Source organism: Streptomyces sp. NPDC057249, assembly GCF_042669245.1.
Classification (GTDB): domain Bacteria; phylum Actinomycetota; class Actinomycetes; order Streptomycetales; family Streptomycetaceae; genus Streptomyces.
Genome location: NZ_JBHUXS010000014.1, coordinates 153,718 through 211,388 on the forward strand (window position 1 = coordinate 153,718; position 57,671 = coordinate 211,388).

45 protein-coding genes, 1 tRNA gene and 3 pseudogenes (1 of these 49 running past the window's edge) are annotated in these 57,671 nt (G+C 70.9%); 32 read left to right on the forward strand and 17 right to left on the reverse strand.

Annotated features, from left to right (window positions below; genetic code table 11):
• Positions 1-320: 320 nt before the first annotated feature.
• From ACFUJY_RS25045 to ACFUJY_RS25060, 4 genes are all read right to left on the reverse strand, one after another.
• On the reverse strand, positions 321-1,154 hold the full coding sequence (locus tag ACFUJY_RS25045; RefSeq protein WP_383303549.1) for an S-methyl-5'-thioadenosine phosphorylase: 834 nt from the start codon (positions 1,152-1,154) through the stop codon (positions 321-323).
• Positions 1,155-1,266: 112 nt separating this feature from the next.
• Complete coding sequence (locus ACFUJY_RS25050; protein ID WP_383303551.1) at positions 1,267-1,611, reverse strand: FmdB family zinc ribbon protein; 345 nt, start codon at positions 1,609-1,611, stop codon at positions 1,267-1,269.
• A 67-nt stretch (positions 1,612-1,678) separates the two neighbouring features.
• Entirely contained in the window at positions 1,679-2,962 is a 1,284-nt protein-coding gene (locus tag ACFUJY_RS25055; RefSeq protein ID WP_383303554.1) for an MFS transporter, read from the reverse strand.
• A 315-nt stretch (positions 2,963-3,277) separates the two neighbouring features.
• Positions 3,278-4,750, reverse strand: a complete 1,473-nt coding sequence (locus ACFUJY_RS25060) for a potassium/proton antiporter (protein WP_383303557.1) — start codon at positions 4,748-4,750, stop codon at positions 3,278-3,280.
• Between the two features lie 278 nt (positions 4,751-5,028).
• Between ACFUJY_RS25060 and ACFUJY_RS25065 the strand changes: the two genes are divergently transcribed.
• Positions 5,029-7,782, forward strand: coding sequence for a penicillin acylase family protein (locus ACFUJY_RS25065; protein WP_383303559.1), 2,754 nt, complete (start codon positions 5,029-5,031; stop codon positions 7,780-7,782).
• Between the two features lie 37 nt (positions 7,783-7,819).
• Here the strand turns inward: ACFUJY_RS25065 and ACFUJY_RS25070 are convergent, their stop codons facing one another.
• Positions 7,820-8,404 (reverse strand): 5-formyltetrahydrofolate cyclo-ligase, encoded by a 585-nt coding sequence (locus ACFUJY_RS25070; RefSeq protein WP_383303562.1) that lies wholly within the window; start codon positions 8,402-8,404, stop codon positions 7,820-7,822.
• Positions 8,405-8,510: 106 nt separating this feature from the next.
• Between ACFUJY_RS25070 and galU the strand changes: the two genes are divergently transcribed.
• The 13 genes and pseudogenes from galU (at position 8,511) to pglX (ending at position 27,217) form a co-directional block, all read left to right on the forward strand.
• The gene (galU, locus tag ACFUJY_RS25075) at positions 8,511-9,413 is read left to right on the forward strand and encodes a UTP--glucose-1-phosphate uridylyltransferase GalU (RefSeq protein WP_383303564.1); all 903 of its coding nucleotides are present in this window, start codon (positions 8,511-8,513) and stop codon (positions 9,411-9,413) included.
• Between the two features lie 4 nt (positions 9,414-9,417).
• A complete protein-coding gene (gene glp, locus ACFUJY_RS25080) occupies positions 9,418-10,728 on the forward strand; it encodes a gephyrin-like molybdotransferase Glp (protein ID WP_383303567.1) in 1,311 nt (436 codons plus the stop codon).
• 122 nt (positions 10,729-10,850) lie between these two features.
• On the forward strand, positions 10,851-11,351 hold the full coding sequence (gene moaC / locus ACFUJY_RS25085; protein ID WP_383303570.1) for a cyclic pyranopterin monophosphate synthase MoaC: 501 nt from the start codon (positions 10,851-10,853) through the stop codon (positions 11,349-11,351).
• Positions 11,348-11,863, forward strand: a complete 516-nt coding sequence (locus ACFUJY_RS25090) for a molybdenum cofactor biosynthesis protein B (RefSeq protein ID WP_383303573.1) — start codon at positions 11,348-11,350, stop codon at positions 11,861-11,863. Before moaC ends, ACFUJY_RS25090 begins: the two co-directional genes overlap by 4 nt.
• Before the next feature lie 17 nt (positions 11,864-11,880).
• Complete coding sequence (locus ACFUJY_RS25095; RefSeq protein ID WP_383303576.1) at positions 11,881-12,504, forward strand: GNAT family N-acetyltransferase; 624 nt, start codon at positions 11,881-11,883, stop codon at positions 12,502-12,504.
• A gap of 136 nt (positions 12,505-12,640) precedes the next feature.
• Positions 12,641-13,759, forward strand: coding sequence for a gephyrin-like molybdotransferase receptor GlpR (gene glpR / locus ACFUJY_RS25100; RefSeq protein WP_383303579.1), 1,119 nt, complete (start codon positions 12,641-12,643; stop codon positions 13,757-13,759).
• A gap of 97 nt (positions 13,760-13,856) precedes the next feature.
• Positions 13,857-13,930 (forward strand) — tRNA-Ala (locus tag ACFUJY_RS25105).
• Positions 13,931-14,128: 198 nt separating this feature from the next.
• On the forward strand, positions 14,129-18,541 hold the full coding sequence (pglW, locus tag ACFUJY_RS25110) for a BREX system serine/threonine kinase PglW (protein ID WP_383303582.1): 4,413 nt from the start codon (positions 14,129-14,131) through the stop codon (positions 18,539-18,541).
• 380 nt (positions 18,542-18,921) lie between these two features.
• Positions 18,922-19,914, forward strand: a pseudogene (locus ACFUJY_RS25115) (MarR family transcriptional regulator).
• A 42-nt stretch (positions 19,915-19,956) separates the two neighbouring features.
• Complete coding sequence (locus ACFUJY_RS25120) at positions 19,957-20,433, forward strand: hypothetical protein (RefSeq protein WP_383303584.1); 477 nt, start codon at positions 19,957-19,959, stop codon at positions 20,431-20,433.
• Positions 20,430-21,824 carry a KGGVGR-motif variant AAA ATPase gene (locus ACFUJY_RS25125; RefSeq protein ID WP_383303587.1) on the forward strand — a complete coding sequence of 465 codons (1,395 nt, stop codon included), beginning with the start codon at positions 20,430-20,432 and terminating at the stop codon, positions 21,822-21,824. Before ACFUJY_RS25120 ends, ACFUJY_RS25125 begins: the two co-directional genes overlap by 4 nt.
• The gene (locus ACFUJY_RS25130; RefSeq protein WP_383303589.1) at positions 21,821-23,287 is read left to right on the forward strand and encodes a hypothetical protein; all 1,467 of its coding nucleotides are present in this window, start codon (positions 21,821-21,823) and stop codon (positions 23,285-23,287) included. Before ACFUJY_RS25125 ends, ACFUJY_RS25130 begins: the two co-directional genes overlap by 4 nt.
• Positions 23,288-23,428: 141 nt before the next feature.
• Positions 23,429-27,217: a BREX-2 system adenine-specific DNA-methyltransferase PglX gene (pglX, locus tag ACFUJY_RS25135; RefSeq protein ID WP_383303592.1), complete on the forward strand. Its 3,789-nt coding sequence runs from the start codon at positions 23,429-23,431 to the stop codon at positions 27,215-27,217.
• Positions 27,218-27,312: 95 nt separating this feature from the next.
• On the opposite strand, the gene ACFUJY_RS25140 is transcribed toward pglX, so the two are convergent.
• The 4 genes from ACFUJY_RS25140 to ACFUJY_RS25155 all read right to left on the reverse strand — a co-directional run bounded on the left by ACFUJY_RS25140 (position 27,313) and on the right by ACFUJY_RS25155 (position 30,086).
• A complete protein-coding gene (locus tag ACFUJY_RS25140) occupies positions 27,313-28,611 on the reverse strand; it encodes a hypothetical protein (protein ID WP_383303595.1) in 1,299 nt (432 codons plus the stop codon).
• A 434-nt stretch (positions 28,612-29,045) separates the two neighbouring features.
• A complete protein-coding gene (locus ACFUJY_RS25145) occupies positions 29,046-29,246 on the reverse strand; it encodes a DUF397 domain-containing protein (RefSeq protein WP_383303598.1) in 201 nt (66 codons plus the stop codon).
• Positions 29,243-29,563, reverse strand: a complete 321-nt coding sequence (locus ACFUJY_RS25150; protein WP_383303600.1) for a DUF5753 domain-containing protein — start codon at positions 29,561-29,563, stop codon at positions 29,243-29,245. Before ACFUJY_RS25150 ends, ACFUJY_RS25145 begins: the two co-directional genes overlap by 4 nt.
• Positions 29,517-30,086, reverse strand: coding sequence for a Scr1 family TA system antitoxin-like transcriptional regulator (locus tag ACFUJY_RS25155; RefSeq protein WP_383303602.1), 570 nt, complete (start codon positions 30,084-30,086; stop codon positions 29,517-29,519). The genes ACFUJY_RS25150 and ACFUJY_RS25155 overlap by 47 nt, the downstream gene beginning before the upstream one ends.
• A gap of 216 nt (positions 30,087-30,302) precedes the next feature.
• Here ACFUJY_RS25155 and ACFUJY_RS25160 point away from each other — a divergent pair, with 216 nt between their 5' ends.
• From ACFUJY_RS25160 to ACFUJY_RS25220, 13 genes and pseudogenes are all read left to right on the forward strand, one after another.
• Positions 30,303-30,569, forward strand: coding sequence for a hypothetical protein (locus ACFUJY_RS25160; protein WP_383303604.1), 267 nt, complete (start codon positions 30,303-30,305; stop codon positions 30,567-30,569).
• A gap of 193 nt (positions 30,570-30,762) precedes the next feature.
• On the forward strand, positions 30,763-30,897 hold the full coding sequence (locus ACFUJY_RS25165) for a hypothetical protein (RefSeq protein ID WP_383303607.1): 135 nt from the start codon (positions 30,763-30,765) through the stop codon (positions 30,895-30,897).
• A gap of 132 nt (positions 30,898-31,029) precedes the next feature.
• Complete coding sequence (locus ACFUJY_RS25170; RefSeq protein ID WP_383303610.1) at positions 31,030-32,202, forward strand: hypothetical protein; 1,173 nt, start codon at positions 31,030-31,032, stop codon at positions 32,200-32,202.
• Positions 32,199-32,543, forward strand: coding sequence for a hypothetical protein (locus ACFUJY_RS25175; RefSeq protein ID WP_383303611.1), 345 nt, complete (start codon positions 32,199-32,201; stop codon positions 32,541-32,543). Before ACFUJY_RS25170 ends, ACFUJY_RS25175 begins: the two co-directional genes overlap by 4 nt.
• Before the next feature lie 153 nt (positions 32,544-32,696).
• A pseudogene (locus ACFUJY_RS25180) lies at positions 32,697-33,145 on the forward strand (ATP-binding protein).
• 78 nt (positions 33,146-33,223) lie between these two features.
• Positions 33,224-33,559 (forward strand): type II toxin-antitoxin system VapB family antitoxin, encoded by a 336-nt coding sequence (locus tag ACFUJY_RS25185; RefSeq protein ID WP_383303614.1) that lies wholly within the window; start codon positions 33,224-33,226, stop codon positions 33,557-33,559.
• A complete protein-coding gene (locus tag ACFUJY_RS25190) occupies positions 33,556-33,969 on the forward strand; it encodes a PIN domain nuclease (RefSeq protein WP_383303617.1) in 414 nt (137 codons plus the stop codon). Before ACFUJY_RS25185 ends, ACFUJY_RS25190 begins: the two co-directional genes overlap by 4 nt.
• A gap of 164 nt (positions 33,970-34,133) precedes the next feature.
• Positions 34,134-38,018: a hypothetical protein gene (locus ACFUJY_RS25195; protein WP_383303619.1), complete on the forward strand. Its 3,885-nt coding sequence runs from the start codon at positions 34,134-34,136 to the stop codon at positions 38,016-38,018.
• On the forward strand, positions 38,018-40,750 hold the full coding sequence (pglZ, locus tag ACFUJY_RS25200) for a BREX-2 system phosphatase PglZ (RefSeq protein ID WP_383303622.1): 2,733 nt from the start codon (positions 38,018-38,020) through the stop codon (positions 40,748-40,750). The genes ACFUJY_RS25195 and pglZ overlap by 1 nt, the downstream gene beginning before the upstream one ends.
• Positions 40,747-42,084, forward strand: a complete 1,338-nt coding sequence (brxD, locus tag ACFUJY_RS25205; protein WP_383303625.1) for a BREX system ATP-binding protein BrxD — start codon at positions 40,747-40,749, stop codon at positions 42,082-42,084. Before pglZ ends, brxD begins: the two co-directional genes overlap by 4 nt.
• A complete protein-coding gene (locus ACFUJY_RS25210) occupies positions 42,081-44,228 on the forward strand; it encodes a DEAD/DEAH box helicase (RefSeq protein ID WP_383303628.1) in 2,148 nt (715 codons plus the stop codon). The genes brxD and ACFUJY_RS25210 overlap by 4 nt, the downstream gene beginning before the upstream one ends.
• A 69-nt stretch (positions 44,229-44,297) precedes the next feature.
• Positions 44,298-44,837, forward strand: a complete 540-nt coding sequence (locus ACFUJY_RS25215) for a winged helix-turn-helix domain-containing protein (protein ID WP_383303631.1) — start codon at positions 44,298-44,300, stop codon at positions 44,835-44,837.
• Positions 44,834-45,365, forward strand: a pseudogene (locus tag ACFUJY_RS25220) (transposase). Before ACFUJY_RS25215 ends, ACFUJY_RS25220 begins: the two are co-directional and overlap by 4 nt.
• A gap of 157 nt (positions 45,366-45,522) precedes the next feature.
• On the opposite strand, the gene ACFUJY_RS25225 reads toward ACFUJY_RS25220, so the two are convergent.
• From ACFUJY_RS25225 to ACFUJY_RS25235, 3 genes are all read right to left on the reverse strand, one after another.
• A complete protein-coding gene (locus ACFUJY_RS25225) occupies positions 45,523-45,978 on the reverse strand; it encodes a DUF5958 family protein (RefSeq protein ID WP_383303634.1) in 456 nt (151 codons plus the stop codon).
• Between the two features lie 104 nt (positions 45,979-46,082).
• Positions 46,083-46,412: a Fic family protein gene (locus ACFUJY_RS25230; protein ID WP_383303716.1), complete on the reverse strand. Its 330-nt coding sequence runs from the start codon at positions 46,410-46,412 to the stop codon at positions 46,083-46,085.
• 37 nt (positions 46,413-46,449) lie between these two features.
• Positions 46,450-47,112 (reverse strand): hypothetical protein, encoded by a 663-nt coding sequence (locus ACFUJY_RS25235; RefSeq protein WP_383303637.1) that lies wholly within the window; start codon positions 47,110-47,112, stop codon positions 46,450-46,452.
• Positions 47,113-47,265: 153 nt separating this feature from the next.
• Here ACFUJY_RS25235 and ACFUJY_RS25240 point away from each other — a divergent pair, with 153 nt between their 5' ends.
• Positions 47,266-48,639, forward strand: a complete 1,374-nt coding sequence (locus tag ACFUJY_RS25240; protein ID WP_383303640.1) for a HEAT repeat domain-containing protein — start codon at positions 47,266-47,268, stop codon at positions 48,637-48,639.
• A gap of 63 nt (positions 48,640-48,702) precedes the next feature.
• Here ACFUJY_RS25240 and ACFUJY_RS25245 read toward each other — a convergent pair whose 3' ends face one another.
• Positions 48,703-49,299, reverse strand: coding sequence for a TetR/AcrR family transcriptional regulator (locus tag ACFUJY_RS25245; RefSeq protein WP_383303643.1), 597 nt, complete (start codon positions 49,297-49,299; stop codon positions 48,703-48,705).
• Between the two features lie 176 nt (positions 49,300-49,475).
• Here ACFUJY_RS25245 and ACFUJY_RS25250 point away from each other — a divergent pair, with 176 nt between their 5' ends.
• Positions 49,476-50,063, forward strand: coding sequence for a hypothetical protein (locus tag ACFUJY_RS25250; protein WP_383303646.1), 588 nt, complete (start codon positions 49,476-49,478; stop codon positions 50,061-50,063).
• Here the strand turns inward: ACFUJY_RS25250 and ACFUJY_RS25255 are convergent.
• From ACFUJY_RS25255 to ACFUJY_RS25265, 3 genes are all read right to left on the reverse strand, one after another.
• Positions 49,964-51,226, reverse strand: coding sequence for a PP2C family protein-serine/threonine phosphatase (locus ACFUJY_RS25255; protein ID WP_383303649.1), 1,263 nt, complete (start codon positions 51,224-51,226; stop codon positions 49,964-49,966). The genes ACFUJY_RS25250 and ACFUJY_RS25255 overlap by 100 nt on opposite strands.
• A gap of 106 nt (positions 51,227-51,332) precedes the next feature.
• On the reverse strand, positions 51,333-51,980 hold the full coding sequence (locus tag ACFUJY_RS25260) for a LuxR C-terminal-related transcriptional regulator (RefSeq protein ID WP_383303652.1): 648 nt from the start codon (positions 51,978-51,980) through the stop codon (positions 51,333-51,335).
• Positions 51,965-53,212, reverse strand: coding sequence for a histidine kinase (locus ACFUJY_RS25265; protein WP_383303655.1), 1,248 nt, complete (start codon positions 53,210-53,212; stop codon positions 51,965-51,967). The genes ACFUJY_RS25260 and ACFUJY_RS25265 overlap by 16 nt, the downstream gene beginning before the upstream one ends.
• Before the next feature lie 153 nt (positions 53,213-53,365).
• On the opposite strand from ACFUJY_RS25265, the gene ACFUJY_RS25270 reads away from it, so the two are divergent.
• Positions 53,366-53,782 (forward strand): hypothetical protein, encoded by a 417-nt coding sequence (locus ACFUJY_RS25270; protein ID WP_383303658.1) that lies wholly within the window; start codon positions 53,366-53,368, stop codon positions 53,780-53,782.
• Between the two features lie 13 nt (positions 53,783-53,795).
• Here ACFUJY_RS25270 and ACFUJY_RS25275 read toward each other — a convergent pair whose 3' ends face one another.
• The gene (locus tag ACFUJY_RS25275; RefSeq protein WP_383303661.1) at positions 53,796-54,290 is read right to left on the reverse strand and encodes a GNAT family N-acetyltransferase; all 495 of its coding nucleotides are present in this window, start codon (positions 54,288-54,290) and stop codon (positions 53,796-53,798) included.
• Between the two features lie 49 nt (positions 54,291-54,339).
• Here ACFUJY_RS25275 and ACFUJY_RS25280 point away from each other — a divergent pair, with 49 nt between their 5' ends.
• Both ACFUJY_RS25280 and ACFUJY_RS25285 read left to right on the forward strand, forming a co-directional pair.
• On the forward strand, positions 54,340-55,155 hold the full coding sequence (locus ACFUJY_RS25280; RefSeq protein WP_383303664.1) for an exodeoxyribonuclease III: 816 nt from the start codon (positions 54,340-54,342) through the stop codon (positions 55,153-55,155).
• 208 nt (positions 55,156-55,363) lie between these two features.
• A protein-coding gene (locus ACFUJY_RS25285; protein WP_383303667.1) for a BTAD domain-containing putative transcriptional regulator crosses the window boundary here: on the forward strand, positions 55,364-57,671 show its 5' portion. The gene runs 731 nt beyond the window's last position; 2,308 of the gene's 3,039 nt are visible here — the first part of the coding sequence; the start codon lies at positions 55,364-55,366; the stop codon falls past the right edge of the window.

A 57,671-nucleotide genomic window follows, 5' to 3' on the forward strand; every position in this document is an offset into this window, starting at 1 on the left:
GGGTCGGGGGGGGGCCCGGGGGCCGCGCTCCCCCCCCCCCGCGGGCGGGCGGCGCGGCGGGGGGGGGCCGGGGGGCGGCCCCCGGGCGGTCCCGGCCGCCGGACGACCCCCACGATCCACCAGCTCCCCGATTCCCGCCGGAGCCTGTGGACCGTCCACCGCATGTGGAAAACTCCGTCACCCGCAGGCGGGAACACGAACAGGCGGGAACACGAACAGGCGGGAGCACGGGAAGGCGGGAACACCCGCAGCCGGGCCCCCGCACCCGCGACCCCCGCAGCCACGGCGCCCCCCCAGCCGCACCCCCGCCGCAACGCTCCCTACGGCAGCGCGATCCCCGTCTCGATCCCGTCCAGCGCGTGCCCGCACGGGCAGTCCCGGCCCTCCGTCGCCGGCAGCGCCGCCACCGCGTCGAAGAGGACCGAGCGCAGCCGGTCCACGTTGGCGGCGAAGACCTTCAGCACCTCCTCGTGGGAGACGCCTTCACCGGCCTCCGCGCCCGCGTCCAGGTCCGTGACCAGGGTCATCGTGGTGTAGCAGAGGCCCAGTTCGCGGGCGAGCACCGCCTCGGGGTGCCCGGTCATGCCGACCACCGACCAGCCCATCGCCGCGTGCCAGCGCGATTCGGCGCGGGTCGAGAAGCGCGGCCCCTCGACCACCACCAGCGTGCCGCCGTCCACCGCCTCCCAGTCCCGGCCCCGCGCGGCGGCCAGCGCCACCTTGCGGCCCTCGGGGCAGTACGGGTCGGCGAAGCCCAGGTGCACCACGTTCGGCTGGACCCCGTCGGCCCGGGTCTCACCGTCGTAATAGGTCTGCACACGGGTCTTCGTGCGGTCCACCAGCTGGTCCGGCACGATCAGGGTGCCCGGCCCGTACTCCGGGCGCAGGCCGCCCACCGCGCACGGGCCCAGCACCTGGCGCACCCCGACCGAGCGCAGTGCCCACAGGTTGGCGCGGTAGTTGATGCGGTGCGGGGGCACGTGGTGGCCCCGGCCGTGCCGGGGGAGGAAGGCGACCCGGCGCCCGCCGGTCTCGCCGATGAAGACGGAGTCGCTGGGGTCTCCGTAGGGGGTTTCCACGCGGACCTCGGTGACGTCCTCCAGGAAGGAGTACAGCCCCGAGCCGCCGATCACACCGATCTCTGCGTTCGCCATGCGGCCACAGTAGGCGTAGGGCCCGCTGCGGCGGCAGGTGGGCGGCGGGGTCGCCGAAGACCCCGCCGGGTCCGCCGGGCGGGGTCTTGGTGGAAGCTGTGGAGCCGGCTGCTCAGGCGGCCGACGAACCGCTCGTCGAGGAAGAGGACGAGGATGCGGACGACGTGGACGCCGGAGCGGCCGACGACTTCGTGTCCGACGACGCCGAAGAGCTGGAGGAGGACGATCCGGAACCAGAGGTCTTCGCGGCGGACGACGCCGGCGTGCTGCTCGACGAGGAGCCGCGGCTGTCGTTCCGGTAGAAACCGGAGCCCTTGAAGACGATGCCGACCGCCGAGAACACCTTCTTCAGGCGTCCGTCGCAGTTCGGGCACACCGTCAGGGCGTCATCGGTGAACTTCTGCACCGCTTCGAGGCCCTCGCCACACTCGGTGCACTGGTACTGGTAGGTCGGCACTTTGTTCCTCCTGGCACTCTGACTCGATGAGTGCTAACGACGCTCCATAGTGACGTATTCCGCTGGATCAGTCCACCGTGACCGGCCCGCGGTGACCGACACCACGCGCCACGGTCCGCCCGGCACCGGCCGGCAGGAGCCTCGAACGCAGCGTCAGCAGGGTCGCCAGGGCCAGCACCGTACCCACCAGCGGGACCAGGAAACCGGCGCTCGCGCCGTGTCCGTCCGCGAGTCGGCCGGCCACCGTCACCGCCGCCGCCTGGCCCAGCGCGACCGCGCCCGTCAGCCAGGTGAACGCCTCGGTCCGCGCCGACCCGGGCACCAGCGCCTCCACCAGCGTGTAGCCGCTGATCAGGGCCGGGGCGATGCAGAGCCCGACCAGCAGGCCGAGCCCGGCGAGCAGCGGCGCGGAGTGCATCGCCCACAGGCCCGACGCGGTCAGCGCCAGCGCCGTGTAGCCGACGAGCAGCCGACGGCGGGGGCCGGACTTCCAGGCGACGGCCCCGCAGGCGATCCCGGCGAGCATGTTGCCGGCGGCGAAGATCCCGTACAGCACACCGTTGGCGCCCGGGTTGCCGATCTCCTCGGCGAACGCGGTCAGCGAGACCTGCATGCCGCCGAAGACCGAGCCGATGCCGAGGAAGGCGACCGCCAGCACGCGTACGCCGGGGACGGACAGGGCGGAGGCGTGCCGCTCGGTGCCGGGCAGGGCGCGGTCGCGGACCGGCGGCTGCGTGGCGCGCCGGGCGGCGAAGAGCAGGCCGCCGACCAGGGTGAGCGCGGCCTCCGCGATCAGGCCGGCCGCCGGGTGTACGCCCGTGCAGAGCGCGGTGGCGATGACCGGGCCGATGACGAAGGTGAACTCGTCGGTCACCGACTCGAACGCGGCGGCCGTCGCCAGCAGCGGGGAGGCCTCGCGCCCCGGTGCCGCCCCGAGCATCGCCGCCCAGCGGGCCCGCACCATGGGGCCGATCTGCGGGACGGAGGCGCCGGTCGGCACGGCTGCGGCGAACAGGGCCCACAGGGGCGCGTCCGCGAGGGCGAGCGTCACCAGCAGCGAGACGGAGGCGGCGTGGACCAGGACGCCGGGCAGCAGCACGGCCCGCTGGCCGAACCGGTCGGCGAGCTTGCCCGTCTGCGGGGCGAACAGGGCCATGGAGACCCCGGTGACGGCCGCGACGGCGCCGGCGCTGCCGTACGAGCCGGTGGTGTGCTGGACCAGCAGCACGATGCCGATGGTCAGCATCGCGAAGGGCTGCCGTGCGGCGAAGCCGGGAAGGAGGAAGGTCCACGCCCCGGGGGTGCGCAGCAGCTGCCCGTATCCGGGACGTTCGGAGACCGTGGACGCCACGGTCCTTGCCTTTCTGCCGCCTGGTGGCCGTGCCCCCGGGGCGGCCGGCACAGGAGTGCGGGCCCGGGTGGGACTGCCGAGAGCTGTCCTCTTCGCGCGGAACTGCGGTAGATGCCGGGCGCTCGCGGCCGGTGTGCGGGGCACAGCCGGTACGGAGGACGCCACGACCGCCATACGGTCGCGCCAGCTCTGCGTCAGGCAGAGTTGGTCGATCAATCGGTGGTTCTGGGTTTCCTTCATGCTACAGGCAGGAAGGGCGGAGGCCCTGTGATTGTGTGCGCCCCGCCCCTCGCCGCCTGTGAACGCGGTGTGTGCTCAGTGATGTGCCTTCGCGTTGCGCTTGTGCCCCTCCTGCCCGGCGGTGCCCTGCTTGAGCCAGCCGGCCAGCTTGCCGCCCTCGGCGACCGCGCGCAGCCGTGCCTCGGCCGCGTCGCGCACCGGGTCGGTGGCCACGACGAGCAGTTCGTCGCCGCGCCTGAGCACCGTGGACGGGGCGGGTACGAAGCTCTTGTCGTCGCGCACCACGAGGGTGACCGCGGAGCCGGCGGGCATGCGGAGCTCCGCGACCTCGACGCCGTGCATCTTCGACTTCGCGGGGATGGCCACCGACAGCAGGTGCCCGCGCAGCCGTTCCAGGGGCGCCGATTCGATGCCCAGATCGGAAGCCTCGGACGGGTCGTCCTTGATGTCGAGGGCCTTGGCGAGCCAGGGGAGGGTCGGGCCCTGGATGAGGGTGTAGACGATCACCAGGACGAAGACGATGTTGAAGACCCGGGTGGAACCTTCGATTCCGGACACCATGGGAATGGTCGCCAGGATGATGGGTACGGCGCCGCGCAGCCCGGCCCAGGACATGAGGGCCTTCTCCTGCCAGGGCAACCGGAACGGCACCAGCGAGATGAAGACCTCCAGCGGCCGTGCCACCACGGTCAGCACCAGGCCCACGACGACGGCCGGCCAGAAGTCGTCCAGCAGGTCGTGCGGGGTGACCAGCAGACCGAGCAGGACGAACATGCCGATCTGGGCGAGCCAGCCGAGCCCGTCCGCGAAGCCCCGGGTGGCCGGCCAGTGCGGCAGCTTGGCGTTGCCGAGGATCATCGAGGCCAGGTAGACGGCGAGGAACCCGCTGCCGTGCAGCATGGCACCGGCCGCGTACGCGGACACCGCGATGGCCATCACGGCGATCGGGTAGAGGCCGGAGGCGGGGAGTGCCACATGGCGCAGCCCGTACGAGCCGAGCCAGCCCACGGCGATGCCCACGGCGGCGCCGATGGCCAGCTCCAGGGCTATCTCGCCGATCAGCACGTACCAGCTGTCGACCTCGCCGATGGTCGAGAAGGCGACGACGAGGATGACCACGGGGGCGTCGTTGAAGCCGGATTCGGCCTCCAGGACGCCGGTGACGCGGGCGGGCAGCGGGACCTTGCGCAGCACGGAGAAGACCGCAGCGGCGTCCGTCGAGGAGACGACCGCGCCGATGATGAGCGCCTGCCGCCACTCCAGGCCGACCAGGTAGTGCGCCCCGGCCGCGGTCACCCCGACGCTGATCGCCACCCCGACCAGCGACAGCATCGCGGCCGCCGGCAGCGCCGGTCTGACCTCTTTCCACTTCGTGCCGAGCCCGCCCTCGGCGAGGATCACGACCAGTGCCGCGTAGCCGATGACCTGCGTCAGTTCCGCGTTGTCGAACTTGACGTCGAAGAAGCCGTCCTGGCCCAGGGCGATGCCGATGCCCAGGTACAGGAGCAGGCTGGGGAGCCCGCTGCGGGACGAGATGCGTACCGCCACGACGGCGACGAGCAGGACGAGTGAGCAGGCGAGCAGGAGTTCGTTGAGCGTGTGGACAGTCAGTGGCCGGTCCTTCCCTGCGTACGCCTGCCGGATCGTCTTCCGGCGGCCGGTACTTCGTTACCTTACCTAATCTTTAACGTTTTCTTGATGCGTTCGAGTATTCGTACGATCACTACGCAATTCGAGCCATCCCGATACCGCGTCCGAGTGGGTGACGCGCTGCGCCTATGGTTGCTCCTGCACTCCCAGGACCGCCCTGCCCTCGAAGGACAGCGATGCCCGCCACAACAACCGCCACTTCCGGAGCCACCGGTACCGCCGGTAGCGGGCCGCGCAAGAAGAAGAAGGGGCGCCGCGCCCGCCTGCTCCTGATCGTCCTGGTGCTGGCGCTGGTCGCGGGCGTCGGTTACGGAACGTACTGGTCCGTGTCCACCGTGCGCGCCTCCTACCCGCAGACCAACGGGACCATCCACCTCGACGGCCTCTCCGGCAACGTCGACGTCAAGCGCGACGGCTACGGGATTCCGCAGATCTACGCGGACACGGACGCCGACCTCTTCCGCGCGCAGGGGTTCGTGCAGGCGCAGGACCGCTTCTGGGAGATGGACGTACGCCGCCACCTGACGGCCGGCCGGCTCTCCGAGATGTTCGGTTCCGGCCAGGTCGAGACGGACTCCTTCCTGCGGACGCTGGGCTGGCGCAAGGTCGCGCAGGAGGAGTACGACACCGTCCTGTCCGACGAGACCAAGAAGAACCTCCAGGCGTACGCGGACGGCGTGAACGCCTACCTCGACGGGCGGGACGGCAAGGACATCTCCGTCGAGTACGCCGCGCTCGGCCTCACCAACGACTACAAGCCGACGAAGTGGACCCCGGTCGACTCGGTCGCCTGGCTGAAGGCGATGGCCTGGGACCTGCGCGGCAACATGCAGGACGAGATCGACCGCTCGCTGATGACGAGCCGGCTCGACGCCGACGAGATCAAGCAGCTCTACCCGGAGTACCCGTACGACAAGCACGAGCCGATCGTCACCGAGGGCGGCATCTCCTCGGTCACCGGCACGTTCGACCCGAAGGCCACGGACTCCGAGGGCACCGGCGCCGGCACCGTGGCGGGCGCGACCCAGGGCCTGAACACGCAGCTCGGCGCGCTCTCCGACACCCTCGACGAGATCCCCGCGCTGCTCGGCCCGAACGGCACCGGCATCGGCTCGAACTCCTGGGTGGTCTCGGGCAAGTACACGACGACCAACAAACCGCTGCTGGCCAACGACCCGCACCTCGCGCCGATGCTGCCGTCCCTCTGGTACCAGATGGGCCTTCACTGCCGGCAGGTCTCCGAAGCCTGCAAGTACGACACCGCCGGCTACACCTTCTCCGGCATGCCCGGTGTGATCATCGGCCACAACCAGGACATCGCCTGGGGCTTCACCAACCTCGGCGCCGACGTCACCGACCTCTTCCTGGAGAAGGTCACCACCGACGGGTACCTGTACGACGGCAAGACCAAGCCGTTCACCACCCGCGAGGAGACCATCAAGGTCGCGGGCGGCAAGGACCGGCACATCACGGTCCGCGAGACCAACAACGGCCCGCTGGTCTCCGACCGCAGCAGCGAGCTGGAGAAGGTCGGCCAGAAGGCCCCCGTCGCCAACTCCGCGCCGGACCGCGCCGACGGTTACGCCGTCGCGCTGAAGTGGACCGCGCTGGAGCCCGGCCACTCCATGGACGCCGTCTTCGAGCTGAACCGCGCCAAGGACTTCGCCGGCTTCCGCAAGGCGGCCGAGCACTTCGAGGTCCCCTCGCAGAACCTCATCTACGCCGACACCAAGGGCAACATCGGTTACCAGGCCCCCGGCAAGATCCCGGTCCGCAAGCAGGGCGACGGCACCACGCCCAGCCCCGGCTGGTCCTCGGCGTACGGCTGGAAGAAGGACCCGATCCCGTTCGACGAGCTGCCCTACGAGTACAACCCGAAGCGCGGCTACATCGTCACCGCCAACCAGGCGGTCATCGACGAGGACACGTACCCGTACCTGCTGACCAAGGACTGGGGCTACGGCAGCCGCAGCCAGCGGATCAACGACCTCATCCAGTCGAAGATCAAGGGCGGCGGCAAGATCTCGACCGAAGACATGCAGAAGATGCAGATGGACAACACCAGCGAGATCGCCGCGCTGCTGGTGCCCGAACTGCTGAAGATCAACATCTCCGACAAGGACGTCCGGCAGGCGCAGAAGCTGCTGGAGGGCTGGGACTACACGCAGGAGGCCGACTCGGCCGCCGCCGCGTACTTCAACGGCGTCTGGCGCAACATCCTCAAGCTCGCCTTCGGCGACAAGCTGCCCAAGGAGATGCGCGTCGAGGGCGAGTGCCTGAACGTGCCGCCGGCGAAGAACTCGGGCCCGGCCGACGAGCAGGACCGGCTGGTGCGCGAGTGCGGCCAGCGCTCACCGGACTCCGCGCAGCCGGACGGCGGTGACCGCTGGTACCAGGTCGTCGCGAACCTCATGGACAAGCCGGACAGCACGTGGTGGAAGTCGCCCAAGAGCCGCAAGGACAAGGCGACCGAGACCCGCGACGAGCTGTTCGCCCGCGCCATGGAGGACGCGCGCTGGGAGCTGACGGCCAAGCTGGGCAAGGACATCACCACCTGGAACTGGGGCCGGCTGCACCAGCTGACCCTGAAGAACCAGACCCTGGGCACCGAGGGCCCCGGACTCCTCCAGCGGCTCCTGAACCGGGGCCCCTGGAACCTCGGCGGCGGCGAGGCCGCCGTGGACGCCACCGGCTGGAACGCGGCCGGCGGCTACGAAGTGGTCTGGGTGCCGTCGATGCGGATGGTCGTCAACGTGGCCGACTGGGACAAGTCCCGCTGGATCAACCTCACCGGCGCCTCCGGGCACGCGTTCAGCGCGCACTACACCGACCAGACCGACAAGTGGGTCAACGGTGAACTGCTGCCCTGGGCCTACGGCACGAACGCCGTGGCCGGGACGACCACGGACACGCTGACCCTGAAACCGTAGGGACGCCCCTCAGGTCTCCGGTAAGGCCCCCGGTGCCTCAGCTCACGCTGAAGCGCCGGGGGCCTTCGGGTGTGACCACCGCGTCCACGGGGAAGTCGTGCGGCTCCGCCGGGACCCGCGCGGTCACCTCGTTCGCGTACAGCAGGACGATGAGCGCGGGTGCGGCCCCGGCGGCGGTCAGGCGGGCCAGCACCCGGTCGTAGCTGCCGCCGCCGCGCCCCAGCCGCATGCCGCGCGCGTCGACCGCGAGCCCGGGCAGCAGCACCGCGTCCGCCTCCAGGACGGCGTCGGGGCCCAGCCGCTCACCGGTGGGTTCGAGCAGCCCGCGCCCCGCCTTCGCGAGTCCCTCGGCGCCCTCGTACGGTGCCCAGTCCAGGTCGTTGTCGGCGAGGAGCACCGGCAGCAGCACCCGTACGCCCCGCGCGCGCAGCGCGTCCAGCAGCGCGCGGGTGCCCGGCTCGCGCCCCACCGAGACGTACGCGGCGACGGTACGGGCCCCGCCCAGCTCCGGCAGTCCGAGCGCGTGGCGGGCGAGGACCGAGGCGGCCCGTTCGACGTCCCGGCCCGTCAGGAGGCGGCGGGCGGCGAGCAATTCGCGCCGCAGTACGGCCTTTGCGGACATGTCGGTGTTCAACGGGCACCCACCGGCCTCTCGGACAGGTCCATATGAGGACAAAGTTAACCGAAGCCTCATCTTCCGCCCACGTGGCCCCGTTAAAGTTCAGCGCATGACCCAGTCGAGCTCCAGGATCAGCAAGGCCGTCATCCCGGCGGCGGGCCTCGGGACCCGCTTCCTCCCGGCCACGAAGGCCACTCCCAAGGAGATGCTGCCTGTCGTCGACAAGCCTGCCATCCAGTACGTCGTCGAGGAAGCGGTGGCCGCCGGACTGCACGACGTCCTGATGGTCACCGGCCGCAACAAGCGTCCCCTGGAGGACCACTTCGACCGGAACTACGAGCTGGAGGGCGCCCTGACCCGCAAGGGCGACGCCGACCGGCTGCGCAAGGTCCGCGAGTCCACCGACCTCGCCACCATGCACTACGTCCGCCAGGGCGACCCCCGGGGCCTGGGCCACGCCGTCCTGTGCGCCGCGCCGCACGTCGGCGACGAGCCGTTCGCGGTGCTCCTGGGCGACGACCTGATCGACCCCCGCGACCCGCTGCTGACCCGGATGACCGAGGTCCAGGAGCGCGAGGGCGGCAGCGTCATCGCGCTCATGGAGGTCCCGCCCGCGATGATCCACCAGTACGGCTGCGCGGCCGTCGAGCCCACCGCCGAGGCGGATGTCGTGCGCGTCACGGGGCTGGTCGAGAAGCCGGAACCCGCCGACGCGCCCAGCAACCTCGCGGTCATCGGCCGCTACGTCCTGGACCCCGCGGTGTTCGGGATACTGCGCCGGACCGAGCCGGGCCGGGGCAACGAGATCCAGCTGACCGACGCCCTGCAACTGCTCGCCGAGGACGAGAAGGCCGGCGGGCCCGTGTACGGCGTCGTCTTCAAGGGCCGCCGCTACGACACCGGCGACCGCAGCGACTATCTGCGTGCCATTGTCAGACTCGCGTGCGAACGTGAAGATCTGGGGCCGGAGTTCCGCAGCTGGCTCCGCCGGTACGTCACCGAGGAGATGTAGCACCTTGAGCAGCACGATCTGGTCGGTGGACGAGCACCTGGAAGACATCCTCGCCGCGGTGAAGCCGCTCGAACCCATCGAGCTGCAACTGCCCGAGGCCCAGGGCTGCGTCCTGGTCGAGGACGTCGTGGTGGAGGTCGCCCTGCCGCCCTTCGACAACAGCTCGATGGACGGTTACGCGGTGCGCGTCGCCGATGTCGAGGGCGCCACCGAGGAGTTCCCCGCCGTCCTCACCGTCATCGGGGACGTCGCCGCAGGCGACGACGGCCTCGGCCCCGGCCGGCGCGTCGGCGCGGGCGAGGCCGCCCGCATCATGACCGGCGCCCCGCTCCCGGAGGGCGCCGAGGCGGTCGTCCCCGTCGAGTGGACCGACGGCGGTACGGGCGAGGGCCCCGCCACCGCGATGCGCGCCCACAGCGACGCCCCGGAGGGCGCCGGCGGAGAGGTCCGCGTCCACCGCCCCGCCGAGGCCCGGGCACACGTCCGGGAACGGGGCAGCGATGTGCGCCCCGGCGACCTCGCGCTCAAGGCGGGCACGGTGATCGGACCGCCCCAGATCGGCCTGCTCGCCGCGATCGGCCGCTCCACCGTCAAGGTGCGGCCCCGCCCCCGCGTCGTCGTCCTGTCCACCGGCAGCGAACTCGTGCAGCCCGGCGGCGAGCTGACGGGCGGCCGGATCTACGACTCCAACAGCTTCGCGCTCACCGCCGCCGCCCGGGACGCCGGGGCCATCGCCTACCGCGTCGGTGCCGTCGCCGACGACGCCGAGACCCTGCGCGCCACCATCGAGGACCAGCTGATCCGGGCCGACCTCGTCGTCACCACGGGCGGCGTCAGCGTCGGCGCGTACGACGTGGTGAAGGAGGCCCTGTCCTCCGTCGGCGACGAGGACGGGCCGGGCGGCGGCGTGGACTTCCGCAAACTCGCCATGCAGCCGGGCAAACCGCAGGGCTTCGGCGCCATCGGCCCCGAGCACACCCCGCTGCTCGCCCTCCCCGGGAACCCGGTCTCCAGCTACGTCTCCTTCGAGCTGTTCGTCCGCCCCGCGATCCGCGCCCTGATGGGCCTGCCCGCCGTCGACCGCCCGACGGTGAAGGCGGTGCTCGTCGCGGACAAGGCCCTGTCCTCGCCTGCCGGGAAGCGCCAGTTCCTGCGCGGGACGTACGACGCCGAGGCCGGCACCGTCACGCCCGTCGGCGGCTCCGGCTCGCATCTGATCGCCGCGCTCGCCCAGGCCGACGCCCTGATCGTGCTCCGCGAGGACGTCACCTCCGCCGAACCCGGCTCCGACACCGAGGTGGTCCTGCTCCGCTGACCGCGCCCCGGTGGCGGTACGGTATCTGGCGCTGTGCCGTCCGGGGGCCACCCCCCGGCCCCCGGACCCGCGCCCCGGTGCGGCCCGGGGAATCCGGCGCCCATACCGCTAGGCGGAGTGAGTTGAGTACGCAGAACAGGCTGACGCACATCGACGAGGCGGGGGCCGCCCGCATGGTCGACGTCTCCGGCAAGGACGTCACCGCGCGCGTCGCCCGGGCCAGCGGCCGGGTCCTCGTGTCGCCGCGTGTCGTCGAACTGCTCCGGGGCGAGGGGGTCCCCAAGGGCGACGCCCTCGCCACCGCACGGATCGCCGGGATCATGGGGGCCAAGCGCACCCCGGACCTGATCCCCCTCTGCCACCCGCTGGCCGTCTCCGGGGTCGGCGTCGAGCTGAGCGTGGCCGACGACGCCGTGGAGATCAGCGCCACGGTGAAGACCACCGACCGCACGGGCGTCGAGATGGAGGCCCTGACCGCGGTGTCGGTCGCCGCGCTCACCGTCGTGGACATGGTCAAGGCGGTCGACAAGGCCGCGGTCATCACGGACATCAGGGTCGAGGCGAAGTCGGGCGGCAAGTCCGGTGACTACGTACGCGCCCAGGCACCCGGGACCGGCGCGTGAGCGCCGCCGGCACCCCGGCCCCGTACCGCGCCCTCGTCGTGACCGCGTCGAACCGCGCGTCCGCCGGGGTCTACGCGGACAAGGGCGGGCCGCTGATCGCCGAGGCGCTGACGGGGCTCGGCTTCACCGTCGACGGACCGGAGGTCGTGCCGGACGGCGACCCGGTCGAGCGGGCGCTGCGGACCGCGGTGGCATCCGCGTACGACGTGGTCGTCACCACCGGCGGTACGGGCATCTCGCCCACCGACCGCACCCCCGAGGCCACCCGCCGCGTCCTGGACCACGAGGTGCCCGGCATTCCCGAGGCGATCCGGGCCGAGGGCCGCGACAAGGTCCCCACCGCCGCGCTCTCTCGGGGCCTCGCGGGCGTGGCCGGGCGCACCCTGATCGTCAACCTCCCCGGTTCGACCGGCGGGGTGCGCGACGGCCTCGCCGTCCTCGAACGGCTCCTGGTGCACGCCGTGGACCAGCTGCGCGGCGGCGACCACCCCCGACCCGGGAGCCCGAGCTGAACGTCCCGACCTGGCCGGTGATCCTGGCGGACGGCGATGTCGCCCTCCGGCCCATCAAGCTGCGCGACCAGCGCGACTGGCGCGAGGTCAACCGGCGCAACCGGGACTGGCTGCGCCCCTGGGAGGCGACGGTCCCGCCGCCCGCGCCCGGCGGACCGGTGGCCCAGCGGCCCACGTACCGCCAGATGATCCGCCACCTGCGCGCCGAGGCGAACGCCGGCCGGATGCTGCCGTTCGCCATCGAGTACCGGGGCCGGCTGGTCGGGCAGCTGACCGTCGCCGGGATCACCTGGGGCTCGATGTGCTCGGGGCACGTCGGCTACTGGGTGGACCGGGAGGTGGCCGGGCGCGGGGTGATGCCCACCGCCGTCGCGCTCGCCGTCGACCACTGCTTCCAGGTGGTGGGGCTCCACCGCATCGAGGTGTGCATCCGGCCCGAGAACGGGCCCAGCCGGCGGGTCGTGGAGAAACTCGGATTCCGCGAGGAGGGGCTGCGTCCGCGTTATCTGCACATCGACGGGGCATGGCGCGATCACCTGATCTACGCGCTCACGGCGGAGGAAGTGCCGGACGGGCTGCTGCGGAGGTGGCACCGTTCGCGGCCCGTTCCCCGTACGGATCAGCCGGAGCCTCCCGCATAAATAAAAAATTTGTTCGAATTACTCTCGATCGGCTGATCCGGGCCCTCATAAAAAAGTCCGCGATATCGGCCGGATCGTGCGACACACCGCGCCAATTGGCGGATGCCTCCGCGCAAACCCCTCTACGGTGTGAGATGTGAGCAGCAGCGGCCTCATCTACGCAGTCATCGTCGGGGCCTGGGCCGCCTACTTGGTGCCGATGTGGCTCCGCAGGCAGGACGAGCTGAACGAAGAGCGTCCGACGGAGCGCTTCAGCACCGCCATCCGGCTGCTGTCCGGCCGGGCGGCGATGGAGCGCCGGTATGCCAAGGGGCTCCAGGAGCGCACCGAGGACGAGGCGGCACCCGACGCCGACCCGGACGCGGACACGGACCGATTGGACCCCGTTGACGTCCGGGCCTTCGCCGCGCCCCCGGCGCACACCGAGGCCCGGATGCACGACCCGGCCGGTACGCCGGAGCGCGCCGCCCGCAAGCGGCGCGGCGCCGAGCCCGCCGCCCCCGCCCGGCGTGCGCGCCCCGGCGGCATCGACGCGGAACGCGCCCGGCGCGCGCAGCGCCACCAGGTCCTCGCGCGCCGCCGGCGCACCACCGTGATCCTCTTCCTCGCCTTCACGCTCGGCGCGATCGTGGCGGCGGTCGGCGGTCTGCGCTTCCTGTGGGCGCCCGCGGTCCCGGCGGTCCTCCTCAGCGCGTACATCGCGCACCTGAGGACGCACGAGCGGCGCCGGTTCGCGTTCACCATGGACCAGCGGCGCGCCGAGGTGGCGGCCCAGCGGCTCCGCGAGAACCGCCCCCGCCGCCACCAGCCCGCCGCCACGGCACCGGCCGAGGCCGACGAGGACTCCGAGCCGCGCCACCCGGTCCCCGAGCCGACGCCCACGGTCTCCCCGCAGGAGGCCGGCCGCCGCGCCCTGGTCGAGCAGACGGACCACGCGGAGTGGGTGGACCAGCAGCGCGAGCGCGGCCGGGTCCAGGGCGACAGCTGGGAGCCGGTCCCGGTGCCCCTGCCCACCTACGTCACCGCCCCGGTCGCCCCGCGCGCCACGGGCGGGGTCGAGGTCGGCGACCCGGAGACCTGGAGCGCGGCCCGCTCCAGCGCCGCCGAGCCCGCCCAGCCGGACCCCGCGGCCCAGCCCGTGGACCCGGCGCCGCGCCGGCGCTCCCCGCAGTCCCGCCGCTCCCGCGACCGGGGCCGCACCCCGCTCTTCGACCAGTACGAGGACGGCGAACGCCCCCGCGCGGCCAACGAGTGACGCCGCGCCGGACGGCCGTGAGCCACGCCACGGCTGACCAGCGCGGAACGGATTTCCGAGCACCCCCTGGAGGGTGCTAGAGTTTCACACGTCGCAAGGGCCTGTGGCGCAGTCTGGTAGCGCACCTCGTTCGCATCGAGGGGGTCTGGGGTTCAAATCCCCACAGGTCCACTGCAACAGAGAGCCCCTGCCGGGAAACCCGGCAGGGGCTCTTGGCGTGGCGGGTGGGATTAGGATGCCGGTCGGGATGCCGCAGAGCGCACGTGGTGACCGTATGGCGGGTTGGCCGATCCTTATGGGGCGACTGCGTCGAAGGCGCTGCCCTCCCCCGTCCGTACCCACACTTGTCAGACCTCAGGAGGTCTTCCGGTGGCGTCAGCCCCGCGGCCGTCCGCTCCGAAGCCGGGCCCTCCCGCTCCACGCGAGCACTGGTACCAGCCACGCCGTTCCGGCTTCCGTTGGGAGCAGGAAGGGCTCGATCACGTCCGGCAGCTGATGCCGAGGGCCGAGCCGTACCGGGCGTGGGCGACGTTCCAGTTCACGGCGGACTCCGGCCGGGTCAACGAGTGCGATCTGCTGATCGCCGTGCCGGGCGGTCTGTATCTGCTGGAGCTGAAGGGGCATCCCGGCCGGGTGGTGAACCACGGCGACACGTGGCAGTTCCATGCCGACCGGGTGCGGACCCTGAAGAACCCTCTGCATCTCACCGACCTCAAGGCGAAGGAGCTCAAGGGCCGGCTCGAACGGGCTGCCCGGGCCATGAAGGAGGACCCGCGGCGCATTCCGTATATCAAGCCTGCGGTCTTCCTTCATGACGCGGACCTGGTGAGCGAGCTGGACGAGTTCCAGCGCACGGGGGTCTTCGGGCGCAATGACGGCGTGAGCGGGCTGCCGGGCATCTGGGACGGTCTGCTGGCACTTCCCCCCGAGCGGGAGAGTTGGCGGGTCACGCCGCAGGACAGCCAACTGCTCGAGAAGCTGATGAAGCGCATCGGCGTCAGCCAGTCGACGGCGCACCTTCGCTTCGGGGACGGCTGGCGACTGGTGCCGCGCGCCCTGGACGCCGGGCCCGGATGGGAGGACCGGCTCGCCGTACGCGATGACGGCCTGGTCCAGGAGAGCGGCAGGGTCAGGATCTACCTGGCAGGGGAGGCCGCCTCCGGGCAGCAGCGTCGCCGCGTGGACCGGGCGGCCCGCCGCGAGTACCAGGTGCTGCAGGGCATCAACCACCGTGGCATCGTGCAGGCCGTTCAGATCCACGAGCACCAGGGCGGCCCGGCGATCCTGTTCCGGCACCGTGAGGCGGATCTGCGTCTGGACGCCTACTTGGATGCGTACGGGGGCCGGCTCACTCCGTCGGTCCGCCTGGACCTGGTGCGGCAGCTGGCCGAGGCCGTGCGCTATGCCCACAACCGGTCGCTCTACCACCGTGCCCTCTCCGCCCGCTCGGTGTACGTCTCCGCGCGGGAGGACGGCAGCGAACCGGTCCTGCGCATCGCGGACTGGCAGACCGCGGCGCGCGACTTCGAGACGTCTCTGCACCGGTCGCTCGGGGACACACCGCTGGATGCCGGCCTGATCGCGGACATCGCCCAGGTGTACCTCGCCCCCGAGACGGATCAGGAGTTCGCCGATCCCGTAGACCTCGACGTCTTCGGGCTGGGCAGCCTCGCCTACCTCCTGCTGACCGGCCGGCCGCCTGCGGACCGGCGCAGCGCCCTGGTCGACCGACTGGCCGCCGAGGGCGGACTGCACCCGTACGCGGTGGCCGACAGCGTCTCGGCCGCCTTGGACGATCTGGTCTTCCAGGCGACAGCGGCCGACCTGCAGGAGCGGCTCTCGTCGCCCGACGACTTCCTGCGTCTCCTGGACGCCGCAGAGGCAGATGCCGCACCGGCCGACCAGCCGGGGGGTGTGGTCGCGGATCCGCTGACCGTGCAGCCGGGTCAGCCGCTCGACGGCACCTGGACGGTCACCCGGGTGCTCGGCACGGGGGCCACCGCACGTGCGCTGCTCGTGCGGCGCACGGAGGCCGACGGGCCGGCCGACCAGGATGTCCCGCGTGTCTTCAAGGTCGCCCTGGACCATGAGAAGGGCGCTCGTCTGTTCGCCGAGGCGCAGGCGCTCAAGGAGGTGGGCGGCGGCCATATCGCCAAGTTGCTCGCGGAGCCCCGTGAGGTGGCCGGCCGCACGGTCCTGGAGATCGAGTACGCCGGTGGATTCCGTCCGCAGGGTGATCAGGACCCGGTCAGTCTGGGGTCCAGGCTGCGCGGCCAGGGCGCGCTGGGGTACGACCAGTTGGAGCGGTTCGGGAACGATCTCCTCGATGCTCTGGACAGTCTCGCCGCGCGTGGGGTGCGCCACCGGGACATCAAGCCGGACAACTTGGGGCTGTTCAAGCGCAGTGACGGTTCCTGGCAGCTGATGCTGTTCGACTTCTCGCTGGCGAACGCGCCCGACCAGGACATCCACGCGGGCACACGGGGCTATCTCGACCCCTTCCTGGGCGACAGCCGCCGGGCTCGTTACGACGATCACGCCGAGTGGTACGCGGCCGCTGTGACGCTCCACGAGATGGCGTCCGGTGAGCGCCCCGTGTGGGGGGACGGCCAGGGCGACCCGCGCACCGTCCTCGACGCCACGCTGTATGTGGCGCGTGAGCTGTTCGACCCAGCGCTCAGCGAGGGGCTGACGGAGTTCTTCGAGCGCGCCCTGCACCGGGACGTCGAGCAGCGCTACGACAGTCTGCGCCAGATGACCGAGGCCTGGCGGCAGTTGTTCCGGAGGGCGGACTCGGCCCGCCCCGCGACCACTCCGGCAACCGTGGGCGTGAACGCCGAGGACGTCGAGGACGCGCGCGAACAAGCGGCGGCCGCCGCCGTACTGACGACTCCGCTGGAGGCCGCCGGGCTGTCGCCCCGAGCCGTGTCGGTCGCCGCGGGGCTGGGGGCCGCCACGGTCGACGCGCTGCTGGACATCCCGCCCCACACGATCTCCCGCGCCCGTGGTGCGGGCAACGTGATCCGTAAGGAGCTCAACCGGCGCCATCGTCAGTGGACGTACGACCTGCGCAGGAAGCCCGCCCCCAAGGCACCCGCCCCGATTGCCGCGGACGCCCCCGAGGCGGTGCTGGAATCGGTGGACACGCTGGCGGCCCGGCTCACTCCGGCACAGGGCAACCGCGGTACGAAGCCGCGGCCCGATGTCGTGCGTGCCACGCTTCAGCTCCCGGACGCCGCGCTCCTGGAGCCGTGGCCCGCCCAGGCGGCCATCGCGAAGGCGCTCGGTGTCAGCCAGACCACCGTCTCCAAGAACCAGCTCGCCGCGGTCGAGCAGTGGGCGCTCCTGCCGTGGCTCGGCCGTATCCGCGACGAGTTGGTGACGATCCTCGCCGAGCAGGGCCGGGTCATGACGGCCGAGGAGCTGGCGGGCGAGCTGCGCGCCCGGCACGGCGCGGGCGACGCCGGCTCCGCGGACACCCTGGGTATGGCGCTCGCCGTGGTTCGTGCGGCGGTGGAGACCGAGGCCCGCAGACGCGCCGATGACACGGGGGTGCCGAGCGAGGCTCCGGCCCGGCTGGCCGTACTGCGCCGTGCCGGGCGTGTCGTCCTGGCGTTGGAGGACCAGCCGGGCGCCGACGAGCCGACCCCGGTCGAGCTGGCCGAGTACGCGGCACGGCTCGGCGAGGCCGCGGCGGTGGTGGCGTATCGCGACCCGCTGCCGGGACGGGCGACCGTGCTGCGCGAGCTGCGCGCGGTGAAGGCGCCCGACGGGATAGTGCCGCTGGCCGACACACGGCTGGTGGAGCTTGCCGCGGCCCTGGCCCGGGGTGTCGGCTTCTCCCCGCGGCTGGAGCTCTTTCCGCTGGATCTCGATCTTCCGCGTGCGCTGCGGATCTCGCAGGCACCGGCCGGGGTGCGGGCCCATGTCGGTATCTCCACGGCTGATCTGCTGGCGCGGGTACGCTCCCGGTTCCCCGGGCTGGCGGTTCTGGCGGACACCACGTATGTCGAGTTGGCTGAGGCCCTGACGCAGGCGGACTTCCCGCTCGAGTACGTGCCGCAGCGCAAGCGTTTCCTGCCGCGCGTCCGGGAGCTTCGCGGGAGCCGACACGAGGTGTCGGTGTCGGCGCTCACCAGTACGGGCGCGCTGCTCAGCGCCGCACAGGGCGAACTGGCCAAGGGCAGGGACCCCCGGCGAGTGCTTGCCGCGCGGCTGGACACCGCGCAGAAGCGTGGCGGTTTCCTGGCGCTGACGTTCAAGGGCGCCGAACTGCCGGGGGTGGCTGGCAGGCTGGCCGTCCGGTACGGAGTGGTTCCGGTATCGCTCGACGAGCTGTTCCTCACCGCTTTGCGCGAACTGACCGAGGAGCAGGGCGTGCGATGGCCCGCACTGCTGAAGGCGGACGCGAAGTTCGCGGCGACCGGGGTCCTCGGTGCGGCGCTCGCTTCGTACACCCGTCTCGCGGCGGAGCGCGTGACCGCACGCGTCACCGAGATCGCCGAGCAGGCGGGTCCGCGCACGGTGCTCCTGGCCCATCAGGCCGGTCTGGCCGCCCGCTACTGGGAGGCCGGTGGGCGGGGGCTGCTGGTCGCGTTGCAGGAGGCGGCCCGCCGCCCGGCGGACGCACCGCACGGCTTGTGGCTGCTGGTCCCGGCGGAGGACCCCCAGGCGACACCGGCGCTGGACGGACGGACGGTCGATGTCGTGGACCGGGCGAGTGAGTGGGCGGTCCTGGACGGGCTGTCGCTGAAGGAGCTGCGGGCGGACGTCGCGGCGTAGCGGTCGGGCGGCGCGGTTCCGTGCCGGGGCTCGGGTCTCATCTTGGGTTTCGAGGTCCGGGGGGTGGGGCGTTGGGTCTGTTCACTCGTTCGTGGGTACGCGGACGGGGGCCGACCCGAGTCTCGGGTCTCGGGATTCGGGCGTCGGGACCCGAGCGCCGAGATCCGAGCGGTGACGTACAACCGGTAGGTAGAAGAAGGGGGAAAATCTCCCACCCTCCCCACCCCGTCACGGCGAGCAAGTGTGACTATTCGTGACCGACTTGCGGCGCAGAGTCGCGAATGCCTACGGTGCGGCCAGACGCAAGCGACCCCGACGTGGTGTAGAACGCACCGGCCGGGGTCTGACCCCAAGATCGAAACACCTAGAAAGACGATCTCGTGGCTGCCCAAGACCTTAGCCTCGCCCCGTCGATGTCCGCTCGCTCGGCCCCGTACCCGAAGGCCAGTCCCGGATACGGAAAGCGAGCCGTCCCCGGATAGAACCCGCCCCGCGCCGATGACTTCGCGATCCTGCCCGAGCGGGAGCGGTACATCGCCGGGTACGTCGACCGCCTTCCCGACGGCGCGGCGATGAACATCAAGTCGCTCGCCAAGTGCCAGCCCCTGTACGGGCAGATGGCCGTCGGCAGCGCACTGCGGGCCCTGGCCGTGGCCGGCCATCTGCGCCAGGTGCGCTGCGCCGTCGGCGACGGCGAAGGCATCCGCTGGGTGACCCGCACCTTCTGGTCGCGCACCGCCCGGGACAACGAGTGGTGGACCGCCTTCCTCGCCGCCGAGGAGACCCGCTGCGCCCCGCAGCCGGTGGCGCCCGTGGGCCCGCCGCCGTGGGTCCCGGCCGAACCCGCCGCCACGGACGCGCCGGAGGCCCCGGCGCCCGCCCCGGTCCTGCCGCAGCAGCGCACCGGGCAGTCGCAGGGCCCCTCGCCCGCGTACCTGGCGCTGGCGGAGCTGGGCCGTACCGATCCCCGCCTGGTCCTGTCCGCCGCTGACTGCGCGGCACTGGAGCAGCTGGCCGCCCAGTGGCTCGCACGCGGCGCGGACGCCAACCACCTCACCCACGCCCTCACCGCTGGACTCCCCGAAGCCGTCGACTCACCCGTCGGCTTCGTCCGCCGCCGCCTCCGCGACAAGCTCCCGCCGGACCTTCCCGCTTCCGCCACGCAGGCTGCTCCCGTCCGCCACCTGATGATCGAGTGCGCCGACTGCCGCACACCCGGCCCGCCCAAGGCGTTCCGTGACGGCCTGTGCGGCCCCTGTCTCCGCAGCACCCACGCACCCGCCACCGACCCGGCACCCGACGAGGACTCCGGCGCCGAGTGTGACGTCCAAGGCCACGTGCGACGGATCCGCGAACAACTGAGGATGCGCTGAACCCCTGCCCCGGGCCGGGGCGATCACCCTATGATCCACAGGATGTCGAACCGTTCGGTGGAAGACCACTTCGCCAGCGCCGCAGAGCGCCACTTCCGGGACGCCGAGTACCTTCAGGACGACGGCAGGTGGCCCAACGCGGACCACCATCTCGGGTTCGCCGCGGAGTGTGCGCTCAAGAGCCTCCTGCTGCTCTTCACCGAAGCGAGCCTGGACCCCAAGCCGAACGGCAAACCCGCCAAAATGCCGTGGATTCGCAAGCAGACCGGCGGAACCCAGGAGTACGGGCATCTGCCCTGGACCGAGACCGATCTGGCGGTTCTCGCCCACGGCCCGCTGGGCAGTCAACTGCTCGCCGCGCTGGAGGACCACCTCGACGCCTTCGCGAACTGGACCGAACAGGACCGCTACCTGCACTGCGAGCACATCACCGAGGAGACCGTCGCGGAGCTTCACGCAGCGACCCTTGCCATCGTCACCCTGCACCAGAACGCCCTGATCAACGGAAGCCTGACATGAGCCCCCGCACCGCCCCCGTCCGCTTCGACGAAGCCCGGCTGCTCGCCCTCTCCCTCGCCCGCTCCGTGGCCGACGAGGGGTTCACGGTGCTGCTCGTGAGGGATGTAAGGGGACGCTTCACCCTGATCGTCGACGACCGCGAGCACCCGGTGGACGACGAGCGGCGGGAACGCTGGCACACCGCGCTGGTCGAGCAGCTCACCCCCTATGTCACGGGCCGCCCGCTCACTCTCGCCTCGCAGATGATCACCGCCGACGCCCTGCTGGGCTCCGAGCGCACGGCGCCCGACACCCTGCGCCCCTCCGGTAGCGCGGGGAGCGTTCGGCTCCTCGACAACACGGTGGTCGGCGAAGACTGGGCCAAGGTGTCCACCCCCGGGCCCGAGGCCGACGGCTCCCGTACGCATCGCACCGCCCTGTACGGCTTCAAGGGCGGCGTGGGCCGTACGACGGCGACCGCGATGCTGGCCCGCCGGCTGGCCGACGACGGCCACATCGTGCTGGTCGTCGACCTCGACCTGGAGTCCCCAGGGGCGGGCCCGCTGCTCGCAGGACCGGAAGGGCTGCCGCGCAACGGAATCGTGGACCACCTCGTCGAGGCCGCCGTGGGCAACGCCGACGGGCTGGAGCTCGTGACGCGTACCGATTACGTCCCGCGCAGCCGCAGGGGCGAGCTGTGGGTGGCGCCCGCGCGCGGACAGGGAACGGACGGGGTCCTGTACGCGTACGTCGACAAGCTCAACCGCGTCTACGCCGACCTTCCCGGTTCCTCCTTCGCCGACCGGCTGGCCGATGCGGTCGAGGCCTGCGAGATGGCGGTGGAGCTCGGGGACAGCGGCCTGCGCCCCGACGTAGTGCTCCTGGACAGCCGGGCGGGCATCCACGACGTGGCAGCCGTCACCATCTCCCGCCTGTGCGACCTCGCGCTCCTCTTCGGCGCGGACAACGCCCAGACCTGGGCGGGCTACGGCGACCTCTTCGCGGCCTGGCACGCCTCGGGCCGGGCACCGGACATCCGCGAGAAGCTCCGCATGGTGGCGTCGATGGTGCCGGACACGGTCCACCACTCCATGGACGACTATCTGGGGGCCTTCACGGCCCGTTCGTACGAGTGCTTCGCCGCGCTCTACGACGAGCTGGCGCCGGGGGAGGCCCCTTCGTGCGTGGCGGACATGACCGCCCGCTACGCGTTCGCGCCGAGCGAGAAGGACGACTCGGCCCCGCACTACCCGATCCCGATCCTCTTCGAGCCCGGTCTGGTGGGACTGGGCGCCGGTGACGCCCGCAACTGGCAGGACCGCGCGTTCGTGAAGGCCGCGTACGGTGAGTTCCTGGACACCGCCGTCCGGCTGATCACGGCCGGCCCCGGCGACGAGGAAGGGACGCGATGACCAAGCCGCTCACCGCGCGCGAGTACCGCGACCTGCTGTCGGACGCGTTGCGGGACGCCACGGAGGCCGACACCCGGCGGCCGAACGCGCACACCCTGTTCATGCCGGACGCACACCGCACCGCCCTCTACGTCGACAACACCGTCGTGCAGGGCGGGCGGGGCGTCGGCAAGACGTTCTGGTACCGCTCGCTGCTCGACGGCGATCTGAGGGGCTTCGCGGCCGACGAGTACCGCATCGCACGCCTGCGACGGCTGAACGTCGCACCCGGCCACGGCATGGACCTGAACTCCGCCCGCTACCCGGGGCAGCCCACCCTGAGGTCCCTGGTCGAGGCGGGCACACCACCGCACGAGATCTGGTACGCGGTGCTGCTGACTGCGCTGGGCCAGCCCGAACTGCGGGACCTGCCCGACTGGAGCGACAAGGTGGCCTGGGTGCGGACGAACACCGACGCGGCCCAGCGCACCATCGAACGGGCAGACCAGCAGGCGCACGAAGAGAACACCGTCCACCTGCTCCTTTTCGACGCCCTGGAGCACCTGCACGGCGAGCGGGAACAGGCCGACCGGCTGGTCGCCGGCATTCTCCAGCTCGCCCTCCAGATGCGGTTCGGCACGCGGAACATCCGCTTCAAGGTGTTCATCCGGCCGGACATGTTCGACGGCGCGAAACACCACTTCCCCGACGCCTCCAAGCTCTCCGGCAACGCGGCCCGGCTGGAGTGGTCGCAGACCGACCTCTACGGCCTCCTCTTCCACTGCCTGGGCAACGAGGACGGCGAACCCTCGGCCCGCTTCCGCGGCCTTACCGGAGGCTGGGAGGACGCCGGTGGGCAGCGGTACGTACCGCCGATGGCGCTCCGCAATGAGGAGCAGGCGCAGACCAAGCTGTTCGAGGAGATCGCCGATCCCTTCATGGGCGCGAACTTCCGCAAGGGCCGGCCCTACACCTGGCTCCCCAACCACCTCATGGACGGCCGCGAGCAGGTCAGCCCCCGCAGCTTTCTGCACGCCCTGTTCACCGCTGCCGAAGCGACCCGCTCCGAGCGCCCGGACCACGACCGGGCCCTGCACCACGAAGCGATCCGCAAGGGGGTACAGGCGGCCTCGGAGACCCGGGTGTACGAGGTCAGCGAGGACACCCCGTGGGTCAAACTGGCCATAGAGCCGCTCAGCGGCTGCCAGGTCCCCATCGAGGAGGCCATGGTGATCCGGCTCTGGGAGGCCGGGAGGCTGTCTGAGGCGTTGCGCGCCGAGTCCGCCCGATACGCGCAGACCGACGGCCCCGAGCACGTCCGCACCGGCCCCCGCCACCCCGGCGACCTGCCCCGCCTGATCGAGGAACTGATCGACCTGGGCGTCATGCGCCGCCGCAGCGACTTGCGCCTGGACCTGCCCGACGTGTACCGGATCGCCTTCCGGGTGGGGCGGCGGGGCGGGGTGCCGATGTCGGCGGGGTAGCCGGAGGCTGCCCCCACCCTCGCTGAACCGCTGCAGACTACCCTGATGGACATTGTCCCCACCATGTCCATTCAGGTAGTTTGCCGTAGCCCGTCCGGGCGCGTGCGTACGCCGTGGGATGGCGGCGGATTCGCCAGGAAAATGGGAGAGGTTCCGCCGGTGTCGTCCGAGGAAGACCGTACGAAAGCCGCGTCGCTCGATCAGGGCGCCCTGCTCAAGGACCTGCAACGGCAGGTCGTGCTCCTGCAGGAGGACCTCCGGGAGCGCACGGAGTCGGAGCCGGAGTACGCGACGGCCCTGCACGCCGAGTATGACCGCGCCCTGGCCTCCGAGCGCACCGCCTACCCGTACGAGACGTGGCGCGACGAACGCGTGGTGCAGATCGCGGCCGCCTGGATCCTGGCCTGCGTCTTCGTCCGCTTCAGCGAGGACAACGGCCTGATCCCCGACGCCTGGCTCTCCGGCCCGGGGGAGCGCCTGGCTGAGGCGCAGGACCGCCACGACGACTTCTTCCGCCGCAGCCCCGAGCTGAACGACCGCGACTGGCTGACGGAGTCCTTCGGCGCGCTGGGCGAGGCGCACCCGACGGCGGCCGGCCTCTTCGACCGCCGCCACAACCCGCTGTGGGAGGTCACCCCGTCCTACGAGGCGGCGACCCGGTTGCTCGCGTTCTGGCGCGAACGCGGTGCGGACGGCGAGGTCCGCTACGACTTCTCCGACCCCGAGCTGAACACCCGCTTCCTCGGCGACCTCTACCAGGACCTCTCCGAGCACGCCCGCAAGACGTACGCCCTGCTCCAGACACCGGTGTTCGTGGAGGAGTTCATCCTCGACCTGACACTGGACCCGGCCATCGAGGAGTTCGGCCTCGACCCCGTCTGGAAGCACACGCCGGACGGCTGGCGCGGCGAACTCACGGACGGCGAGGTACGAGGCCTGCGCTGCATCGACCCCGCGTGCGGCTCGGGCCACTTCCTGCTCGGCCTGTTCACGCGCATCCTGGCGCGCTGGCGCGAGCTGGAGCCTGGCACGGACGACTGGGTGCTCATTCGCCGCGCCCTGGAGTCGGTCCACGGCGCGGACAAGAACCCGTTCGCCGCGTCGATCGCCCGCTTCCGCCTCCTGGTGGCGGCGCTCAAGGAGTGCGGCGTACGGGAGCTGCGAGGCGCGCCGGAGATGCCGATCCGCGTGGCGGTGGGGGACTCACTGCTGCACGGGCGGGGGTCGGAGGGCGTCACAGAGCCGCTGTTCGCGGACGAGACGTTCTACTACCGCACGGAGGATGCGCGGGAGTACGCGGGGGAAGTGGACCTACTCGGCAAGGGGACGTACCACGTGGTGGTGGCGAACCCGCCGTACATCACGGTGAAGGACAAGCAGGAGAACCAGAACTACCGGGACAAGTACTGGGCCTGCGCGGGGAAGTACGCGCTGTCGGTGCCGTTCGCTCAGCGGATCTTCGAGTTGGCTGTGCGGGGTGGTGGCGACCACCGGGACGGTGGCTTCACGGGGCAGATCACCGCGAACTCCTTCATGAAGCGCGAATTCGGGAACGTCCTCATCGAGGCGTACTTCCATGGAGGCTCGTACAAGGACCCCCAGAGCAAGCGGAAGCGGGACTTCCCGGGGGTGGAGCTCTCGCACATCATCGACACGTCGGGGGCATTCATTCCGGGGCACGGCACCCCGACGGTGATCCTGGCCGGCCGGAACCAGGTGGCACGGCAGGGGCAGCCGATTCGGGCGGTGCTGGGCGTACGGGGGGAGCCGGACCAGCCTAAAGAACCGGCGAAGGGCCAGGTGTGGACGGCGATCAAGCATCAGGTGAGGAGGCCTGGGAGCGAGTCCGAGTGGATCAGCGTGACCGATAAGCGCCGTTCGGACTTTGCGGACTTCCCTTGGAGCCTGTCCGGCGGGGGAGCTGCCGATGTAATGAAGGCGCTGGGGCAAAAGTCGCGAGTACTTGATGCCGTCCTCGACCGGCCCATCGGATTCGCAAGCTTCCCTGGGCAAGACGAAGTCTTCTTCCTTTCACGGCAATGGTTTAGTCAACGAGCGGATGCGCGCCACTTGGAATGCTTGCTGGTCGTCGGTGAAGTGGTCCGGGACTGGGAAACGGCAGCCGATACGCCTGCGCTGGTGCCGTACGACCGGGAACATGAACCTATTGCGTACGAGGCGGGCACCACGTGGGGTCGACACCTATGGTCTATGAGGACCGTACTTGGATCGACCACAGGGTTCGGAGGTCAAACGCGCGCTGACTCCGACGATCCCTGGTGGACCTGGTACCGGTGGGTGAAGACGCGTTACAGCACCCCCCTGTCCATCGCATTCGCTTTCGTCGCTACGCACAACCACTTCGTGTTGGACCGGGGCGGGAAGGTGTTCAATCGTTCCGCGCCAGTCATCAAGTTGCCGGAGGGGGCCAGCGAGGAGCAGCACCTGGAGCTGCTGGGGGTGCTGAACTCTTCGACGGCTTGCTTCTGGTTGAAGCAGGTGAGCCAGGGCAAGGGCGGCAGTGGCCTTGGACGCGGCCTTCAGGACGAGGAGTGGGAAGAGCGCTACGAGTTCACGGGGACCAAGCTCCAGGAATTTCCGCTTCCCACCGACCTTCCGCTCCCGCATGGCCGCGAACTCGACGCCCTCGCTCAGAAGCAATTCGCGTACGACCCCTCGATCCTGATGGCTCGCAGTGTTCCCACCCGTACGGCACTCGACGCCGCACGCGATGCCCAGGAAGGCATCGGCGCTCGCATGATCGCCCTTCAGGAGGAACTCGACTGGACAACCTACGGGGCTTACGGCCTACTCACGCCGACCGAGGTCGCGCGAACCACGCTCCCCGGCGACCCCGCCGAGCTAAGCGACGCCGATCTGCCGCGTACAGCCCTCGGGCAGCGAGCGTTCGAGATCACGCTGGCTCGCAAGGTGCGCGACGAGGAGGCCGAAACCGCCTGGTTCAGTCGGCACCGCTCCACGCCGACCACCGAAATCCCCGCCGACTGGCCCGACGCCTACAAGAACGTCGTCCAGGCCCGCCTAGACCTCATCGAGTCCAACAAGGACATCCGCCTCATCGAGCGCCCCGAATACAAGCGCCGCTGGTCCACCGAGCCCTGGGAGAAGCGCGAGGCAGCCGCTCTCCGCACCTGGCTGCTCGACGCCGCCGAGCGCAAGGACCTGTGGTTCGAGGAGCGGAACGAGTTCACGTCCCCCCGTCCCCTCACCGTGAACCAGCTCGCCGACGCCCTCCGTCATGACGAGGACGTCCAGTCCGTCGCCGCTCTCTACGCCGCCGACCACCTCGGCAAGCGTGACGCCTCCCTGGCGACCGTGCTCGCAGCCGTCATCGAGCCCGAGCACGTCCCGTACCTCAGCGCCCTGCGCTACAAGGAGACCGGCCTCCGTAAGCGCGCGCAGTGGGAGCAGGTCTGGGAGCAGCAGCGCGAGGAGGACCGTACCGGGCAGCGACTCGACATCGCGGTCCCGCCGAAGTACACCGGCGCCGACTTCCTCAGGCACTCCTACTGGTCGAACCGCGGCAAGCTCGACGTGCCCAAGGAGCGGTTCATCTCCTACCCGGACGCGTCGACCGATAACGACCAGTCTCTGTTGCTCGGCTGGGCCGGCTGGAACCACCGCGAGCAGGCGGAGGCCCTGGCGAACCTCGTCCACGATCGGGCGGAGAAGGACGGCTGGCCGAAGGAAGACCCCCGCTTCGTGCCGCTGCTCGCCGGGCTCCAGGAGGCCATGCCCTGGGTGCACCAGTGGTACGACGAGTTCGACGACGAGTGGGACGGCAATCCGGCGGAGGAGTTCCAGAGCGCGCTCAACCTGGGCCGCACCGAACGCCACCTGTCCGAGTCCGACCTGCGCGCGTGGCGCCCGGAGAAGAAGCGGGGCGGCCGGAAGAAGGCCGCGGAGTAGGCACGTACGCATGCGTGTGGGTGGGACCGGAGCCCGGTCCCACCCACCTACGCGCACCGGCGCGTCACACGTCGTCCACCACCCGCCGGTCGACGTCAGCGCTCGCGGCGCAGCGACACCCGGAAGTCGTCGCCGTCACGGCTCAGGAAGAGACCCGAGCCCTTCACGCTGGGCACGTAGGGAGCGACGGTTCCCACTCCCAGGACCTTTGCCGAGTCAGGCCCGGAGGTGAGGTCCATCTGGGCGACGACCGGACCGGTGTCGCCAGCGGCCGAGTCCTCTTGGACCGCGCCGTACGCCGTTCCGTCGTCGCGGATCGAGGCGATCGCGATCGACTTGCGGTCGCCGTCCTGCGCCAGGCAGATGCCCTTCTTCCGTCGCAGGTCGAAGGCGACGGGGCCGGCGGCGAGGTAACGGCCGTTGGGGGAGGCGACCAGCGGGTATTCGCGCTGCGAACCGCGGTTGCTTCCACCTATGCCATCTCCGAGGCCGTATCCGCAGGTCATGGTGGCCTGAAGGCGTCCCGTTCGGACGTCGTGCACGGACCACACCGGGTCGGTGCCGGAGCCGTACTTACCGTGGGTGGTCCAGCCGGCGAGCAGGTGGCCGTCATTGACGCCGTACACCATGCCGTTCCAGGTCTCGAGGACGCCCGCTCGCGCGGCCACGCCGTCCGGCCGTACGGTGTCGCTGATCCAGCGGCCCGGCATGCCGAAGCCTCCGCTGTCCATACCGACCAGAGGGCCGTCGGCGGTGGCCGCCATCACACGACTGCCGGAGCAGAAGTCGGCCTGCGCACACTGGGGGAGAAGGTCGTCGGCGTTGTCATAAGCGGTCGTCTTGCCTGTGGCGAGGTCCACCGCGGAGGACCACTGCGAGTACGGGCCCTCTGCCCCCCAGCCGACCAGCACCCGCCCGCCGGCCGCCCTCACGTGGACCTCCCCGGGGTCGGCCGTCACGGGCACCTCGATCTGCCGCAGCGGCTTCACCGACATGCCTGTGGCGTCGGCGGGATACACCGCGAGGCGTACCACCTCGACGCCCTTGTGCAGGGCGTCCTTGCCGCGCAAGCCGTGGGCGTACGCGACGACGTACTCCTGCCCGTCCTGTTCGGCGGCCATCACATCCGGGATCTCCGCCGCCTCCCCCGCCTCCGGGTCACCGGCCGCGCCCTCCAGCGGCGTCGGCGGATCCCAAGGCGCCGACACCCAGCGGACCCGGCCGGTGTCGGCAGCGCGCACCGCGATCGTGTAACCGTTGGAGGCGACGTGCATCAGCGCGACGGCGCCTGTGCGGGGTGCCACCGTCGCGGGCAGGGACCCCACCGGTCGGGGCACCCAGTTCAACGTCTCGTCCCAGCCCTTGCCCGCGTCGTAGGCATCGGGCACGCTCAACTTGGCGAGCGGCTCGCTCTGGTGGTCGGAGCCTGGCTCGGCCTGGTGGGCGGGGCCTGGGGTACCCCCGGGGCCGTCACCATCCCCGGCGCTGCAGCCCGTCAAGGAGACGGCTACCAGCAGAATCGCTCCCACCCCTGCACGCACCCGCATGGCTTGTGCTTCCTCTCTGCCCCCGGTGACCACCTTCCCAACCCTCAGTGATCAGTCGATCATCGACGGTACCAGGGGGCAGTTGCGGTACACGCAGAACCGTTGCCACGCAGGGTAATTGGCTACTTCTCGCCCCTCAGGCCCACTCCCCGAGGCCGACTTGCGCGCGTGGCGCCCCGAGAGGAAGCGGGGCGGCCGGAAGAAAGCCGCGGAGTAGGCCCGTACACATGCGTGTGGGCGGGTCCGGAAGCCGGTCCCGCCCACCTACGCGCACAGGCGCGTCAGCCGCGCGCGGCCATCCGCACGAACCGCGCCCATCCCGCGCTCTCGACGCTCAGGACCGGCCCGTCGGCCTGCTTGGAGTCGCGGATGTGCACGGTGGCGTTCGCAGCGGCTACCTCCACGCACTGGCCGCCCTCGCCGGAGCTGTAGCTGCTCTTACTCCAGGCCAGCCCCGTTGCCGTGTCGGCGTTCTTCCTCACAACTCTCCCAGGAGCATCTCGATCCAAGCCAGTGACTCCTTCGGGGTCATGGCCCGGGCCCGAAGGACGCCGTACGTGGATTCGAGCAACTGAACTTGTGCAGGATCAGAGTGCACGACACCTTGGCAGTGCGTCTCTACGTAGCCCATCCTGCGTTGATTGTTGGCAAGGAGCAACGTGAAAGGACCGGCCCGGCCCGCGTGTTCGTCGCGACTGGTCGGCATGATCTGGATCTCTACGTTCCGTTGGCGGCCGATGGCCAGTAAGTGCTCAAGCTGACCGCGAAGCACTTGTGGCCCTCCGAGTGGCCGACGCACGACCGACTCCTCGATGACGAAGCTCAACAGCGGCGCCGGTCGTCGGACGAGGAGCTTCTGCCGGTCGGTCCAGTCGGGCTGTCACCCGCTGCGCAACGGTGTCCTCGTCGAGGAGCGGTCGCCGCATGGTGAACACCGCCCGCGCGTACTCCTCGCTCTGTAACAGCCCGTTCACCACCTGCGAGTCGTACGCATGGAGCTCGACCGCCTCCGCCTCCAGCCGCACGAACTCGCGGAAGAACGACGGATACCGAGCCCGCTCCACCTCACCCTTCATCGCCATCAGCACGCCTCGCGCGCCCACGGCGAGGTCCACCGCGTCCACCACCTCCGGCTTCGGGATGCGACGCCCCTGCTCCACGGCGGCGATCTGCGCCTCGCCGTACCCGACGATGAGGCCCAACTCCGCCTGCGTCAGCTTTGCGGCCTCGCGCAGCAGCTTCATCTGGCGGCCGAAGCAGCGCAGGAACCCGCCGCCCGGTTCCGCGGCGCTCTCGACGGGGTCCGCCATCGCAACATCCATGAGTCCCGCGCTCCTTCGGCCGGCAGGCAGTGGCAAGGGGCTAGGTTCGTAAGGGGCGTTGAAGGGCGGGATCGATGTAAACGTCCGTCGTGTGAGTGACCACGCAGGGCGCACGCTGCTAGATCACGAGGCCCGGATACGAAGGGTCTTCCCCCCGCTACCGTGTGGGAGAAGTCCAAGGCCAGGGGTGTGACGATGTCAGGAGAGTGCGTACTTGTGGAGACGCAGGTCCCGCTGATCGTTCGCCCCGTCGATCTCAACGACGACGACACGGTCGAGCAGCTCGCGGTCGACCTGGCCGTCTTCGCGTGGCAGGAGACCGCCGGACAGGTGGTCGCCACGGTCTTCGCTGCGTCGTCCGATCCCGTGGCCGCCGCTTCGGCTGCGGTGTTGTGCATCAGACGTGTGCTGCGCAGGCCTCGGTGGAGCGCGTCGACGAGCAGTTCGTCTCGCTCGCCGACATCGCCGCGCGGGCAGGACTGAGCCACGAAGCCGCCCGCCTGTGGGCGGCGGGGAAGCGGCGCGCCACCGTTGCACCGTTCCCGGCCCCGCGGGCCGAGGTGGGGCAGGGACGCAGGGCGACCAGGATTTGCACCTGGCCGGAAGTCCTTGCCTGGCTGGAGGCGCACTACTGCCTCGACCTGGAGCCGGACACGGCGTACCTCACGGTGCGCAGGTGGCGCGGCTCAACGCCCTCCTGCGGGAGCCGCAGAAGAAGCACCGGCAGCCAGTGGCGACCGCCGGTGTCACGCGGACCCTCGCCGTCGTGGACGCGGCGCCGGAGGGGACGTCACGCCGCGACCGACCGTAGTGCGCTACGCCGTGCCGGTCGGCCGAAGTCACGATGGGGCGCCGAGTTTCACCTGTTTCCGTCGCCGACTGACCTATTTCCCCGGTAGTCATGGTCTTCACGCTACGAGGGGAACGTCAGTATGATCCTCATATGCGAGTAACGAAAGCAGCGCTTGAGCAGCATATTGCCGTCTTTGGTGAGGGTGGCAGCGGGAAGACCGTCATGCTCTCCTCCTTCTATGGAGCCATGCAGGAGCCTCAACACCTGCAGAAAAGCCTGTTCCGTGTCGTGGCGGACGACATGGGTCAGGGAACGCGGCTTCATCAAAATTACCTCGGCATGAAATCGGCGCGAGTTCCCGCAACCACCCATTTCGCCGCCACGTCCTATTCTTTCTCGGTCAGGATGAAGGATGCCCCCGACGCCAAGGCGGACAAGGCGAACAAGGGTAAACTTTTCGACGCCCTGCGGCTCGTCTGGCACGATTACCCGGGGGAGTGGTTCGAGCGGGATGTCAACGGGCCCGAGGAAGCCCGACGCAGAATTGACGCGTTTATGTCCTTGCTCACCTCTGATGTGGCACTCCTGCTGGTGGACGGCCAGCTGTTGCTGGAGAACGCCGGACAGGAAGAACGGTACCTGAAGTCCCTGCTGGCCAATTTTCGCAACGGGTTGCTGTCGCTCAAGGATGATCTGCTGGAGGATGGCAAGCCTCTCGTCGACTTTCCGCGTATCTGGATCATGGCGCTGTCGAAGTCCGATCTGCTGCCGGACATGGACGTGTTCGGGTTCAGGGATCTCCTCGTGGAAAAGGCCGGCGGTGACCTGGTCGAATTGCGTGAGGTGATCGCCGGACTGGTGGAGGCCGACGAAGCGCTGTCCGTGGGCGAGGACTTCGTACTGCTTTCGTCGGCGAAGTTCGGTGAGGAAAAAATTGAGGTGACCAAGCGTGTTGGTATGGATTTGATCCTCCCCCTGGCAGCCATGCTGCCTTTTGAGCGCCACGTCCGATGGGGCCAGTCGAAGCAAATCCCTGCAAAGGTGGCCGAGGGGCTGCTTGCCGGCGTCGGGGCCCTGGCCACTGTGCTGCTCGAAAAAAAGGTCAAACCGGCCGGCCCCGCAGGAGCAGTGCTTAACCTCGTCAGCCGAGTGCTCTCGAAGGAACTTCTGGACGAGGCGGTCAAGGCGACGGGAGAGAAGCTCAAGAACATGAACTCTGAAGCAATGGCCAAACAGAACTATCTCACAGCAACATTGACCCGGTTCCGGATGGACTTGGACAGGGGCGAAGAGGAGCAGGTCCTTCTGAGGAGCATGAAATGAGCCTCATCTGGGCCACCCGTGGGCGGACCTGGGGTTTCAGGTTTCTCCGTGACGGCGGATTCAGGGATCCGCTCCGGGCCTATGACGAAGCCTTCTCAGCTGTCGGGGACGAACCGGAAATCTGGCGGCGCGTCGCGGACAAGGGGGCGCTGCGTTTTCCGGATCCGCTGGGGCGGAAGGACAGGGCTGGCAGAGTCATCCCCCACGAGTTCGTCTTCCTCGGCCCCTTGGCCGATGAGGTCGACTCGGTGGACGACGCCCGCCAGTTGGTCTGGCCACAAGTCGCCGACGTATTCGCGCGGGTCTGGGAACTGCCCGAGCCGCCCTCGGCCGAGAGGTGACGCCGACGACACAATCCTCGCGGCAGAGTCCTGGGGGTCCTGCCTCGGGTGGCCGAGCAGGCCCCGACAGCCAGGGGCCCGCCCCCGACGGGCGCTGTCTGTAGGGGTGTCCCTCCTGGTGGGGGCGGGACGGCCGCCCCGAGACTCCTGGACATGACGACGACCGAGCTCCCCGCGCCTCCCACCGGGAACACCTTCGAGCTGCGCTTCTCCTCCACCGCGCGCGGCGCCCGCCTGGCACGGCGACTCGCCTCGCACCGCCTCCACACCTGGGGCCACCGCTACGGCTCCGAGGTGAACGACTCGGTCAGCCTGGTCGTGGGCGAGCTGGCCGCTAACGCCGTCACGCACGGGCGGGTCCCCGGCCGCGACGCCCAACTGCGGCTGGTGCGGGTGACCGACGAGCGTGGCGCGTGGAGGTGAGCGACACCCGTGGCGAGCGCCGGCCGGCCGCGCGGACGGCCCTCCCCACCGGCGACGCGGAGTCGGGACGCGGACTGATGCTGGTCGCGGCGCTGAGCCAGGAGTGGGGCGTGGACGAGCGCAGGGGCGGCCCGGGCAAGACGGTCTGGGCGGTGGTGACGGTGCAACCCCGCGACTGACCGGCCGAGGGCGGATTCCCCGTACGCGGCACCTTCCGGCGCTGCACACCGGTCCGACGTAACGGGAAAGGTTCCGCTGTGACCAAGCTGATCGCCGAACTTTTCGACGAGGTCGGTAAGGCCGCTCCCCCTCCTTGTATCCGTGATAAATTTCGGATATACGAAGAGGGGTGTCCTGTGGGAAAGACGTTGATCGAGCTTGATGAGCAGGCGCTGGCCGTCGCGCAGGCGGCGTTCGGCACGAAGACGAAGAAGGACACGGTCAACCGGGCATTGCGCGAGGTCAGCGACCGCGTCAAGCGTCACGAAGCGCGCGTGGCGGCAGAGCGGACCGCCGCCGAGGCTCTGGATCTGGATGCCTTGCTGGACGGGACGGGCTACCGCCCCGGTGCCGAAGAGGACCGGGCTGCGTGAACCATCTCGCCGACACCTCCGCGGTGGCGCGCTTTCTGCGAGACGGCGCGGACACGTGGGGGTGGGGGGAGGCGCTGGACTCCGGGCTGGTCGGGATGTGTGAGATCACGGAGATCGAAGTGCTGCGTTCCGCGCGGTCGTCCGCCCACCACCAGCAGATGCGGCAGTACCTGAACGGCTTCTACGCCTGGGCGCCGACTCCGGACGGTGTCTACCGGCGCGCGCGGGAGGTCCAGAGACTCCTCGTCGCACACGGCGAACACCGCAGTGCCGGACCGGTCGATCTGCTCGTCGCGGCGGTCGCCGAATTGTCCGGAGTCGCACTGCTGCACTGTGACCGGGACTTCGAGACACTTGCCAGGCATACCGGGCAGCCCACTGTGATGCTTGCGGAGCGTCCCCGATCCTGACGGCGCCGCAGCCCGCTGATCCACTCCGGACCGGACTGCTTCCCCCGCACACCCGAGCTGGCAGGATGGAGGGGTGTACGTGCGGGACGCGAGTGACAGTGTGACTGCGCTGCGTGTCCGGCTGCGGCGGCCGGGCGGGATGTATCGGGGAGCGGGAGCGGCTGATGGCCAGGGGCAGTGACATTGTGCTGAAGGACGTCCTCGACATCAAGGAGGACGTCCACGCCGGTGACTTCAAGATCGAACTGTCGAAGGGCTTCACCGGGTCCTCTGCCGGCACGGTCGAGGAGTACGTCGTCACCCCGCAGCTGCGGGAGCAGTTCGACACCGCGCTGAAGCTGATCCGCAGCGCGGTGAAGAAGAACAGCTCGTACGCCGCCTACCTGCACGGTTCGTTCGGTGCAGGTAAGAGCCACTTCCTGAGCGTGCTGCACGCCGTGCTCAACGGCGATCCCGCCACCCGCGCCAAGCCCCGGCTGCGCGAGGTGGTCGCCGAGCACGACGAGTGGCTCCGCGGGAAGAAGTTCCTCATGATCCCCTACCACCTGGTCGGGGCCGCCAACCTGGACTCGGCGCTGCTCGGGGGATACGTCAAGACCGTGCGCGAGCGCCACCCGGACGCGCCCACGCCACTGGTCTTCAAGGCGGACTCGCTGCTGTCCGACGCACGCAGCCTGCGGGCGTCCCTCGGGGACGAAGAATTCGCGAAGCTGCTGCCCACCGCCGAGGCCGCACCCGGAACCGCGGCGGACGACGAGGACGACGAGGGGCTCGCCCCGATCGGTGCCGTCGCCGACACCGCCTGGACCACTGCGGAGCTCGATGCCGCCTTTGCCGCGCCCCATGGGGACGAGGGGCGGGCGCGACTCGTATCAGCCCTGGTCAGCGGGCCCAACAAGGCGTACGCGGACAGCATTCGGGGCGACGCGGCAGCGTACGTGTCCCTGGACGACGGCCTCAGTGCCATGAGCGTGCACGCCCAGTCGCTCGGCTACGACGGAGTGGTGCTCTTCCTCGACGAACTGATCCTGTGGCTGCAGGCCCGGATGCGGGAGCGGACCTTCGTCAACGACGAGATCCAGAAACTCGTCAAGCTGATCGAGTCCAGCAACCCGAACCGGCCGGTCCCGATCGTCTCGTTCATCTCACGCCAGCGTGACCTCTCCCAGCTCGTCGGCTCCGACATCCTCGGCTCCGACGTGCAGAACATGGAGCAGGCGCTGGAGTACCTCAAGGAGCGCGTCACCGTCGTCGACCTGGAGGACCGCAACCTTCCGGAGATCATCAAGGAAAGGGTGCTCAAGCCCAGGTCCGGGCAGGAGCACGTGCTGGAGGCCGCCTTCGAGGGCGTCGACCGGTTCAGCCCGCTGGTGAAGGACGTCCTGCTGGACGACGGCGGTGCGACGCACGCGGGCTGGGACGACTTCCGGACCGTCTACCCGCTCTCACCCGCTCTGCTGAACGTCCTCGTCGCCCTGTCCGGCGCCCTCCAGCGCGAACGCACCGGCCTCAAGCTCGTCCAGCAGCTCCTGGAGAGGAACGCCGACGCCAAGCTCGGTCAGCTGATCCCCCTCGGCGACCTCTGGGACGTGCTGATCGACGGGACAGGCGCGGCCTTCACCGACAAGCTGAAGCACGAGTCCGAGGCGGCCCAGCGGTTCCACACCAAGGCCCGTCTCCACCTGCTGGAGAAGTACGGACGGGACGACCACCCCGACTTCCTCGCCGACGACCGCTTCGTCAAGACGCTGCTGCTGGCCGCGCTCGCCCCCGACGTACCCGCGCTGCGCCGCCTCACCGGGGCACGGCTCGCCGCCCTCAACCACGGCTCCGTACGGTCGCGGACCGTGCCCGTCGGGCAGAAGGTCATCGACCGGATGCGGGCCCTGCAGGGCGAGTACCCCACCGAGCTGCGGGCCGAGGGAGAAACCGACCCCGTCTTCTCGCTGCACCTGTCCGACCTGGACGTCGAACCCCTCCTCGACGCCGTCGCCGGCGAGGACCGGTCGGGAGTGCGACGTGTATGGCTGCGGGACCGGCTGTGGGAGGAACTCGGGGTGAAGGAAGGCCAGCTGGTCCCCGAGAAGGAGATCATCTGGCATGGGACCCGGCGCACCGCGGAGTTCGTGTTCGGTAACGTCCGCGACCCGCGGGACCTGCCGGACGAGCAGTTCACACCGGCCACCCCGGGTAACATCCGCTTCGTCGTCGACTACCCCTTCGACGACGACGGCAACTACCCCACCGACGACTACCAGCGCGTGGTCGAACTCACCAGGGACGGATACACCGCCGCCACCCTCGTCTGGCTGCCCGACTTCTTCTCTGAACAGCGCAAGGCCCAGCTCGGCCGGCTCATGCGGATCAACTTCCTGCTGGAGCGCGACCGGCTCGCCGACTACACCCGCAACTACCCGCCGGACGACCGGGCCAAGGCCCGCCGCCAGCTGGAGGTCGGCCGCGAGACCCTCACCCGGACCCTCACCGGCTCGCTCGCCGAGGTGTACGGAATCGCCGAGGCCAAGGACGGCACCAGGGCCGCGGAAGTGGTGGAAGGCCGCCACGTCCTCTGCATGGACCCCCGCTTCCCGCGTCCGCAGCCGGAGGGCGGGAAGCCCTTCGCCGACAACGCGCTGCACCTTGCCGGAGGGCTCCTGGCCGCGCTCTACCCCAAGCATCCCGACTTCGGCCGTCACCCCAGCGGCCAGAACAAGGCCGTCACCACGGGTGAGCTGCGGACCGCCCTGGAGTGGATCACTCGGGCCATGGACGAGGGCGGACGCGCGGAGGTCGACAGCCACCAGCTGAAGACCGTCAAGCGCATCGTGGAACCCCTGGAACTCGGCACCGTCCACGACGGCCCGCTCGTGCTGCGCGCCGACTGGCGTACGCGGATCAACCAGGCCGCCGCCCAGCACAAGGAACGCGGCCCGCTCAACGTCGAGGACATCCGCAGCTGGATCACCCGGGACCTCGGCTACGACGGCCTCGACAAGCAGACGACGAACCTCCTGATCGCCGCGTACGCGCTGCTCGACGACCGCGCCTGGGTCTACCACTCCGGTCCGGAGACCGCCGCACCCGAGCTCGCCGCGATCGGCCCCGGCTGGGCGCTGCGTTCCCAGCCGCTGCCCAGCGAGGACGAGTACGCCCGCGCCCGGGACCGTGCCGGGCGGCTCTTCGGAGCCCGCGCCAAGCCCGCCCTGTTCGCGCGGAACGTCAACAAGCTCGCCGAGGAGGTCCGGGACAGGACGACGGAGTACGAGACCTCCGTGACTGGGGTCCGTGCCTCGCTGGACCAGCACGCCGCCCTGCTCGGCCTCGACGGCGACGCCCCCGCCCCGCGTACGGCGATGCTCCGAGAGGCCGCCGGGGTGCTCGCCCGGCTCAGCCGTCACGGCAGCGATGCGACCGCCCTCGTCCGGGAACTCTCCGGTCTCTCCTACGAGACCCCGGACCGGGACCTGGCCCACACCATGACCACCGCGGAAGCGGTGCTCCAGGCCCTGGACGACGCCGACGCGGCCTGGCGGGTCCTCAAGAACGTCCGGCGCCTCAGCGACCGCGACGACAGCCTGGGCGACCGGGCACGCCGGCTGCTGACCCAGGTCGCCGAGACGGCCCGGGCCTCCGAGTTCGAACGCTCCCTGGTGCCCGTGCTCGGCGGCGTCCCGGAGACCGGTATGGCCATCGTCGAGGCGGCCCTGCACGTGGAGCAGGCAGCCCCGCAATCGCCGTTCCCTGCCCCCGGGCCGGACCTGATTCGCCTTTCGCAGCACGGGAACCCGCCCGTGCCCTCCGACCCCGCGCCTTCCCCGCTGCTGCCGAAGCCCCAACAGCCACAGGGAGGGGCCGACACGAGCACACAGTCCGCCCGGCGGGTTATCGCGTCCGGTCTCTCCCCACTGGAGTCACTGCTCAGTGACGAACTGGAAGCCGTCCGCGGGGAGATCGAACAGTTCCGCGCCGCCCACCCGGACACGCCGGTGGAGATCATCTGGCGTGCGGTGAAGAACGACGACGAGCGAGACGCGGAAGAGGGCAACTGATGGCCGTACGCCCCGCCGCCGGCCGCCGCGCCATCGAAGTGCTCCTGGAGAGCGAACTCCCTCACGGCGAGGACCGGCGCTTGGTCCTGGTCGACGCCACCTACGAAGGAGGGGACCGGGAGACCGAATTCACCGTCCGGATCAACGGCCGCAAGCGCCGCGTACGCATCACCGAACAGAACTCCCCCCTCGGCATCGTCGACGCCTGGCAGCGCCACCGGTCCCAGGAGGACCCGGACGGCGACAGCGTCCTCGTCGTCACCGGGGCGGTCCCCGCCGACCAGCTCGGCTGGGACCTGCGCGCCCACGCCGTCCGCAGGCGCTCCCTAGCCGTCGATCCGGCGGACATCGTCAAGCAGCTCTTCGGCGCCGCGGACCTCGACGCCCGGATGGCCGGCGAGAAGTGGCTCCTGGACGCCCTGCTCGAAGCCGAGCCCGCGGGCCACTGGCCGCGCAGCGGAGCCGTGCTCACGCGTGACCGTGCCGTACGGGCCCTGCTCGCCGCCCGGCTCGGACTCGGCGACACCACGTCCGACACGCTGGACTTCGACGCCGACACCCTGTTCGCCTGGACCCGGACCGGAGCGGGCCCCGTCCTGTTCGCCGCACTTCCCGCTGCCGAGCGTGCAGGTCTCAGCGAGTGGCTGGAGAAGACCGTCGGGCCGGCCGCGCCCACACTCCTCGCGCTGGCCGCCGACCGACGAGGTGCCGACGCCCTTCCGCTGGGAGCCCTCGCATCGGCCGCGCTCGCCGCCTCCTCGGCGGAGGCCACCGGGTTCGCCCTGGGCACCCTGTACGGCTCCGCCCTCGCGTCCTTCGACGCGCTGCGGCCCTTCGCCGACGCCGCTACCGGAGTCGTCACCCGCTGGATCGCGCAGGCCGAAGGCGGCGGACCCCACGGGAACGAGGCGCGCAGCCGCGTCCTCGCCGTACTCGACCGGGCCGACCAACTGGCCGCCGACGCCCGGCTCAGCCCGCTCATCGGCACCGACCGCCTGCTGCCCTCCGGCTACCGAGCCAGACTGCGCGCACTCGCGGCCACCCTCGACGGCGATGTCGCCCACGCGGAGGCCGCACTGCGAGAACTGGCCGAACACCAGCTCGCCGAGCTGAACGCCGAGTCCACGGACATGGCACGCACCGCCGTGCGCCTGGTGCGCTGGCTGAACGGGCCGATGCCGAAGACGGTGTCGACGGGCCAGGCCGTGCAGGAGCACATGGCATCGGCGGGCTGGGCCGACCTGGCCGTCGGCATCCTCTCCGAGGGCGACACCTCACTCGACACCGCCGTCGGCGAGGCCTACCACCGGCTGATAGGAGCGGTCCGCGAGCGTCGCACCCGGCTCGACGAGGCATTCGCCCGCACCCTCGCCGACTGGACGGAGAACGCGTCCCAGCAGGCGACGGGCGGCGCGCTCCTCATCGAGAACGTACTCGCCGAAGCAGCGGCGCCGCTCGCCCGCGACGGAGGCCGGCCCCTCATCCTCGTGCTCGACGGCATGAGTGCTGACGTCGCTGTCCAGCTCGCCGGTGAACTGGACCGCAAGGTGTGGACCGAGGTGATCCCCAAGCCACGCCCCGGCAAGGAAGCGGCCCGCCAGGCGGCCGTATCCATGCTGCCGTCCCTCACTACGATCAGCAGGGCATCACTCCTGAGCGGCGAACCGGCCCAGGGCGGGCAGAGCGTGGAACGGGCCGGTTTCACCACGTTCTGGCGCAAGCGCCACCGTGACGCCCACCTCTTCCACAAGGGCGGCTACGAAGGGCCGCCGGGACACCGCCTTGCCCCCGAACTGCTGGACACCCTCGCGTCCGACGACGTCGTCGCCGTCGTCGTCAACACCATCGACGACGCGCTGGCAGACGGCCGCGAGGGCGCCCGCGGCCGATGGAACATCGGCGACATCTCCAAACTCTCCGACCTGCTCAACGCGGCACGCGACTACGGCCGCCCCGTCGTCCTCGTCTCCGACCACGGGCATGTCCTGGACCGCACCCCGCGCGGCCACCAGCAGACCGATGCGGAAGGGGTGGGAGGCGCACGCTGGCGCACCGGCACCCCGCAGCAGGGGGAGATCGCACTGGCGGGCCCCCGTGTCCTCGCGGGCGGCGGGCACATCATCGCCGCCTGGCGGGACGACCTGCGCTACACCGGCAGACAGGCCGGATACCACGGCGGTGCCGCTCTGGCAGAGGTCACCGTTCCCGTGATCACCGTCGTCCCGTCCGCCGATCTAATCCCGGCCGGCTGGACCCTGCTGCCTGCGGAGAGCACCGCTCCGCACTGGTGGCGAGGCGGCGATGCCGCGCCCATGAGGGCCGGCTCCGCACCCCTCGCAGAAAAGCCGCGCGGCAGGAAGGCGGCTCCGGCCCCGGAGGGCGAAGGCATCTTCATGCTGCCCGGGCGGGGCACGCTCGGTGAACAGACCGTGCAGTCGCCCCTGTTCAAGGCACAGCGTGAGTTCGTCCGTCTCGCCCCGACCGAGAAGGCCGTCGCCGCAGTTCTCGACGCCCTGCTCTCCGCAGGCGGAAAGCTCTCCCCGGGCGCGGTCGCCGCCGCCGCGCAGGCCGCCACCGGCAAGTCGCAGCGCAACCCCGAGCGCTTCGCCACCGTGCTGGAGCGGCTGCTGAACATCGACGGATACCCCGTACTCCAGCTCATCGAATCCGGACGGACAGTCCAGCTCGACAAGTCCCTGCTCCAGCAGCAGTTCCTCGGAGGGGCCGCATGACCACCGGGTCCTCGGAGATCAGCACGGCACGCCGGCGCGATGTGATCGACGCCCTGCGGCGCGGAACGGTGCCACGAGCCGGGCTCGGACTGTTTGCCGTGGGGCTGAACCGTTTCGAAGCCACTCTCGACGACGACCTGGACACCGTGGCGCGCGGAGGCTCAGCCTTCCACGCCCTGCGCGGCGAGTACGGCTCCGGCAAGACCTTCTTCGCCCGCTGGCTCGCCGAACGCGCCAAGCGGCGCGGTCTGGCCGTCAGCGAAGTGCAGATCTCCGAGACCGAGACCCCGTTGCACCGGCTGGAGACCGTCTACCGCCGGCTCGCCGAACGCCTCACCACCGCCACCCACCAGCCCTCGGCCCTCCGGTCGGTGATCGACTCCTGGTTCTACGCGCTGGAAGAGGAAGTCCTGGCGTCAGGGAACATCTCGGAGGATGACGAGGACGCGTTGGCCGCGGCCGTCGACGAACTCCTGGAGCGCCGTCTCGCCGATGTTGCCCGCACCACCCCGGCATTCTCCGCCGCTCTGCGCGGATACCGCCAGGCCGTCGCCGCGGGCGACGGCGCCCGGGCCGAAGCACTCATCGCGTGGCTCGGCGGCCAGAAGTCCGTGGCAGCCTCGGCGAAGCGCGCCGCGGGCATCCGGGGCGACCTGGACCACTTCGGCGCCCTCGGGTTCCTCCAGGGGCTCCTCACCGTCCTGCGGGACTGCGGACACCCTGGTCTCCTGCTCGTACTCGACGAAGTCGAGACCCTGCAACGGGTGCGCGGCGACGTACGCGAGAAGTCCCTCAACGCGCTCCGTCAGCTCCTCGACGAGATTGACGCCGGACGCTTCCCCGGCTTGTTCCTCGTCATCACCGGCACCCCCGCCTTCTACGACGGTCAGCAAGGAGTCCAACGCCTCGCGCCCCTCGCCCAGCGCCTCGCCACGGACTTCACCACCGATCCCCGCTTCGATTCCCCGCGCGCCGTGCAACTGCGCCTGGCAGGCTTCGACCTGGAGTCACTGACCGAACTGGGTGCAAAGGTGCGCGACGTCTACACAGGGGTGGCTCGCCGCCCCGAACGGCTGGCCGCGCGCGTCGACGACGCCTATCTCGCGGAACTGGCACGCGCGGTCACCGGCTCGCTCGGCGGGAAGGTGGGCATCGCCCCGCGCCTATACCTGCGCAAACTCGTCGTCGATGTGATGGACAGGGTCGACGAGTACGAGGACTTCGATCCCCGCGCCCACTACGCCCTCACTCTGAACAGTTCCGAGCTGAACGAGACCGAACGCAGCGCGGCCACCGGCGCGGGAGACATCGAACTGGAATTGGACCTGCCATGACGGAACCGGCAGACCCCTTCGACCTCCTCGACCCCGTTCTCGGCCACCACATCGTCAACTCCCTCGGCTGGCGCTCCCTGCGTGCCCTGCAGGAAGAGGCCATCGAACCGCTCCTCAGTGGCGAGGACGCGGTGTTGCTGGCACCCACCGCAGGCGGAAAGACCGAAGCCGCCGCCTTCCCGCTGCTCACCCGTATGAACCGGCGCGGCTGGAAGGGCACCAGTGTGCTCTACCTGTGCCCGCTCAAGGCCCTGCTCAACAACCTCCACCCCCGCCTGGAGACGTACGCGGGCTGGCTGGGCCGCACGGCCTCGCTCTGGCACGGTGACATCACCACCGGCAAACGGCGCCGCATCCTCGCACAGCGCCCGGACATCCTGCTCACCACTCCCGAGTCGCTGGAGTCGATGCTGGTCAGTACGCACGTCGACCACCAGGCCTTCTTCTCGGGGCTGAACGCAGTCGTGGTCGACGAGGTGCACGCCTTCGCGGGTGACGACCGGGGTTGGCACCTGCTGGCCGTACTGGAGCGCCTCAGTCGTGTCGTCGGCCACTCCCTCCAGCGGGTCGGCCTGTCCGCGACGGTCGGCAACCCCGACGAACTGCTGGCGTGGCTCCAGGGCTCCGGACACGGCCGCCGTCCCGCCCGGGTCGTCGCGCCCCTTCTGCGTAAACAGCCGTTGGACGGAGCGGCACCCGCCGCACCACCCCATGGCGACATCGAACTCGACTACGTCGGATCCGTCGCGAACGCCGCCACCGTCATCGCGGCCCTGCACCGGGGCGAGAAGCGGCTCGTCTTCTGCGAGAGCCGCCGCACGGTGGAGGAGCTGGGCGAGAAGCTGCGGCTGAAGGGCGTGACGACGTTCCTGTCCCACGCCTCGCTCTCCGTCGACGAGCGGCGGCGGGCTGAAACTGCGTTCGCCGAAGCGCGTGACTGCGTGATCGTCTCCACCAGCACGCTGGAACTGGGCATCGACGTCGGAGACCTCGACCGCGTCATCCAGCTCGACGCTCCGGCAACCGTCGCCTCCTTCCTTCAGCGTCTCGGGCGTACCGGCCGCCGCCAAGGCACCGCACGCAACTGCCTCTTCCTCGCACTCGACGCTGAGGGCCTGCTCTCGGCGGCCGCACTCCTCCTGCAGTGGTCCCGCGGCTGGGTGGAACCGGTCGTCGCTCCTCCCGAGCCGCGCCACCTAGTCGCCCAGCAGCTCCTGGCCCTGTGCCTCCAGGAGAACCGGGTGGGTGAGAACCTGTGGCATGAGTGGTGGGGCGGCATCGGGCCGTTCGGGCCGGGGGCCGCCCCCGTCGTGCGCCACCTCGTGGAGCAGGGATACCTGGACCACGACGGCGGACTGCTGTTCGTCGGCCCGGAAGCGGAACGCCGATACGGGCACCGCCACTTCATGAACCTGACTGCGGTCTTCACCGCCCCGCCCGAGTTCACCGTCCTCAACGGACGCGCAGAGATCGGGCGCACCGACCCCGACCTGCTCACGGAAGAGATCGAGGGCCCGCGCAAACTGCTGCTGGCCGGCCGCAACTGGCTGGTGACGTACATCGACTGGACCCGCAAGCGCTGCTTCGTCGAACCCGCCGACGCGGGAGGGCGTGCCAGATGGAGTGGATTCGGCGCGGAGCGCATCCGTTCGTTCACCCTCGCTCGCGCCGCCCGGGACGTTCTCCTGGGCGATGACCCACCGGTCCGCCTGACCAAGAGGGCCACGGCACAGCTCACCGATGCCCGCGAGGCGCACCTGCATACCGTCCACCCCGGCGGCACGGTCGTCACCCGGACTTCCGACGGTGATGTCCGCTGGTGGACCTGGGCCGGCCACCGCGCCAACGCCACCCTGGCAGCGTCACTCTCTTCGGTGGTGACCCCGCACCGGCGCGTCGGTGACCAGTGGATTCGGCTCCGCGACGACCTCACGCTTCAGGCCTGGCAGGCTGCCCGCGCGGACAGCGGCGCGGGTCTGTGCCTTCCCGAAGTCGACAGCAGGGCGGTTCGTGGCCTCAAGTTCGCAGAAGCTCTCCCGCCCCGCCTGGCCGAAGCCACTCTCGCCGCGCGCACTGCGGACGAGGAGGGCGCCAGCAAGGTTCTGGCGGAGCCTGCACGCTTTGTCACGCTCAACAACGCGTAGTGCTACTGAGGTTGAACTCGTGGAGTCGCAGGGGCTGACGGCTCCTCGCCGGTGCGGTATCACCGGGGCATGCGGTATCCACAAGGGGGCGGGCTGACCGCCGAACGGCAGCAGTTCCGCGAGGAGTTACGGCTGAGGGCGGCTGAGATGTTCGTCCAAGGCGAGGCGAGCTCAGTGATCGCCAGGGACCTGCGGGTCAGCGTCCGCTCGGTGCAGCGGTGGCGGCGGATGTGGGACGAGGGCGGTCCGCGGGCTCTGCGGTCACAGGGGCCGGCCTCGCTGCCGAGGCTGAGCAAGAAGCAGGTCGCCCAGCTGGAGGCGGAGCTGGCCAAGGGGCCCGCCGCGCACGGCTGGGAAGACCAACGCTGGACCCTGAGCCGTGTGAAAACGGTGATCGGCCGGCGCTTCCACCTGACCTACACGGTCCAGGGCGTGCGCAAGCTCCTGGGGCGCAATGGCTGGTCCTGTCAGGTCCCGGCCCGACGCGCCATCGAGCGGGACGACGAGGCGGTGGCCGGGTGGGTCAAGGAGGTATGGCCCTGCGCGGAAGACTCGCGGCGGTCCGTTGAGCCTGGCTCGTCTTCGAGGACGAAGCCGGATTCTCCATGACGCCGCCGCAGTCCAGGACCTGGTCACAGCGCGGCCGGACCCCGGTGGTGCGTGTCCGTGGCCGTTCCCGCAGACGCATATCCATCGCAGCGCTGACCTGCTACAAACCCGGCCACAGGTCCCGGCTGATCTACCGGCCACGCCGGGACGACGGCCGACGCGACGGCCGCAAGAGCTTCTCCTGGCGCGACTACCGGGACCTGCTGATCGCCGCCCACCAGCAGCTCGGCGGCCCGATCGTGCTCATCTGGGACAACCTCAACGTCCACAAGGCCGCCGGCCTGCGGGAGTTCGCCGCCTCCCGGGACTGGCTGACGATCTACTACCTGCCGCCCTACGCACCCGACCTCAACCCCGTCGAAGGGATCTGGTCCCTCCTACGACGCGGCTGGCTCTCCAACGTCGCCTTCTCCACCCCCCGAACACCTCGTCCAGCGCATCCGGACCGGCCTACGCCACATCCAGTACCGCAGCCACCTCATAGACGGCTGCCTCGCCGAGACCGGCCTGACCATCAGACCCACCTGAGCAACCCAGCGACATCACGAGTTCAACCTCAGTAGCTCGGGAATGGTGACGAGATCCCGTCCGATCGCAAGATCGGGCGGGATCTTCGTCGTTTCGGGGTCGTTCGACGCCTGTTCGGGGTGGTGGATGGCGGCGTCTCGGGTCCAGCGGCGACAGTTCACCGAAGGGGACGGTCCGGCCGCCGGGCATCGAAGGCGCACGGTTCCACGGGCATCGGCGTTCTGCTGTTCAGTCTGTGCCACCAGTGACTGCAGCCGGTGGAGCAGAAGCGCTCGCGGCGCCGCGCGTCGGCGATCGTGAGCACCGCGACCAGCAGCCTGAACGCCTTGCGGCGTTCGTCGAGAGGCGCGAGACCGGCAATCTTCCCCAGTTGTTCGTCGATCCGGCCTCGTGAGATCAGCACTGCGGGCGTATGCGTCGGGCGCAGCCCGGCACGGCGGATGCTCTCCGGTCCGTCTTCGGGGACTGCGCGCGCCTGGGTGCAGTGGTGAACCAGGAACCGTAGAGTCTGGGCCTGCTCTTCCCGGCCGAGGCCGTCGAACCATTCGATGCCCTCTGACATCGGGCGCAGCCCCTGCGCGAGCTCGTTGAGCAGGACGTCGCGTTCGTTCATGACTGCCTCCCGTGGGAGAGGCGGCGTTCCGCCGCGGTGATCAGAATGCCGAGCAGCACCGCCAGATCGGCCGCTCCCTCGGCGTCGTCGGCCCAGCGGGTGGTCTAGAGCGCGTGCACCTGGTCGATCGCCGTTCCTTCGCGGGCCAGGACGAAGGCCAGCGCCAGCATCGCCGCGCGGGCGTTGCCGTCTTCGAACGGGTGGAAGAAGAGGATGTCGAGGTAGGTTCGTGCGGCGCGTGAGGGGAGCGGCAGGTCCGGTTGAGTGCTCTCGGACAGGCACTGCTCGAACCACGCCCGCGTGCCCGGTGCGATGCCGTAGCGCTCTCGCCCTCTCTTGGCGAAAGCCGGCACCGTACGGAAGGCGGTCACGCTCTCGCCCAACACGGTCTGCTGCCAGTCGGCCAGGAGATCTGTGGACGGATGCGCAGCCAGTCGGAGAGGGCGTCCTTCGGGTGGTCGGGGGCGAACGTCATGCGGTCTCGCCCATGACCCGGGCGAACTTCGAACTCACCGCATCGACCACCGTGGCGTCCGGCGAGATCCAACTGCCGAATCGGCCGCCGATCGCGCTCCCCGCAATCTCGCCGGCCCGTTTCTCTTCGATGCCGTTGTAGGCGAGGAACCAGCCGAGCACCTGCTCACAGTGTCCGTACCAGCCGCTCTCGGCCTGCGTTCGGTCGGCCACCACGGTGACCAGCCGCGTGCACGCCCGCTCCCAATGCCAGGGATCCGCCGTGGCCTCCGTCGAGTGCGACGGCGGCGCCAGCGCGGCGAAGCGCTCCGCCAGATCCTCCAACCAGTCACGCCACTCCAGCAGGCCGGCGACGACCAGAGGAGCCGTCTCCTCCGCCGTGGTCACGGAATGGGCGGTGCAGCACCACGTGCCGACGATCCCGCCATCGGTGTCGCCCTCGCCTATCGACCAGTTCCACCCGCAGGCCCATCGGCCGTATCGGTCCACCAGGAACTCGCTGACGGGGTCCAGCGAGCGCCCGCGGTGCTCTTCGGCGGCCTCGGCACTGGGCAGCAAGGGAGCGACAAGTCCGGTCAACGTCGTCGCGGCATCCTCGTCCAGCTTGAACGGATGTCGCGACGGATCCACTTCCGCCCAGGTCAGGGTGTGTGTGCCCACAGCTCAGTCACCACGCCACTCTGCCGTGTGCGGCTGCCCTGCCTCCACTCAATATGGAGATACCCCTGACACAGAAGTGAGGAGTGTCCCCGGCGCTCTTCACCATTGAAATGGGAGACGTCCTTGTCAGTGCGCCTGATTAGGGTGCCTGCCATGGACAAGGGATTGCTGACCGAATCGCTCTCTGGCTCCTGGGAGCACACTCGGTCGGCACGCGATGCGCTCGTGGAACAGGGAGTGGCTGCCGTCGGGGCAGTGCTGGACGTGCTCTGTGATGAGCAGTCGCCCGTCGAGTGGACGGTCTCGGCGGACGTGCTGTGCAGGATCGGGGAGCCCGCTCTCCTGCCCCTGGCACACGCAGCCGCAGCGGCGGACTCGCCTGAGGTCGCGCGAAGGGCCGGGTGGGCACTGGGACGGCTGATGGTGGACGATCCGGGGGCCTACGAGCCACTGCTGAATCATGTGCATACGCGGGTCCGGAGCGACGCTCTCTTTGCCTTCCAGGTTCGCGGCGGGGCGGCAGCAAAGTTCGTCGACCGGCTGATCCCGTTGCTCGGAGACCCGGAGCCCGAAGTCCGCCGGCGAGCGGTCTGGGCATTCCAGGCGATCGGTACCGCTGTCGTACCCGCCCTGCAGCGCGTGCGCCGCCTGCCGGCGCCCGGCCCCAGGGTGCGGGCAGGTGCGCTGGAGGCGCTCGCCGCCATCGCGGTCCCCGACGGCCTCGGCCTCAAGGACCAGGACGCCTGGCGCCGGCTGACGAAAATCAAGCTGCTGTCCGAGGTCCCGGACGGCATGCACCTGTGCGGGTCCTGGTACGCGGTGCCGACCGACGACCAGGACGCCGTACTCGAGGCGTTCGACCTCGGCAGCCCGCAGCCGGTCACGCTTCGGACCGGCGCGGCGGCCTGGAACCACGACCACCACAGTCGGAACCGGACCCGCCCGCATGCCGCCTGTTCCCGCGTCTTCGTCAGTCCCGCTCTGGACGGCTGGACGCTCGTCTTCGGCCACTCCTCCCTGGGCACCCACCGCATCGAGGACGCGGACGACCGGGACGAAGTCCTTCCCCTCGTGGTGAGCCAACGGTGCACCGACCTCAGCCGCCGTTTCGGATCCGCGCAGTGGTACGGGATGAGCTGCGGTGACGACTGGACCGCCTGGTGCATCGCTGAAGACGGTGAGATCTTGCGTCACTACGACGCGTACGACGCCGAGGAGGAAGACGGTGATGGGCAACCCGTGCACCCGGCCGAAGTCGGCTACCTCCTGCCCCACCAGGACGGCCTTCCCGAGGACGCCTTCGACGGTGTGAACCTCACAGGCTCCGAGGCGGTCGCAGCCCGGTACCGCCAAGTCAAGGAAGACCTTCGGATTCCTGACACCTGCTATGCCAACGACATCGCAGCGCGGGTGTCGGTCGATCCCGGCGCACTGGGAGCACATACCAGCACCTCAGGCCACGGAGTTGTCGCCCTCACCGCATGCGGCCGAGAACACGGGCACCCCGCCGGAGCGCTGCCCGTGTGACGCCGTCGTCTTCTGGCCGGGGAGCACATACGCGTATCGGTTTGTGAGGCGGGGGACGGGGTGTCAGGTGAACGATGCCGACGCCTGGGCCTTGAGGAGTCCTTCCACTCCGTTGAGGAAGGTCTCGCACACCAGCTCGGGGTCGAAGAGGCAGCCGGCCGCCATCGCGCCGTCGCGCAGCATGACGAAGTGGCGGGCCGCACGGTCCGCGGGTTCCTCCCGGATCGCGCGCAGGAGTCCGGCGAGCGTGTCGAGGAACCACTGGCGGTGTGCGAGGACGACCTGGTGCACCGGGTCGGCGGTGTCGGGGTACTCGGCGACGGCGTTGAGGAAGGCGCAGCCCCGGAAGCCGGGGGACCGGATGTCCTCCGCGATGGACGCGCCGATGGCGCGGAGCGTGTCGGCTGCGGGGAGCCCGGCGGCGACGGCCTCTTCGGTCCGGTCCCGCAGGGCGCGGTCCGCCGCGGTCAGGTACGCGACGACCAGGGTCTCCTTGCTGGGGAAGTGGCGGTAGAAGGTCGCCCGTGTCACCTGCGCTTCCTTGACGATGCGATCCACTCCCACGGAGTGGATGCCTTCCGAGTAGAAGATCCGGGTGGCCGTGCTGAGGAGCCGGTCCCGGGCTTCGGACGGGCGGCTCTCGGGTGCGTTGTGCGCCATGGCATCAGCCTACGCGGCGCATAGGTAGAACGTTCGGTCTTGACAGCGGGATGCGACCTTGCCAGTCTGGTGCACAGAACGTTCGTTCTCGTGCGGGGTGGCCGTAGGGCCGTGCTCGCGAGTGATCCGGGGCGGCGGTCCGCCGCGTTCCCCGTACCTCCGTCGAAAGGTTCGCCATGACCACCGTTGCCGCCCCGTCGGACCTCACGAACACGGCTTCCGCGCTGCGGCGGCTGTACTTCGTCCGCGCCGCGTTCGCCATCCTCTGGGCCCTCGTGATGTTCGCGACGGCCGACGGCATCAGCCCGTTCGTGGCCGCGCTGCTCGTGCTCTATCCGCTGTTCGACGTGGGCGCAGCCGTGGTGGACGCCAACGCTTCCCGTGCCACCCGTGCGCCGGTGCTGCTCTACGTCAACATGGCGGTCAGCCTCGCCGCGGCGGTGGGCGTGGGGATCGCCTCCGCGTCGGGGATTCCCGCGGTGCTGCGGGTGTGGGGGGCGTGGGCGGTCGTCGCGGGGCTGGTGCAGTTGGTCGTGGCCGTCCCGCGGCGCCGGATGGGCGGGCAGTGGCCGATGATCCTCAGCGGCGGCATCTCGGTCCTGGCCGGGGCGTCGTTCGTCGGGGCGGCGGGCGCCGAGGACCCCACGCTCACCAGCGCGATCGGCTACGCCGTTCCCGGCGGCATCTTCTTCCTCGTCTCGGCGCTGCGGCTGGGGCGCTCCGGCGGGGACGAGGACCGGAGCGGGCGGGGCGCGTCGTTGTGACGCCACGCTCTCGTGGGCCGGCCGCCCGTTCCCTCACCGGGGCCGGGCGGCCAGGCGAGGGCCAGCAGCGCCGCGTCGTCGGAGCTCTCGGCGCAGCTGTACTCCTGGGCGTCGTCGAGCAGCCAGGTGAGCAGGTGCTGCGGATCGACCGGTGGGGGATGGGCGCGCTGGTAGGCCGTCAGGCGGTCGGGGAGCGGGTAGAAGGTCCCGGCCGCGTTCCGGGTCTCCGCGATGCCGTCGGTGTACAGCAGGAGGGTGTCGCCGGGCCGCAGAAGCGTTCCGGCCGACTGCGGGCCGTCCGCGTCGGCGGGTGCGGTCGCGAGGGCGCTCAGCCCGAGGGGGAGGCCGGTGCCGGCCGGGAGCTCCCGGACCGTGCCGTCGTGCAGTACGAGTGCGGGCGGGTGGCCGCTGGAGTACGCCTCCGTGTGGCCGTCGGGTGCGATCTGGATCAGGAGAGCGGTGACGAACGCCTCGTCGTCGCGCAGGAAGCGGTTCAGGCCGGTGTCGAGGCGCCCGGCCAAGCGGCCCAGCGTGCCTTCCTCGTACGCCGCCTCGTGGAACGAGCCGAGGACCGCCGCGGCGGTGGACACGGCGTCGAGCCCCTTCCCGCGTACGTCCCCGATCAGCGCGCGGGCACCGAACTCGGTGTCCGCCACCGCGTAGAGATCGCCGCCGATACGCGCGTACTGGGCGGCGGCCAGATAGCTCGCGGCCGTACGGAAGTGGCCCAGCGTCTCGGGCGGTGGGCGCAGTACCGCCCGCTGGGCGGTCTCGGCGACGGACACCACCTTCCGCAGCCGCGCGGTCTCCCGTTCCACGTGGCGCACCACGAAGCAGCTCAGTGCGGCGATGACGCAGATCACGACGGTGGTGCCGATCGCGGAGCCGATCCGCTGCGGTTCGGCCGGCAGGAGCAGCCAGCGGATGCCCACCGCAGCCACCGCCGTACCGATGATCACCGGCGGCCCGAACCCGAACGAGATCACGGCGGGCACCGCCACCAGCACCGAGGCGATGTGCGAGGAGGGCGGGGTGCTCACTTGCAGGACCACGACGAGGACGCACAGGAGGAGGGCGGTGCCCAGCACCGCCGCCTTGGGGGCCCGGCCCTGGGCGGCCGGTTTCCCGTCCCGCCCGGCACGGAGGCTCCCCTCGCCGCGCATCCCGTGACTCCTCCCGTCCGTGTGCTCCCGTGACAGCCATTGTTGGGCAGCCCCGGGCATCCCGCTCGCGGACTCGCGCGGGCCGGTCGCGCGTCCGGCCCGGTCCTCACGCCTCGTTCAGATACGCCAGCACGGCCAGCACCCGGCGGTTGTTCGTGCCGTCGTCCGTGATGCCCAGCTTGGCGAACAGCGAGGTCGTGTACTTGCTGATCGCGCTTTCGCTGAGGAACAGGCGGGCCGCGACGGCCTGGTTGGAGAGGCCCTCGGCCATCAGGGCCAGGACCTCGTGCTCGCGCTCGGTGAGCACGTCGAGGCGGCGGTGCGACGAGCCGCTGGACAGGAGCTTCGCGATGACCGCCGGGTCCATGGCCGTGCCGCCCGCCGCGACCCGTTCCAGCGCGTCCATGAACTGGTCCGCGTCGAACACGCTCTCCTTCAGGAAGTAGCCGACGCCGCCCGACCCGTCGGCCAGCAGCTCGCGGGCGTACAGCTGCTCCACGTACTGGGACAGGATCAGCACCGGCAGCCCCGGCGTCTCGGCGCGGGCGGCGAGGGCCGCGCGCAGCCCCTCGTCCGTCTGCGTCGGCGGCATGCGCACGTCCACCACCGCCACGTCCGGGCGGAACCCGCGCAGGGCGGCCAGCGTCTCGGGCCCGGTCGTGGCCGTACCCACCACCTCGTGGCCGTACGCCTCGATGAGACGGACCATGCCGTCCCGCAGGAGATACAGGTCCTCGGCTACAACGATGCGCATGGCACCATGATCCTCGCCCGGGTCGGCCCGCCGGCCGGACTCGTGATCTCCAGGCTCCCGTCGAAGACCGCGAGGCGGCGCCGCAGCCCGGCGAGCCCGCCGCCGTCCCGGACGACCGCGCCACCGCGCCCGTCGTCCTCCGTCTCGACGACGAGACCCGTCTCATCCTGGGCGAGGGTGATCCGCAACCGCGTCGCACGGGCGTGCTTGACCGTGTTGGCCAGCAGCTCGGCGATGCCGAAGTAGACGGCCGACTCGACGGGCGCGTCCAGCCGTCGCGGCACGTCCGCGACGACCTCCGTTTCGAGCGGGCTGTCGAGGGCGAGAGCGCGTACGGCGTCGACCAGCCCCCGGTCGTTGAGCACGGGCGGATTGATCCCGTGCACCAGGTCGCGCAGCTCGGCCAGCGAGGCGGTGGCGCCCGCCCGCGCCTCGCGCATCAGAGCCCTGGCCCTGTCCGGGTCGGTCTCCATCAGCTTCTCCACCGTCGCCAGGGACATCCCGAGCGCGACGAGCCGGGCCTGCGCCCCGTCGTGCAGGTCCCGCTCGATCCGGCGGATCTCGGCGGCCTGGGCCACCGTCGCATCGGCCCGCTGCCCCGTGAGTTCGTCCACCCGGTCCGCGAGCGCCATCCTGGCGGACGGCCGCAGGAAACGGACCGCGACCGGGGTGACCGGCCGCCAGGCGTACGGGGCGGAGGCGACGGTCACGAGGAGGCCGAGGAGCCAGGCCGGCCGGCCCGTTCCCAGCCCGACGGCGGCCCACACCACCCCCGCGAGCGGCACGCACGCCACGATCCCCGCCGTGAACGGGGCGATCGCCGTGAACCGCAGGTCGCGCCAGTTGGCCGGGTCCTTCCAGCGCAGCCGCCACCGCTGGTCCATGAGGGCGTCCCGCCGGGTGTGGTGGTAGTCGAAGCCGTTCCACCAGTAGCCGGTGGCCATGCGCGTCACCGGCGGGGCGTTCCGGTAGCCGGACGGGATCTCGGTCCCGGACCAGCGGGCGACCAGCGCGCGGACCGCCCGGCACACCGGCCGCGCCAGGACGGCCGTGGCCACGCACACCAGTACCAGCGGTCCGACCCACGACCAGGGGTTCGACGCACCCCACCCGATGCCCCAGGCCACCGCGCCCGCCCACACGGCCGGGATCAGCAGCGTGACGGCGACGACGGCGCACGCCCGTACGAACCCGATCACCGCGCCGGCCGCCCACGACCCCCGCACTCTCATCCCCTGCCGCCTCTCCGCGTCCGTCCCGACGCCCCACTCTGCACCGCGCGGCGGGCGGGGAGGCGCCGCTCGGACGAGGAGTGGGTCTGGACCCACCCCCTTGTGCGCCCAGACGCATACCGTCCCGGAACGGCGCTTCGTAGCGTCGGCACCATGACCACGAAGACGAACCTTCGGCCCGAGGCCCTGAGGGCCCTCACGTCGGCACGCCGGAGCATCGCGCTCTGCGGCGCACTCACCGCCACCGCCCTCGGAGCGGTCGCCGTGGTGGCCGCCACCGGCCACACGGTGAACACCTTCATGGGGGTCCGCGCGGTCCTGCTGCCGGTGATCGCGTACGTGCTCCACCGCATCACGGCCTCCGCCGCCGGGGGTTCGCGCCGGGCCTTCGAGCGCGTGAGCACCGTCGCGGTGATCATGCCGATCGCCATCATCGGCGTCGACCTGATCCCGGGCGTCTGCCCGCCCTGGTACGCGGTCGTGCAGGCGCTGTGCGTGCTGCCGGTGATCCGCGTCGCGTTCCTCACCCGGGGGACGGCCCTGAAGACGGCGTTTCCGAAGGCGGGGTGAGGGGAACGGCGCGTCAGGCCGCGCCGTTCCCCCGCAGCGGCTTCGCGAAGCAGCGGCTGCTGTCGTACGTGCGGTAGTGGCCGAACTTGTCGCACGGGGCGTAGCCGCTGGAGAGGTACAGGGCGATGGCCTCCGGCTGGCGGTCGCCGGTCTCCAGGACCATGCGGGTGCGGCCGGCGGCGCGGGCGTCCGCCTCCAGGGCGGCCAGGATGCGGCGGGCGAGGCCCTGGCCGCGGCCCTCCGGTATGACGTACATCCGCTTCAGCTCGGCGTCGCCGTCCGAGTAGCCCTCGTCGTTGCACTCCTGGGAGCGCCAGCCGCCCGTGGCCACCGGCTGGTCCGACGCGTCGTACGCGATCAGGTACAGGCCGTGAGGCGGGTCGAACATCGTGGCGTCCAGCGGTGTGACATCGCCCCCATCGCCGTAGCGCTCGGCGTATTCGAGCTGCACGCGGTCGTTGAGTTTGACGGCATCGGGGTGGTCGAAGGCCCGGACGTGGATATTCATGCGAAGCATCGTACATGTATGCGACATCATTGACCGGTATCGTGCCGGAATGCTCACCGTGACCTCCGTGAATGTAAACGGTCTCCGCGCCGCGGCCAAGAAGGGCTTCGTCGAGTGGCTGGCGCAGACCGACGCCGACGTGATCTGCCTCCAGGAAGTGCGCGCCGAGCCCGAGCAGCTGCCCGTGGAGGTACGTGACCCCGAGGGCTGGCACACCGTCCACGCGCCGGCCGCCGCCAAGGGCCGGGCCGGGGTCTCCGTCTACTCGCGGCGCGCCCCCGAGCGGGTGCAGATCGGTTTCGGCGGTCACGGGCAGGCCGGGTGCGAGGAGTTCGACGCGAGCGGGCGGTACGTCGAGATCGACCTGCCCGGGGTCACGGTCGCGAGCCTCTACCTGCCCTCCGGCGAGGTCGGCACCGAGCGGCAGGACGAGAAGGAGCGCTTCATGGCCGCCTTCCTGCCCTACCTCGTCGGACTGAAGGCACGCGCCGCCGCCGAGGGCCGCGAGGTCGTCGTCTGCGGCGACTGGAACATCGCCCACCAGGAGGCCGACCTCAAGAACTGGCGCGCCAACCGCAAGAGCTCCGGCTTTCTGCCCGAGGAGCGCGCGTGGCTGACCCGGGTCTTCGAGGAGGGCGCGTACGTCGACGTCGTACGCGCCCAGCACCCGGACGTCGAGGGCCCGTACTCGTGGTGGTCGTACCGGGGGCGCGCGTTCGACAACGACACCGGCTGGCGCATCGACTACCAGGTCGCGACCCCGGGCCTCGCCGGTCGCGCGGTGAAGGCGTGGGTCGAGCGGGCGGCGAGCCACGGCGAGCGGTGGAGCGACCACGCGCCGGTGACCGTCGTCTACGACCTGTAGGGAGCGACTGCGGGCAGCCCGGGGCGAGGGGGTGGTGCCCCCTTTCGGAGGCTGGGGCGCGGTCGCGCTAGGTTGGCCCGGCGTCGGGCCACTCGCCGCGGCCTCCGGCGCGACGCCGCGGGGCCGGCGGCGTCGGGCCCGTGTTCCGGCCCGGCGGCGCCGATGGGCATGCCGTGCTTGCCGCACATCTACGGACGGGTGACAGCGCTTGGAATTCCAGCTCCTGGGCCCCGTCGGGGTGTCGCGCGACGGAGCCCAGATACCCCTCGGCTCCCCGAAGCAGCGATGCGTCCTCGCCGCGTTCCTGCTGGCCCCGGGGGTCGCGCTCTCCACCGAGCATCTGATCCAGTGCGTATGGGGCCACTCCCCGCCCCCCACCGCGCGCGGCACGCTCCAGAGCTACCTGACACGTCTGCGGGGCGCCCTGTCCGCGCAGGGCGACGGCACGGCGGCGATACAGCGCCGGGCCGGCGGCTACCTGCTCACCGCCTCCGCCGCCGACATCGACCTCCACCGCTTCCGGAGCCTGACCGCACGGGCCCGGGACGCCGACGGCGATGCCGAGGCGGGGCGCATTCTGGACGAGGCGCTCGGCCTGTGGCACGGGGACCCGCTCTCCGGCATCGCCGGCGACTGGGCCGAGAGCGTCCGCGCTCGCCTGGAGCAGGAACGGCTGGCCGCGCGGCTCGACCGTGTCGACCACCGTCTCGCCGCGGGCGGGTCGGCCGGTCTCACCGAGCAGGTGCGGGGCCTCGCCGCCGAACATCCGTGGGACGAGCGGATCGCCGCCCAGCTCATGACCGTGCTGTTCCGGTCCGGCAGGCAGGCGGAGGCGCTCGCGCACTACGACGCGTTCCGGCGGAGCCTGGCGCAGGAGTTCGGCGTCGACCCCGGCACCGCCCTGCGGCGCCTGCACGAGGCGATCCTGCGCGACGCCCCGGAGCTGGGCGGGCCACCTGCCCGGCACCGGAAGCCACCGGAGGCCGCACCGGACGGCGTACGGGGGGACTGGACCGTGCAGTGCCAACTCCCCTTCGCCGTGCCAGGGTTCGTGGGCCGGCACGGCGCGATACGGGAACTGGAGGCTCTGTTCACGGCGGCGGCGCAGGGGGAGACCACCGCACCCGTCGTCATCACCGGCACGCCCGGTGTCGGCAAGACGGCGCTGGCGGTGCGTCTCGGACACCGGCTGCGGGCGGCCTTCCCGGACGGGCAGTGGTACGTGCGGTTGCTGGGCGCGGGCGACCGCCCCCGTGATCCGTCCGAGGTGCTGGCGGCCCTGTTGCAGGCGTCCGGCCTGGACGCGGCCACCATCCCGGAGCCGCTGGAGGACCGGGCCGCGGTCTTCCGGGGCCGGCTCACCGGCCGGCGGGTGCTCATGGTGCTCGACGACGCGGCGGACGCCGAGCAGGTCAGGCCGTTGCTGCCCGGCACCGCGGGGGTGGCCGCGCTGGTGACCAGCCGTTTCGAGCTGCGCGGTCTCGGCGTCAGCCATGCCGCGCACGCCGTCCGGCTCCAGGTGCTGGACCCGGACGAGGCGCACACCCTGCTGTCCGGCGTGCTCGGCGAGGACCGGGTGGCCGCGGAGCCGGAGGCGTCCCGACGGCTGGCCGAGCAGTGCGCGCGGCTTCCGCTGGCCCTGCGGATCGCCGCCGCCAATCTCGCGGCCCGGCCGGGGCGGTCGCTGGAGTCCTACGCCACCGACCTGGACAGCGACGGGCGCCTGGCGAAACTGTCCATCGCCGGTGACCGCCGGGCCGCGGTCCGTACCGCCTTCGACCACTCCCTCGCGTTCCTGGACCCCTCCGCGGTCCGGCTGTTCGCCCTGCTCGGCCTGCACCCGGGGCCGGACTTCGGCGCGGAGGCCGCCGCGGCTCTGCTGGGGGCCGAGCCGGCCGTGACCGAGGAGCTCCTCGACGTACTGGCCGACGCGAGCCTGCTGCAGCGCAGCGCGGCCGACCGCTTCCTCTTCCACGACCTGCTGCGGCTGTACGCGGCGGAGCACGCCTCGGCGCAGCCCGGGCACGAGGAGGCGTGGCGGCGGCTGTGCGACTGGTATCTCGCCACCGCCGAGGCCGCTACCGCCTTCGAGTACACGGGCGTCGCACAACTGCCCCGGGAGCGCGCCGCCCCCGAACGGTTCACCGGCCGGGAGCAGGCCCTGGGGTGGCTCGACCAGGAACTCGCGAACCTGGTCGCCGTGGTCGGGGCAGCCGCCGCGAGGGGCCCGCGGCACATCGCCTGGCAGCTCGCCGACCAGCTGCGCATGTACGTGTACTACCGGCACCACCGGGTCGAATGGAAGGCGATGGCCACCGCCGGGCTGCGCGCCGCCGAGGCCGCGGGCGACCCCCTCGCGCGGGCGGCCATGCTCCAGAGCCTCGGTGTGCTGGGCCACCACACCGAGGACCGGGGAAGCAATCTGGACCACCTCCTCGGTGCCCTGGAGGGGTACCGGAGCGCCGGATTCGTCCCCGGTCAGGCGAGTGTCATGTCCAACCTGGCCGTCTACTACG

Coding starts and splice junctions, on each gene's coding strand:
- ACFUJY_RS25045 (WP_383303549.1), bottom strand. CDS start 1,154: ATGGCGAACGCAGAGATCGGTGTGATCGGCGGCTCGGGGCTGTACTCC.
- ACFUJY_RS25065 (WP_383303559.1), top strand. CDS start 5,029: ATGCCCGCCACAACAACCGCCACTTCCGGAGCCACCGGTACCGCCGGT.
- ACFUJY_RS25070 (WP_383303562.1), bottom strand. CDS start 8,404: ATGTCCGCAAAGGCCGTACTGCGGCGCGAATTGCTCGCCGCCCGCCGC.
- galU (WP_383303564.1), top strand. CDS start 8,511: ATGACCCAGTCGAGCTCCAGGATCAGCAAGGCCGTCATCCCGGCGGCG.
- ACFUJY_RS25120 (WP_383303584.1), top strand. CDS start 19,957: ATGTCGAACCGTTCGGTGGAAGACCACTTCGCCAGCGCCGCAGAGCGC.
- ACFUJY_RS25125 (WP_383303587.1), top strand. CDS start 20,430: ATGAGCCCCCGCACCGCCCCCGTCCGCTTCGACGAAGCCCGGCTGCTC.
- ACFUJY_RS25130 (WP_383303589.1), top strand. CDS start 21,821: ATGACCAAGCCGCTCACCGCGCGCGAGTACCGCGACCTGCTGTCGGAC.
- pglX (WP_383303592.1), top strand. CDS start 23,429: ATGGGAGAGGTTCCGCCGGTGTCGTCCGAGGAAGACCGTACGAAAGCC.
- ACFUJY_RS25155 (WP_383303602.1), bottom strand. CDS start 30,086: ATGGATGTTGCGATGGCGGACCCCGTCGAGAGCGCCGCGGAACCGGGC.
- ACFUJY_RS25170 (WP_383303610.1), top strand. CDS start 31,030: ATGCGAGTAACGAAAGCAGCGCTTGAGCAGCATATTGCCGTCTTTGGT.
- ACFUJY_RS25175 (WP_383303611.1), top strand. CDS start 32,199: ATGAGCCTCATCTGGGCCACCCGTGGGCGGACCTGGGGTTTCAGGTTT.
- ACFUJY_RS25195 (WP_383303619.1), top strand. CDS start 34,134: ATGGCCAGGGGCAGTGACATTGTGCTGAAGGACGTCCTCGACATCAAG.
- pglZ (WP_383303622.1), top strand. CDS start 38,018: ATGGCCGTACGCCCCGCCGCCGGCCGCCGCGCCATCGAAGTGCTCCTG.
- brxD (WP_383303625.1), top strand. CDS start 40,747: ATGACCACCGGGTCCTCGGAGATCAGCACGGCACGCCGGCGCGATGTG.
- ACFUJY_RS25210 (WP_383303628.1), top strand. CDS start 42,081: ATGACGGAACCGGCAGACCCCTTCGACCTCCTCGACCCCGTTCTCGGC.
- ACFUJY_RS25215 (WP_383303631.1), top strand. CDS start 44,298: ATGCGGTATCCACAAGGGGGCGGGCTGACCGCCGAACGGCAGCAGTTC.
- ACFUJY_RS25225 (WP_383303634.1), bottom strand. CDS start 45,978: ATGAACGAACGCGACGTCCTGCTCAACGAGCTCGCGCAGGGGCTGCGC.
- ACFUJY_RS25240 (WP_383303640.1), top strand. CDS start 47,266: ATGGACAAGGGATTGCTGACCGAATCGCTCTCTGGCTCCTGGGAGCAC.
- ACFUJY_RS25245 (WP_383303643.1), bottom strand. CDS start 49,299: ATGGCGCACAACGCACCCGAGAGCCGCCCGTCCGAAGCCCGGGACCGG.
- ACFUJY_RS25250 (WP_383303646.1), top strand. CDS start 49,476: ATGACCACCGTTGCCGCCCCGTCGGACCTCACGAACACGGCTTCCGCG.
- ACFUJY_RS25255 (WP_383303649.1), bottom strand. CDS start 51,226: ATGCGCGGCGAGGGGAGCCTCCGTGCCGGGCGGGACGGGAAACCGGCC.
- ACFUJY_RS25260 (WP_383303652.1), bottom strand. CDS start 51,980: ATGCGCATCGTTGTAGCCGAGGACCTGTATCTCCTGCGGGACGGCATG.
- ACFUJY_RS25265 (WP_383303655.1), bottom strand. CDS start 53,212: ATGAGAGTGCGGGGGTCGTGGGCGGCCGGCGCGGTGATCGGGTTCGTA.
- ACFUJY_RS25270 (WP_383303658.1), top strand. CDS start 53,366: ATGACCACGAAGACGAACCTTCGGCCCGAGGCCCTGAGGGCCCTCACG.
- ACFUJY_RS25275 (WP_383303661.1), bottom strand. CDS start 54,290: ATGAATATCCACGTCCGGGCCTTCGACCACCCCGATGCCGTCAAACTC.
- ACFUJY_RS25280 (WP_383303664.1), top strand. CDS start 54,340: ATGCTCACCGTGACCTCCGTGAATGTAAACGGTCTCCGCGCCGCGGCC.